The sequence below is a fragment of the Bordetella muralis genome (assembly GCF_054781015.1).
In genome coordinates this window covers 401609-459279 of sequence record NZ_BAAGVF010000001.1, presented here as the reverse complement: position 1 = coordinate 459279, position 57671 = coordinate 401609, and the positions used below count along the sequence as shown (strand labels likewise).

Here is a 57671-nt window from a genome sequence, read left to right as displayed (position 1 = left end):
ACATGCATTGGTACTGGGCTAAAGACCAACGCGGCGATGGGCAGATCAACACTATAGACAAACTTCGTTTTTCGGAAACGGGACGCCGCGTTTATTTTCACGAAGACGGTTCGTTACGCCGCGTGGGAGATCGGCTGAAAAATCCGGATCTGGCGAACACGTTGCGGCGTATCGCTCAAAGCGGCTCATCGGATATTTTCTATCACGGCGAAATCGCTCAGCAGATTGCGGCAGATTTTGCACGTCACGGCGGACTGATCGGACGAGACGACCTCGCGCAATACAGCGTCAGCCGAGCTGAACCCGTATGGGGCAGTTACCGTGGCAAACGTATAGCCTCCAGCCCGCCTCCGGGTTCGGGCTTTCCGATGATTGAGCTGCTGCATATTCTGGAAAACTTCGACATCGCCAGCATGCGGCACGGTTCGACAGAATACGTACGTACACTCTTCGAAGCCATGAAGCGCATGACCATCGACAAAGATGCTCACATGGGCGATCCGGCCTATGTCGACGTTCCCGTGGAAAAGCTGCTTTCCAAGGAGCATGCGGCCGCACTGGCCGATGAAATCAAACGTGGCGAGCGGGCAAATGTCGAACGGCTGGATCTGTCTCAACGCGACACCACGCATATCTCGGTCATCGACAAGGAAGGCAACGCCGTCGCCATGACGCATTCGCTGGGCAGCCCGTCGGGCGCCATTACGGATGGGCTGGGCTTCATGTACAACGGCCTGATGGGACGATTTGATCCTCGACCAGGCAAGCCGGCTTCCATCGCCCCGCGAAAGCGTCGCGCCAGTTCGGCCGCCCCCACCATCGTCTTCGAAGGCGACCGCCCCATCATCGTCATCGGTGCGCCCGGCGGCAGCTATATCGCTCCGACGGTGGCACAGGGTCTCATCAACATGATCGACTACGGCATGGGGATTCACGAAGCAGTATCGGCGCCGCGCTTAGTAGGCGTTTCGAATTCGATCGACATCTGCAATCGCATTCGCCGCTCCGTCGTCGACGAACTGAGCCGCGAAGGCTACAGCGTCGTACGTTCGCCGCAGACCTATGCCTTCGCCGCGCTGCACGGCATACGCATCGATAACGGACTTTCGGCAGGGGCAGCCGATCCGCAACGCGACGGCATGGCTATCAGCGTCGACTAACCGAACACAGGATTGACAATGGTCACTACGCTCATCCGACGCGCAATCCAGGCGGGCTTCGTCATATTGGCGATGACGTTGATCGTCTTTGTTGGCATCAACGTCATTGGCAATCCCGTCGACATCCTCATCAACCCCGACCTGAACCAAGCGGAACGTGCCCAGGTCATCGCCAATCTTGGCCTGGACAAACCGCTCTGGCAGCAGTATCTCAGCTTTCTGCATGGACTGACGCAGGGCAATTTCGGTAATAGTTTCGTCTATCACAAGCCAGCGCTCGACGTCATCATCGAGCGCTTGCCCGCCACGTTGGAGCTTGCGCTCTGTGCCATGGTCATTGCCATTGTGGTGGGAATTCCGCTGGGACTATATGCCGGGCTTTACCCCAGGAGAATCTCGTCCAGAATCATTATGACGGGCTCCATCTTCGGGTTTTCGTTGCCAACGTTCTGGGTGGGGCTGATGCTGATCCTGGTATTTGCCGTAGAACTGGGTTGGCTGCCGTCAAATGGCCGGGGCGATACCGTGATGTTCCTGGGCGTGAATTGGTCGTTTCTGACGGCCAACGGGCTCTCGCACATGCTGCTGCCTGCATTGAATCTCGCGTTGTTCAAAACCTCGTTGATTCTTCGCCTGACCCGTGCGGGGGTGCAGGAAGTCATCGCGCAGGATTTTGTCAAATTTGCCCATGCCAAGGGGCTGCACGAGAGCCGGGTCATTTTCGTTCACGTACTGAAGAACCTGATGATCCCTGTCGTCACCATCATCGGCTTGGAATTCGGCTCGTTGATTGCTTATTCGGTCGTGACCGAAAGCATTTTCGGCTGGCCCGGAATGGGCAAACTCATTATCGACAGCATCAACCTGCTGGATCGGCCTGTCATCGTGGCCTATTTGATGATGATGGTCATTCTTTTTGTCTCGCTGAACTTCATTATCGATATTTGCTACACCCTGCTCGATCCTCGTGTCCGCCTCGAAGGCAAAGGATGACGCCATGAATACTAGACTTGCCAATTCGCCGGACGGCACGAATATCCCCGATAGCGTGACGGCACCGCCGCCGCCTCGCATTGGCCCCGCTTTGAAGCGTTTTTTCTCATCTCCCACGGCGCTGCTGGGGGCCATCGTGCTGATCGCGATCTGTTTACTCGCTATTCTGGCCCCCTGGATCTCTGCACAGAATCCCTATGATCTGACCCAGATGGACATCCTCGACGGCCGTTTGCCGCCAGGGTCGGCCAGCATGGATGGCGTGCCGTATTACTTGGGCACGGACGACCAGGGGCGCGATATTCTGTCGGGCATCCTGTACGGATTACGCACTTCGCTCGTCGTCGGCATTGCCTCGGCGTTGATCGCGGCCCTGCTCGGCACCACCGTTGGACTGCTTGCCGCCTATCTGGGCGGGCGCACCGAAAGCTTCATCATGCGGCTGGTCGACCTGCAGCTTTCCTTCCCGACCATTCTGATGGCGTTAATGGTGCTGGCCATTTTGGGCAACGGGGTAGCCAATGTCGTGTTGGCCATTATCGTGGCCGAATGGGCGACATATGCTCGCACCGCACGGGGCACCGCACTCGTCGAACGAGGAAAGGAATTCATCGAGGCAGCGCGCTGCCTGCGTATTCCAAGCCATCGCATACTGCTTCGTCACCTGCTGCCCAATTGCGTTGCTCCCATCATCGTCATCGCGACGATGCAAGTGGCCCGTGCCATTGGCCTGGAGTCGACCTTGTCATTTCTGGGACTGGGAGCATCTGTCACACAGCCTTCCTTGGGCATGCTGATCGCCAATGGCTATCGCTATTTGCTGTCGGGTTTGTACTGGATCAGCTTCTACCCGGGCATTGCCCTGCTCATCACCATCGTTTCGATCAACCTGGTCGGTGACCGTTTACGTGACGTGCTCAACCCGAGGAAGGCCCGATGACTCCCTTATTAGAAGTCCGTAATCTCGTGACCGAGTTTCCCGACGAAGACGGCAAGCCGCTGCGGGCGGTCAACGAGGTGTCCTTTCAGGTCAACCGCGGCGAGGTGCTGGGCCTGGTGGGTGAAAGCGGTTCCGGCAAGAGCGTCACGGGATTTTCCATTCTAGGACTGATCGACGAACCAGGCCGCGTTGCCTCCGGGCAGGTCTTGTTCAATGGGGACGATTTGACCCGCGCCGATGCGAGAACTCGCCGCAATCTGCGCGGGCGCCGCATTGCCATGGTGTTTCAGGATCCGATGATGACGCTGAATCCGGTGTTACGCGTCGGAGTCCAGCTCATGGAGACTTTGCACGCCCACGAGAAAATCAGTCGTCATGAAGCCCGTGCACGAGCACGTGACGCGCTCGGCATGGTCGGCATTCCCAGCCCTGAGGAACGCCTGGAGGCCTACCCGCACGAATTCTCCGGAGGCATGCGCCAGCGCGTGGCAATCGCTATTGCACTACTGCATCGCCCTGACCTCATCATCGCCGATGAGCCGACCACCGCCCTTGATGTCACGATCCAGGCACAGATTATTTCCGAATTCCAAAAACTGACTGAACAACAAGGAACAGCGGTGATATGGATTACTCACGACTTGGCCATTGTCTCCAGCCTGGCCGACCGGATAGCTGTCATGTACGGCGGACGTATTGTCGAGACGGGCGATGTTTTTTCCGTCCTGGAAACGCCGAGCCATCCCTATACCCGCGGGCTGATCCGTTCGGTTCCCTCGGAGAATAACCAGGGACGCCGGCTTGCCCAAATTCCCGGTGTCACGCCAAGCCTGGCGAATATGCCCGAAGGATGTGCATTTCGCACCCGCTGCGAGCGGGCATCGGACGCCTGTCGCCAGCAACCTGAAGCCTCAGGCACCGAACTTCGCTACTACCGTTGCTTCCACCCTTACGAAAAGGTGTACGCATGACTGTCTCGGCCACTCACTCCCATACTGAGCCGCTGCTGGACCTGCGCAAGATTTCGATGCGCTTTGGCGCGAAACCCGATCTGGCAGCCCGGATCGCCATCGGACTGGGTATAGCGAAACGCCCCCCTATCGTTCATGCACTCGATGAAGTCGACCTTTCCATCAAACGTGGCGAGGTTCTCGGATTGGTGGGCGAGAGCGGCTGCGGAAAATCGACGCTGGGCCGTATTGCGGCGGGCATACTGAATCCCTCCTCCGGCGAGGTGTACTGGAAAGGTTCTGATCGTCTGAAACTGAACGGTAAAGCATTGCACGATGCAGATCTGTCGGCCCAGATGATTTTCCAGAATTCCATGGCTGCGCTCAATCCTCGCATGAATATCGAAACCCTTGTCGCCGAGGCCCCTGCCATCCATGGTCTGATCAAAGGCAATCGGGGCGACTATGTAGATGACTATCTGCGCAAAGCCGGGTTCGATCCCACGATGAAGCGCCGGCTGCCGCACCAATTCTCGGGAGGCCAGCGCGCCCGCGTCAATATTGCACGCGCGTTGGCTGTGCAACCCGATTTCCTGGTATGCGATGAAAGTGTCGCCGCACTCGACGTATCGATTCAGGCGCAAATCTTGAATCTCTTCATGGATCTGCGCGAACAACTCGATTTGACGTATTTATTTGTCAGCCACGATCTCGGGGTGGTGAAACATATTTCCGACCGTGTAGCCATCATGTATCTCGGCCGCGTCGTGGAAGAAGCGCCCGTCAAAGAAGTGTACGCACGTCCCAATCATCCTTACACACAATCGTTGCTCGCTGAAGTCCCGCGCATCAAACCGGGCAAACGCCGCTTCGAAGCGCTGAAAGGCGAATTGCCCAGCCCGCTCAAACCGCCACCCGGCTGCCATTTCCATCCTCGCTGCCCACATGCCCACGAACGCTGCCGTATCGAAGCACCATTGCGCAAGGAAATTGCACCCGGACATTTCTCGGCCTGCCATCTCAATGATCAATCAGTAACGTGATTGCCCCCCAAATTTGCCACCGCGCATGCCTTGCGCGGCAGGAGCGCAATACGCGACCGGCAACGCCGGAGTGCCCTGGGGTCGTAGCGTTATTGAGCAGGTGGATTATCATGGAGTCCTAGATGCCGGTCGCCTCACGCCCGGCCACGGGATTCTTTTTCAGCACGCTGCACAATGACGACTCCAGACACTCTGACCATCGCCGGGCGCGAATACCAGTCGCGCCTGCTGGTAGGCACCGGCAAATACAAAGATTTCGAACAGACCCGCGCCGCGCTGGACGCCAGCGGCACGCAAATCGTGACCGTGGCGATTCGCCGCACCAATATTGGCCAAAATCCCGGCGAACCGAGCCTGCTGGACTATGTCCCGCCGTCGCAGTTCACCCTGTTGCCCAACACGGCGGGCTGCTACACCGCCGACGACGCCGTGCGCACCCTGCGGCTGGCGCGCGAGCTGCTCGACGGCCATGACCTCGTCAAACTCGAGGTTCTGGGCGATCCGCACACACTGTTCCCCAACATGCCTGCCACCCTGGAGGCCGCAAAAACGCTGGTCGACGACGGCTTCAAGGTCATGGTCTATTGCACCGACGACCCCATCCAATGCCGTATGCTCGAAGACATCGGCGTGGTCGCGGTCATGCCGCTGGCCTCGCTGATCGGCTCGGGCATGGGCATTCTGAACCCCTGGAACCTGCGCCTGATCATTGATCAGGCCCGTGTCCCGGTGCTGGTGGACGCAGGGGTGGGCACCGCGTCTGACGCCGCCATCGCTCTGGAACTCGGCTGCGACGGCGTCTTGATGAACACCGCGATCGCGGGCGCCAAAGACCCCGTTCTGATGGCTCGCGCCATGAAGAACGCCGTCCAGGCCGGCCGCGATGCCTTCCTGGCCGGCCGTATGCCGCGCAAGCTGTACAGCGGCGCGCCCAGCTCGCCCACCGAAGGCCTGATCACCGCCGCCCCGGCCAATACGCAATGAGTACGTCGCAGGCCGGCAGCCGGCCGATTCCCAACGCGCTCAGCATCGCTGGCGTAGACCCGTCCGGCGGCGCCGGCGTGCTGGCCGACGTCAAAGCCATGAGTGCACTGGGCGCCTACGGATGCGCGGTCATCGCCGCCCTCACCGCACAGAATACCCAAGGCGTCACCGGCATCGCCCCCGTGCCGCCCGAGTTCGTCGGCCTGCAGATCGACACGCTCTTTGCCGATGTCCGCATCGACGCGGTCAAGATCGGCATGCTCGGTCAACGTCCGGTGACCCTTGTCGTAGCGGAAAAATTGGCCAAATGGCTACCCGCTCACGTCGTCCTGGATCCGGTCATGGTCGCCAAGAGCGGCGATCACCTGCTCGAGCGCGATGCCGTCGGCGCCCTGCGCGAGGCCCTGTTGCCGCACGCCACCATGTTGACGCCCAATCTGCCCGAGGCCGGTGTACTGCTGGATGAACGCCCCGTCGAAACCGTCAAGGAAATGCGCCGCGTCGCCGAGCGGCTGCGCAACATCATGGCGTATTCCGGGCAGCGCTGGGTGCTGCTAAAAGGCGGCCACCTGCCGGGCAACGACACCATCGACCTGCTGCATGACGGCGACCGGATGATCGAACTGCCCGGCCATCGCATCGACACACGTAACACCCACGGCACCGGCTGCACTCTGTCAGCCGCCTTGGCCGCGCTGCTGCCGCAGATCGACGATGTCCCCGAGGCCGCCCGCCGCGCCAAGGCCTACCTGGCCGAGGCGCTGCGCCATGCTGACCGCCTGCAGGTCGGCTCCGGACATGGCCCGACGCATCATTTTCACGCTTGGTGGTAATCGTGCTGGCTATGGTGCCTTGGCCCGCCCGCGGCTACAGGCTCCCCTCGCCGGCCGAGCCAGCGCCATGAGGCCGGCAGGAAACGGTCCCGATGAAGGCTCCCGCCCCACTACGGGGGCCATCCCCCACATTCCCACCGAATCAGTACAATGTCCGGTTGGTTCTTCTTGATTTTCTCTTCGCTGTCATGAACGCTTCGACCCTGCCTGATGTAGAACAAGCTCGCTTCAACATGGTGGAGCAGCAAATCCGCCCCTGGGATGTACTCGATCCCAAGGTCCTGGACGCTCTGTTTGTTGTCCGCCGCGAGCAATTCGTGCCGCCGGCGCTGCGAGCCCTGGCGTTTTCCGACCTGGAACTCCCGCTGGAAATCAATGCGACCAACACCCGCCAGAACATGCTGGCCCCCAAGGTCGAGGCACGTCTGACCCAAGAATTGCAGCTGACCGCTACCGACTGCGTGCTGGAAATCGGCACGGGCTCGGGCTACCAGGCGGCCCTGCTGGCACATCTGGCCCAACAGGTCACCTCGGTCGAAATCGACAATCGCCTGGTGACATTCGCGCAGAACAATCTGCAGGCGAACAACGTCACCAACGTCAAGATCGAAACCGGCGACGGACGCAATGGCTGGGGTACGACCGAATATGACGCCATCCTGGTCACGGGTTCAGTGCCCGCCGTGCCGGATGCACTGAAATATCAGTTGCGCGTCGGCGGCCGTCTGGTCATCATCGTGGGCCAGGCCCCGGTCATGACCGCCTGTCGCATCACGCGCACCACGGCAGCCAGCTTCGAAACTGTCAATTTGTTCGAGACCGTCGTCAAGCCGCTGCGCGGGACTACCGTTTCGCATTTCAAGTTCTGATACGGCTCCATGTGCGCCAGATCGCTTGCGGCTACGCTGGGTCTGGCGCTCAGTATCAGTTGGTGCCTTCCTGTCAGCGCTGCTCAGGACCTGCTGCAAACGTGGCAGTCGGCACTGGCCAACGATCCCGTATACGCTGCGGCCCGCGCCCAGTATCGCGCGTCGATAGAACAATTGCCCCAGGCTCGTGCTGGCCTGCTGCCGGCAATCAATGCCGAAATCGGACTGACTTACGAAGACACCCGTGCCACGCGTAATCTGTCCCGGCGTGTTCAGGACAACACGCGGGCGCCGTGGGAACTCGTCCTGACACAGCCGCTTTACGACTGGTCGAGCTGGCAGCGCTACGAGCAGGCCAAACTCGGCGTCGCCGACGCGGAGCTCGCCCTGCAACAGGCCTACCAAGACCTGCTGCTGCGCGTATCGGACACCTATTTCGGCATCCTCACCGCTCAGGACGCCTTGACAGCTACCGAGGGCGAAAAGGCCTCGGTAGCTGCCCAACTGGAATCCGCCAAGCGCAATTTCGAGCTGGGCAATGCCACCATCACCGACACCTACGAGGCGCAGGCCCGCTATGACCTGGTTGTCGCCGAGGAACTGCGGCAGCAGCACGATCTGACTGTACTGCGCGGCCAACTGACGCAGATCATCGGACAGCCCCCTGAGGCCTTGGCCGAGCTGCCCTCCACGGTCCCGCTGCCCGCGCCCCAACCCGCCAGGCAGGAAGATTGGTCAACTCAAGCCGAATCCGCCAGCCTGGAAGTCGCTCGCGCGCAGTTGCAGACGCAAATTGCCCAACGTGATATCCAGATTGCGCGCGGCGGGCATTACCCCACCCTGAGCCTGCAGGCCACCAGCGGCAGCGCCAGCACCTCAAATCGCAGCGCCGCCGGCAGCCGGGCCGCAGACAGCTCTGTCGGCCTGGTCCTGTCCGTGCCCATCTACGCGGGCGGCGGCATATCCTCTCAGGTCACAGAGAAAGTCCAGCTCGAACAAAAGGCGCGCAACGACTACCAGGCCGCCCGCCGCCAGTCCGCACAGTCCGCCCGTCAGTACTACACAGGCGTCATGACCGGCCTGGCCCGTATCCGCGCCTTGGAGGCTGGCGAAAAATCCAGTCGTGCCTCTGTAGAAGCCAACAAAACCGGTTATGAGATCGGCGTACGCATCAACCTCGACGTCCTGAACGCCCAGCAACAGCTCTACGCTACGCAGCGCGACCTCGCGCAGGCGCGCTATGGCACGTTGTTGGACGGCCTGCGCCTGAAGGCGGCCGGCGGCATCCTGTCCGAAGTCGACCTTGAGACCATCAACCGGCTGCTGCGCTTGCCCCCGCAATAAACGGAATCGCGAACTGGCGAGGACCCTGCGGAAGGTCGCCCTGACGCCGCCGGTCCGCTGGCGATCGGGCGACCACATCGCGACATCGGTAACGCGGCTGGGCGTTGCCTAAAAGTGGCTGAGTCACGCAGGCCGCTGAGCCCCCGATGTCCATCGGAGCGGCTAGGTCGGCGGCATCGACGTCGGTGCGGGTGTCTGCACCGACGCCGGCCCGTCAGTCTGCGTCTGCGGCCCTGCGGGCCGTGTCGGCGTGATGCGCCAGATCGTGTTTGACAGGTCGTCAGCGACAATAAGGGCGCCACGCGGATCTACCGTCACCCCTACTGGACGGCCGCGAGTCGTGCCGTCACTGTCCCGGAATCCGGCAACAAAATCCACGGGCGGACCAGACGGACGCCCCGCGCTGAAGGGCACAAAGATCACCTTGTAGCCCACCGGTTCGCTGCGGTTCCAGCTGCCGTGTTCGCCGATGAAGACCCCTTGGGCGAACCGGTCGCCCAGCGCCTGGGTCGAAAAATCCACGCCCAGCGCTGCGACGTGCGCGCCCAGACTGTAATCGGGCTTTATTGCAGCCTTGACCTTTTCGGGATCCTGCGGCCGTACGCGCTCGTCTACGTTCTGCCCCCAATAGCTATACGGCCAGCCATAGAAGGCCCCCTCCTGCACCGCCGTCAGATAGTCGGGAACGAGATCCGAGCCGAGCTCGTCGCGCTCATTGACGACCGCCCATAACTGACCCGTATCGGGCTGGATGGTCAGCGCGGTGGGATTGCGCAGGCCCGTGGCGTATGTCTTGTACTCGCCGGTGCGGGCATTCACCCTCCAGACACGCGCGCGGTCGGCTTCCGCTGTCATGCCGCGTTCGGTGATATTGCTATTGGACCCGATACCTACATACAAATATTGCCCGTCCGCACTGGCGGTCAGCGCCTTGGTCCAGTGATGGTTGATTTCCGATGGCAACAGCGTAACCGTCTCAGGCGGACCACTGGCCTTGGTCTGCCCTGGCTGATAGTCGAAACGCACCAACGCGTCCTGGTTAGCAACATAAAGATCGTTACCTACCAAGGCAAGCCCGTAAGGCGCATTCAGATTCTCCGCGAACGTCGACGCCTCGTAGGTGCCGTCTCCCTCGGCATCGCGCAGCAACGTCAGGCGGTTGCCGCCCTTGACCGGGCTCGTGCCCCTGGCCTTGATGATGCCGGCGATCACGTCTTTGGGCTTGAGCTTCGCGGCATTGCCGCCGCGCCCCTCGGCCACCAGGATGTCGCCGTTGGGCAATACCAGCGTCTGCCGCGGGATCTTCAGATCCGTCGCGATGGCGGTAATCGTATAGCCCTCTGGTACTGTTGGAGCCTTGTCTCCCCATGGCGCGGGTTTTGCGATCACCATATCAGGCAGCAGCCCTTGCTTGGGCTTGGGCAACTCAGGCTCTGGGCCGACCAGCGATCCAGATTGACCGCTGCATACGCCCACAGCCGAGAGCAACGGAATAGCGGCGAGCAAACTCAGCGTTTTCATATGGCGCCTCTGATATGCGGAGTGCGAAAACCCAGCCACGTCGCTGCGCAGGCGAGCACCACTGTCACCACCGACAAGACCAAGCCGGCAGGCATGCTCGCCCATGCATCGCGGGCATGAATCAACGCATTGAAAAAGCCCACAATCCATGCCGCTATCCACACCACCGCGTATGGAATAACCCCGCGCGCACGCTGCTGCGCCCGGAAAAGATCAACGATGGCAAAGATCAGCGCGACGCCGCCAAATAACAGGGCGCCAACCAGCAGCCACGAGGCAAAATTATTCCACTGGATATCAAACGACATCGCATAGGCCACATCGCTGGCGGCCGCGCCGACAAACAGGGAAAGCGCTCCTCCCACAAATACGGCATGCAAGGGGTGTACCGTCAAAACATAGCGACGTTCGACAATTTGGGGCACTGATAGCCTCCTTGATTAGATCGCCGGACTACAACGCCAATAAAAGCAGCAAGTAAAGTGCCTGAGCCCAAATGCCAGCGCCACCGCAATACTCCCCATGCTGCCCGCGCGAGGCCTTACCTGACCGCAGGCAATTTGTGCCTGTGCGATCGGAAAATTTCTTCTTCTTGGCCTTCCTGGATCTGCTTCGATTAAAGAAAACATTCAACGCATGAAAAGCCCGCAACCACGCACGGACTCAGTGAAACAGGCCGCAGCCCATGCCGAAATGCATAGCGCCACCGTGCTGCACCCAGGTCCGCCACTTGCGGCCGTTCCAGACAGGCCTCAACCGTGAATCAAAGGAGCAACCATGCAACAGCTCAAAGACGTAATGACCGAACGCGTCAAAATCCTGAACCCCGAGACAACCATCAAAGATGCCGCAAGCCAAATGCGCGACGGCGACTTTGGCCTCATGCCTGTAGGAGAAAACGATCGCTTGATCGGAACACTGTCAGATCGCGACATCGTGCTGCGCGCAGTCGCAGAAGGCCGCGACTCTGGCACCAGAGTGCGAGACGTCATGTCTGAAAAAGTACTGTGGGCGTACGACAACGACTCTGTAGAAAAAGCCTGCCAGATTATGAGCGACAATCAGATCCGCCGCTTACCCATCATAAACACCGACAAGCGCCTGGTAGGCATCGTAGCGCTGGGCGACCTGGCAATCAGCGCAAGCAGCCCCAAACCCGCCGGCCAAGCCCTATCCGAGATCTCTCAACGAGGATAAAACGACGGCCCCGGACCGGCCCAACGCGCGTCAACGCCGCAAGTCAGTAATCGGCATGATGCGTTCATAACCGCCGCGAGCCGGGGCTCGTCGTGTAAAGGGCGCGCTGGCCCGTAGAGCCTGCCGAACCTGTTTTGCCAGGCGGGGGGAAGTCGGCTGGGCATGTTTGAGCGCAGCGTAGCGGAGCGAGTTTGCCCAGCCGCCCCGTCTGGCGAGACAGGTGAAGGGCAGTCTGGCCGCGCAGGCGGCCAGACCAGGCGATAGGGCCAGCGCGCCCTTTACACGACGAGCCCCGGCGACTAAAGAACTCATAAGCCCTATCAACCAGACTCTTCAGCCACCACCGACCTCACCCGCCCCGAATCTTCCGCACCAACGACGTCGTAGACCGCTCAAATTCAAACGGAATCGCCAACGCCCTCCCGCCCCAGGTCTTCACCAGCGCCGTCTCAGGCAGAGTCTCCATATCGTAATCGCCGCCTTTGACGATCAGATCCGGTCGCAACTCGCCAATGATCTCGACAGGCGTATCCTCGTGGAAAGTCGTGACGATGCTCACACATTCCAACGCAGCCAGCAACGCAGCACGATCCTCTTGGCGATTGAGCGGACGATCATCGCCCTTGCCCAGGCGCCTCACCGAATCATCGGTATTGATCGCCACCACCAGCGTCGCTCCCAATTGGGCAGCCTGATCCAGATAGGTAGCATGGCCTCGATGCAGGATATCGAAGACGCCATTGGTAAAGACCAACGGCCTGGGCAATTTGCCCAACGCAATCGCCGCGGCGCAAGCGTCGCGGGACAGGATTTTGGATTCAAAACGAGCGGCAGACATACTCGAATTGTACGCCGCCGCCGTCCAGGATGCGTATCACGCGCCTATGTCACGCGCCGACAGGCACGATCAAGCCGGACTGCTCGTTGTTTGCCGAGATCAGGCTGGAAACCTCCTTGCGATAACGGCTCAGGTCCTTCACCGTATCGAAAGTCCGTCCCATCAGCTTGGATAGGATATGCAGAATGCGGGTAGCGACTTTTTGTTCCCACACATCGTCAAAACGAATCTGTGTATCCAGCCAGTTTTCCAGCCAACCCGGCTCAGGCAGGCGCGATTGCACAGTGTCGTTCGGAAACAGATTTTTGTTCACGTGCAAATTGGTCGGATGCATCGCCTGCGATGTCCGGCCGGCCGAGGCCATGAGCACGCCGATCTTGGAAAACGACAAGCGTGCCTGGGCGCTGGTCTGCTCGCCGCGGTCATGCAGCGCGCGGCGCATGTACTGCAGATACGCGCCCGCATGCCGCGCCTCGTCACGCGAAATCGTGCGGTAGATCTCGCGAATCACCGGCTCGGTATGCCAGTCCGCAGCGCGACGATACCAATGGTTCAAACGGATCTCGCCGCAGAAATGCAGCATCAGCGTGTCGAGCTCAGGTGCCGGATCGAACTCAAAACGGATCTTGTGCAATTCCTCTTCCGTAGGAACCAGCTCGGGGCAAAAGCGCCGCAAGTATTCCATCAACACCAGGGAATGTTTCTGTTCCTCGAAAAACCACACCGACATGAACGCACAAAAATCGCTATCGCCGCGGTTATCGCGCAAGAACATTTCTGTTGCCGGCAACGCCGCCCATTCGGTGATGGCGTTCATCTTGATGGTGTACGCCTGTTCGTCCGACAGCTTGCTGCGATCAAATTCGTGCCAAGGAATATCGCTCGCCATGTTCCAGCGCACGGCTTCCATGGTCTTGAAAAGTTCAGGATAAAGCATGGTGTGGCCCTTAATTTTCCCGCGTGGGGCGCTATCATTTTCGGAATGCCGTGTCATCACGGCCCGGACGCTATGCGCATGTCACGCAAGCGTGTTTATCGCTGTTGCGTGCGAATCTGTCATGACAGATTTACGACAAAATCATGACAGACGCACAGTCAGCGTATCAGCGAGTCAGTGCCCACAAGGCCACCCCCACTGCGACCGCCAACACCGCCGTCAAGGCGATTAATAGGCGGTTTCCCTGTTCTTGCGCGTGGCGCAGACGGGTCATTTCACTGAGCAACTGCGGCGTCGTGTCAGGACGGCTGAGCTGCTCATACATCAAGCGCGGCAAGGCCGGCAGTGTTTGCGACCATTGCGTAGCCTCTTTGGCCAACGACTGGCGAAAGCCGTCAAACCCCATACGACGCCGCATCCAGTTTTCCAGATAGGGCTTGGCCGTCTTCCAGAGATCCAGATTCGGATCGAGTTGCCGGCCGAGCCCTTCGACGTTGAGCAGCGTTTTTTGCAGCAGCACCAATTGCGGCTGGATCTCGACATTGAAACGCCGCGACGTCTGGAACAGCCGCAGCAGCACTTGCCCTAACGAAATCTCGGACAATGGCCGATCAAAATACGGCTCGCATACAGCCCGTACAGCACCCTCGAGCTCTTCTTCGCGGGTATCGGCCGGCACCCAGCCAGACTCGATATGCAACTGCGCCACGCGGCGATAGTCCCGATGAAAGAAGGCGAGGAAATTCTGCGCGAGATAGTTTTTGTCGAACTCAGACAACGAGCCGACGATGCCAAAATCCAGCGCGATATAACGCCCGAGCGTCTCGGGCCGGTCAGAAACGTAAATGTTGCCCGGATGCATGTCCGCATGGAAAAAACCATCGGAAAACACCTGGGTAAAGAAGATATCGACGCCACTGCGGGCCAACGTGGGAATATCAATACCTGCAGCGCGCAAGCGATCGATCTGTCCCACGGGAATGCCGTACATGCGTTGCATGGTAAACACTGTTGCCGCGGTGTATTCCCAGATGACTTCGGGCACGATCAGCAAATCGCCGCGCCCCGATGTCGCGTCAAAATTTCGGCGCAGCTGACTGCAGTTCGAGGCCTCGCGCACCAGGTCCAATTCGTCATGCAGATAATTGTCGAACTCGGCGACGACCTCACGAGGTTTCAGGCGCCGCCCGTCTGCACCGGTGCGCTCGACGATGCGAGCCACAATATGCAGCAACGACAAATCCCGCTCGATGGCTTGGCGCATGCCCGGCCGCAAGACTTTTACCGCGACCTCGCGGCCATCGTGAAGCACAGCAAAATGCACCTGGGCTATGGACGCCGAGGCCACAGGGTCCACCTCGAACTGCGCAAACAGTTTGGACGGTGGCGCCCCCAGTGCTGCCTCGATACATGCCGCCGCCTCCGCAGAGGGAAACGGCGCCACGCGATCCTGCAATAGCGCCAGTTCGTCGGCAATGTCTGCCGGAATCAGATCGCGCCGGGTGGACAGCACCTGGCCGAATTTCACGAAAATGGGGCCGAGCGACTCCAGCGCACGCCTCAGCCGCAGCCCTCGGGGCGCTTTTGGCCGCCGTCCGAGACGCAGCAACCAGCGCAGCCCCTTTGCCAAGGGATGATTGAGACTGGACAAAGCCAAATCGTCCAGGCCGTAACGGTAGGCGACACACAGAATGCGAAGAACTCGGAAAAAGCTGAGCATGAATCAAGCGCCCCGCTTCGCAGCCAGACGAGCCAGGCGCGCATCCAATGCCGCTGCCGCTCTGGCAGCGTCGTCACGTCGCTGATTCAAGTCGGCGAGATCCAGCCTCCACTGCTCCAGCAGCGATGCCCCGACGAGAACGCCGCGCTCTTCGGCCAAATATTCCGATACGTTGCGGCTCAGACTGGACACCGCGGCCTTGGCGCCCTCGCCTGCCGCACGGGCGCCGGCCATCAGACGCGTGGCGGGAATATCGCCCACCAGCCGCGACAAATCGTCCTCTGGATCCCAACGCAGGTTTTCCGCCAGCTCAGCCACCACGCGAGCCAGCGCAGCATCGCCCTCGATATGCGTAGCCTCGACGACATCGGGCCGATCCTGTCCGGGCAGCATTCCCAGCGGATTGAACTTGGCGGGATTGACGGTCAGGGTGACGTCGGGCACCACCGCGGTGTCGGCCAGATCGGCATAACCTTCGCTATTGATCGCCAAACCCGTCACGAAGCCGCCCAGCGCAAAACGCACGGTTTTGCCCGCGTGGCGCGACAGGCGCTCGCGCGCCCAGTCTTCACGCGACAACAAGCCGTTGAGCGCGCGAACGGCTAACCGCGACGGAGTGGGCAAAAAGGAAAAAGGCAACATCGATGCAAAGCGAGCCTGCACTGGCAGACCCCGCCAAAAAAACGGAGATACCCGGAGTTTACCGGGTCAGGGCGTGCCGTCCCTGAAAACGGGCGCAAACCCGTGGAAATAAAGAGGGCGCCGCACAAACGGCGCCCCTCTGCAGTGGCTGAGGATCAGACCGGACAACGGAAGTGTCCGGCCCCGGCTCCGATCAGCTGGCGTATTCCACGGGAATCTGCTGAATACCGGCCAACAGCCACCCGCCTTGCTGAGGCTTGAACAGGTTCCAGACTTCTTCGAAGCGGAAAGCTTCGGTGCCCGGGGCTTCGCGCAGCATGCCGGAGAAGCGCACGCTGGCCAGGTGACCGTCAGACACCGTCTCGATGCCCAGCAGCTCGGCGTTCAGCAAGACGACTTCGGTCTGATTGGGCGCCGCACCGCGCTCGGTCAGCTGCTGTTTGAGTTCGGCGATCAGATCGTCCGTCAAGTACTCGCGCAGGCGATCGGTATTGCCGCTATCCCAAATGGCCTGGATTTCCACGAACTGCTTCTTGGCATTTGCCAGGAAAGCCGTGCTGTCGAAATCGCCGGGAACGTACCAATTGTCGCTATCGCCCGCCGCGGGCAACTCGGCGGCGGCAGGCGCTGCCGCCGCCGCGGCGGGAGCAGCAGCCGACGGTGCCAGCGATTCGCGCCACAGCGGCTGCTGCTGGCCTTGGCGGTCATTATCCTGACGCGCCGCGTTGTTGGCGCCATAAGCGTCCTGCATCGCCGGACGACGCCCACCCGCACCGCGCAGACGGCGCACGATGAAGATCACGGCGAACACGACCAGTGCGATCAGCAACATGCTGGACAGGAACTCGGCAAATGCGCCGGACAGACCCAGATGCGACAGCAAGGCCGCGATCCCCAGACCGGCGGCAATACCGGCGATAGGTCCTAACCAGCGTGACATACCGCTTTTCGCGGCGGTGCCTGCGGCTGCAGCACCCGTCGCAGCAGTAGCCGGCGCCGCCGTACGGTTGGTGGTGGTTGGGCTCGCGGGCGGCGTCGTGGCCTGGCGCTGCTGCGTAATATTGGTGGATTGACGGCCCACGCTGCTGCCCCCGCCCATGCGACGGGCTTCGGCGTCGAATGACGTCGCCAACATCGCCGTGCTGGCGACAGCAATCAGTGCTGCGGCGAAAAACCGGGAAATACCGGATCGGGACATATTGTGTGACTCCTGACACGTGACCGAGGCCTGAATGACCCCTGCCCGCCAGCCCCCCGCTAGGTGGCTGGCTTTTTGTTGAACGCTTTCTGACAGAAAGCTGAATACCTTAAGAATAACGGACAAGCTGACGGACGACAAGTTCCCGCTGGGTCGCGTCTTGCTCTCGAATAATCCTATCCTGGCAACACCCTGTGGCGAGGCGACTGTCCTGACAGGTAACGCCGTCAGAACCGTTCCTCCCTGCGATCAAGCGGGGCGCTCTGCAAAACGTAACGACATGCCACGCCCGGCAGAGGCTCCGGCAGCAGGCGCCGGAACGTTGTCAATATGGGTTTGAGGCGTCGGCCTTCTGGCAGAGCGCTTTTCTCGACATCGCCCCAAGGGGTTCTGTATCCGCCAGCCCTCACCCCAGACGCACACCTTCGTGCAGGGCCGTCACACCTGCGGTCAGGTTGAAATACTGCACGCGTTCCAGGCCCGCGGTACGCATCATGTCGGCCAGGGTATCCTGGTCGGGATGCATGCGAATGGATTCTGCCAAATAGCGGTAACTGGCTTCGTCCCCCGCGACTTTCTTGCCCAGCCAGGGCAGTACGTTGAACGAATACCAGTCATACACCGGCGCCAGAGGACGCGCCACACGCGAGAATTCCAGCACCAGCAGTTTTCCGCCGGGTTTGAGCACGCGCGTCATTTCCGCCAATGCGCGGTCTTTGTGAGTCATATTACGCAGCCCGAACGCCACGCTCACCCGGTCGAAATAACCGGAGGGAAAGGGTAATTTCTCGGCGTCACAGACGGCAGTGGGCAGCAACAGCCCCGCATCGGTCATACGATCCCGCCCTACGCGCAGCATGGAATCGTTAATGTCAGTCAGCCAGACCTCGCCTGTGGGACCGGCACGGCGGGCGAAGGCCTTCGCCAGATCGCCCGTCCCGCCAGCGATGTCCAGCACTTTCATGCCTGGTCGGATGGCGGCGCGCCCGATGGTGAAGGCCTTCCAGATGCGGTGCAGGCCACCCGACATCAAATCGTTCATGACGTCATAGCGCGACGCCACCGAATGGAAGACCTCGGCGACCTTGCGTGCCTTTTGGTCTTCGGGAACGGATTGAAAACCGAAATGCGTGCTGGCCGAATCAGAAGAAGAATCAGGGTTTTGTTGCATAGTAAGAGCCCGGTATATGACGCAATGGTAGCCGATCGAGGCCCAAGTCAGCAGAAAGCCGGCAGCAAAACACCAATTCGTCACATACCTGAAATATTCCGGCCATACTATCGCAATGTTCGCGCCTGCCGGCGCTCATCGTCTGCCTCTATTGCCAATGTCCAGCACCATTCTTGTCGTCGAAGACGAACCCGCCATCCAAGAACTCATCGCCGTCAATCTCTCGTTTGCCGGCCATAAAGTCTTGCGCGCTTTCGACGCTGAACAGGCCCAGACCCTGATTCGCGCCGAGCTGCCCGACCTCATTTTGCTGGACTGGATGCTGCCCGGCACCTCTGGCCTGGCTCTGGCTCGCAAGCTGCGCGACAGCGAACGCACCCGCGCCGTTCCCGTCATCATGCTGACGGCCAAAGGGTCCGAACAGGACAAGGTCGACGGCCTGGAAGCTGGCGCCGATGATTACATCACCAAGCCGTTCTCGCCCAAAGAGCTGATGGCGCGCATCAAGGCGGTCTTGCGCCGCCGCGCGCCGCAGTTGACGGACGACATCATCGACGTCAGCGGCCTGAAACTCGACCCAGTGACTCACCGCCTGTCGGGCAACGAGCAATCGTTGTCGATCGGGCCGACTGAATTCCGCCTGCTGCATTTCTTCATGACGCACCCGGAACGCGTATTCTCTCGCTCGCAACTGCTGGATCAAGTGTGGGGCGATCACGTGTTCGTCGAAGAGCGCACGGTGGACGTGCACATCCGCCGCCTGCGCAAGGCGCTGGAGCCCTCCGGGCACGATTCGCACGTCGAAACGGTCCGCGGTAGCGGATATCGCTTTACGGCACAGGTCCCGGCACGGTAAAAAACAGCCACGATGATCTGGCTGCGCACTTTTTTCCTGGTCGCTCTCTGGGCGATCATTTCACTGTTCCTGCAATGGCTGATCGGCAACCCGGCGGGTTGGCTGGTATTTTGCGCAGCACTGTTATTCATGCTGTTCTGGCGCAGCTGGCGCCTGCGTTCGGTATCGCATTGGGCGCACCACCCTGAGACCTCCCCGCCTGCGTCGGTCGGGCCGTGGGACGACATACTGGCGCCGCTGTATCGCTATACCCGTGCTCGCGCGCGGGATTTGGCCGAGGCCCGTGCGGCCATGCAAAGCATGCTGTCCGCGGCCCAGGCCTTGCCCGACGGCGTCGTGACGCTGAACGAAGACTTTCAGATTGAATGGTGCAATCGCGTCGCGCGTCACCATTTGACGCTGAACCTGCCGGCCGATCGCGGCCAGAATCTGCTGAATCTGCTGCGCGCGCCTGAGTTTGTCGCCTATGCACACCGCAGTGACTGGCCCGAGCCCATCCTGGTCCGTCTGGTTCACGGAGGACAAGAGCGCGTCATGATGATGCACTTGGCCGCCTACGCCAGCAATCGCCGCCTGTTGATCACGCGCGACGTCACGCAAATCGAAAAACTGGAAACGACGCGGCGCGATTTCGTCGCCAACGTATCGCACGAACTGCGCACGCCGTTGACTGTATTAGCCGGGTTTCTGGAAACGCTGCGCGATATGCCCGCCGAGGCGCTGGACGAAGAGCAGCGTGCCCAATACCTGTCCATGATGCACGAGCAGGCCTTGCGCATGCAGGCCATCGTGGAAGACCTGCTGACCCTGTCGACGCTGGAATCGTCGCCCGGGTCCGACCCGCGGGCCGTCAATGTGCCCGTCCTCTTGCAGACCACCCGCCAGCAGATCGAAGCCCTGTCCGCTGGCCGGCATGTCTTTCACTGGGAAATCGACGAGTCCCTGGACGTCCTGGGCGCAGAGACCGAACTGGCATCGGCCATGTCGAATCTGCTGACCAACGCCGTGCGCTATACACCCGACGGCGGCACCATCACGGTACGCTGGCAGGGCGCGCCCGATGGCGGGGCGCGTTATAGCGTCCAAGACACGGGGATCGGCATCGCCGCGCTGCATATCCCGCGTCTCACCGAGCGTTTTTACCGGGTTGACCGAGGCCGTTCGCGCGCCGCGGGCGGCACGGGCCTGGGGTTGGCCATCACCAAACACATCGCCATCCGCCACGATGCAGAACTGAACATCACCAGCGAGCCGGGCAAAGGCAGCACGTTCGCATTGCATTTTCCGGCGGAAAGGGTCGTGGCCGCCTGAGCGGGGCTATCGCCATACAGACCGAATGGACTCTCGGGTCCGGGGCAGGAAACTGCGTCACAATGAATGAAAAGAGTTTCATTTACTCTTTCCGTTCTGGCTTGCTTTTTTTCACCGCCTTTCCCCTGCCGCATCCATGACCAAGATTGTCCTGTTCGAGAACATCCATCCCAGCGCCCGCGAAGTCTTCGCCGCAGCGGGCTACACCGACATTGTGACGCATGCGACGGCCCTGCCGCCGTCTGACCTGCGCGAAGCCCTGCGCGGCGCGCATGTGGCGGGTATCCGTTCTCGCACACAAATGGACGCAGAGGCCTTTGCCGCTGCTGCCGATCTGCGGCTGGTAGGATGTTTTTGTATCGGCACCAATCAGGTGGATCTGAATCACGCGATGCAACGTGGCATCCCGGTATTCAATGCGCCATTTTCCAACACCCGTTCGGTCGCAGAGCTGGTGCTCGGTGAGGCGATTCTGTTGCTGCGCCGTATCCCGGAGAAAAACGCCCGTGTGCATCAGGGACACTGGGATAAATCCGCCACGGGCGCATTCGAGATTCGAGGCAAGACGCTGGGCATCATCGGCTACGGCAATATCGGCTCGCAGATCAGCACTCTGGCGGAAAGTCTCGGCATGCGAGTCGTGTTCCATGATGTCGAGGGCAAACTGCCGCTGGGCAATGCCCGCGCAGCAACCACGCTGACGGAATTGCTGGAGCAGGCCGATGTGGTGACACTGCATGTGCCGGGCGGCAAAAGCACCGAAAACCTGATCAACGCGGACACGCTCGCGCAGATGAAACGCGGTGCGATCTTGATCAACGCATCCCGCGGGACCGTCGTGGATATCGATGAGCTGCACGCAGCGCTGAAAGCCGGCCATGTGGCAGGCGCCGCACTGGACGTCTTTCCCACCGAACCCAAAGGCCCGAACGAGCCGCTGGCCAGCCCGCTCATAGGCCTGCCCAACGTGTTGTTGACGCCGCACATTGGCGGCAGCACGCAAGAATCCCAAGAAAACATCGGCCGCGAGGTCGCAGAAAAATTGGTGCGATTCCTGCAGGCAGGCACAACCAAAGGCGCGGTCAATTTCCCGGAACTGCCGTATCAAGAACCGGCGGGCGAGACGCGTATTTTGCACGTGCACCGCAACGCGCCGGGGGCATTGGGAACGTTGGACAATCTGCTGGCCGAACAGGGCCTGAACATTGTCAGTCAAAGCCTGCAGACACGCGGCCAGGTAGGCTACGTGATTACAGACGTCGACGGCGAAGTCAGCGATGCCGTGCTGGCGACGCTGCGCAACCACCCGATTACGGTGCGCTGCGATCTGGTCTGAAAGACCGTTATTGATAGGACAGGGCGGCGTCCGAGTGGGCGCCGCTCGCTTTTCCGCCATACGGTTCGATTCGGGGGGACCGCCTGCCCGGACCGTGAGTACGACAAACTCAAAGCCCTAATGAGTCTGCCCGGACGACGTAGCTTGCCCCCAACATACGTCTCGATCGAATAATCGATTTTTTTGATGCTCACACCCAAGAAATATCGTTTTTCTATCAAAAAAACAGTGGCTACACTATCTGTCATGCGGTTGCCATCCGTACGCTGAGTTTCTCGGTGATTGGATCGCGACACAGGCCCACTTATTTTGATTTATTCTTATCGATTCGGAGTTTGTATGAGCACCCCTGCCGTCCTGCCCCCTTTTCACCTCGCATTTCCCGTCCGCGACATCGCCGAAGCCCGCGCGTTTTACGGCGAGCTGCTAGGCTGTCCGGAGGGGCGCAGCGCGCCTGAGTGGGTCGACTTCAACTTCTATGGCCACCAGATCGTTGCCCATTTGTCGCCTGACGAGTGCGGTCACAAATCGACCAGCGCCGTCGACGACCATGACGTGCCGGTTCGCCACTTTGGCGCGGTCCTGCCCATGGAAGACTGGGAAACCCTGGCCAAAAAACTGACCGATGCCGGCACGAAATTCGTGATCGAGCCCTACGTCCGTTTCAAAGGCGAAGTCGGCGAACAGGCCACGATGTTCTTCCTGGATCCGTCGGGCAACGCTCTGGAATTCAAGTCGTTCAAAAACCTGGACTCTTTGTTCGCAAAATAATCCCGTCTGGAGGCGGTTGCCCTGGTGAACGAATCTTCCCTCACATCCAGTTCAGCCGCCTGGCGCATTCTGCCGCAAGGCGACCGTTGCCTGATGATTTACTTTGGCGACCAGATCGACATGTCGATTGGCCGCCTGTGCCTGGCTGCAGCGAATCTGCTGCGCCAGGCCGAGCTGCCGGGCGTGACGGACGTTGTGCCGTCATTCATTGCACTGGCCGTTCATTACCAGCCCAATGGCCGCCACGGGCCGCGTTACGCTGAGCTCGCGGCACAAATCGAACGTCTCTTGTCGCAAGGCATCACACCCGATACGCAAACAGGAAGCGATGTCGAGATCCCCGTCTGTTATGGCGGCGACTATGGTCCCGACCTGGACGAGGTGGCGCGGCATGCCGGGATCTCGACCGACGAGGTCATCTCCTTGCACACGCAACCGGGCAATCTGGTGTTCATGCTGGGATTCGCCCCAGGTCTGCCGTACATCGGTGTACATGACGAACGCTTGAATATCCCTCGCCGCGCGTCACCGCGCACGGCAGTCCCCCCCGGTTCTGTCGCCGTCGCCAACCGTCAAAGCGTGCTGTATCCCAGCCGCTTGCCAGGCGGGTGGAACATCATCGGTGCGACCCCGCTATCGTTATTCGATCCAGCGCGCACGCCCTCGACCCTGATGCAGCCCGGTGATCGAGTGCGCTTTGTGCCGATCGACGCGGCCGAGTTTGACCGTCTGCGCGGGGCCAAACAATGAGTATTACCGTCCTCAAACCTGGTCTGTTGTCGACATTCCAGGACCTTGGCCGCACCGGCAGCCAGCATGTAGGAGTCCCCGTCTGTGGCGCGATGGATCTGCGAGCCCATCGTCTGGCGAACCTGCTGGCGGGCAATGATGCAGATCACGCCTCCTTGGAAATCACCTTGACGGGTCCGACGTTGCGATTCGAGGCGCCCGCCTGTTTTGCCATGACCGGCGCCAACTTGCAGCCTACGCTCAACGGCAATCCGGTTGCAGGCTATCGCCCTTTGATCGCGCGTGCGGGCGATGTGCTGGCGTTTGGCGCTGCGCCTCCGGATACGGGCGTACGCGCCTATCTCGCCGTTCATGGAGGCTATTCGCTCACGCCTGTCCTGGGCAGCACGAGCACTTATGTTCGTGGCGGCTTTGGCGGTCATGCAGGGCGCGCCTTGGCCAAAGGCGATGTCATCGGGCTGCACGCATCACTGCCCACTGCGCCAGACTCGCTATCCGAATTGGCTCAGGCGCTATGGCAAATCCGCGTTTATATGCCGTCTGCGTTGTCGGGACGGACACGCGACTACCTGCGCCTGCTCCCGGGAGTGCACTGGGACGAGTTCACTGCCGATTCGCAACAAGATCTCTTGCATGCCGAGTTCCGCATCAGCACCCAGTCTGATCGCATGGGTTACCGCCTGGAAGGCCCGCCGCTGGCCATGACCACGCCGCGCCAGATTCTGTCCGAGGCGACCGGCTACGGCACCATTCAGGTCCCATCGGGTGGCGAAGCCATTGTCCTCATGGCGGATCGCCAGAGTACTGGTGGCTATCCAAAAATCGCCCAAGTCATCTCAGTGGACTTGCCCGATCTCGCACAACGCAGGCCTGGGCAAAGCGTGCGCTTTGCATTGATCGACCTCGACGAAGCGCAACGGCTCGACGGCGAGCGCGAAGAAGCCTTCACGCAACTGCAGGAAGCGCTCGCACCGTTACGAGCGTTGCTGCGAATCTGACATCGTCCGGGTTAGCATTATGTTGATCCTCGGCTAGACATCGAACACTGAATCCGGCCCCTACGTTGCACCCTCACGGCCACTCACAATCATTCGTCCTATCAGGAACTTCACCATGACTGCCACCACCAACCTCGTCATCGATCTGAACTGCGACATGGGCGAAAGCTACGGCGCCTGGCACATGGGCAACGACGATGCGGTGCTGCAGTTTGTCAGTTCAGCGAACGTCGCCTGTGGATTTCATGGTGGAGATCCCTCGACCATGCGCAAGACCGTCGCCGCTGCGCTCAAGCACAACGTATCAATCGGCGCCCATCCGAGCCTGCCCGATCTGGTCGGCTTTGGCCGCCGCCCGATGCAGGTCACGCCGCAAGAAGCCTACGATATGGTGGTCTACCAGGTCGGCGCCCTGGCCGCCGTCGCTGCCACGCAGGGCACGCGTCTGCACCATGTCAAAGCTCACGGCGCGCTCTACAACATGGCCGTCAAAGACCGCCCTCTAGCGCAAGCCATCGCCCGGGCGGTTCACGATGTCGACGCAAGCCTTGTCCTTTATGGTTTGCCGGGCAGCTATCTCATCGAGGCTGCAAATGAACTTGGCCTACGTGCCGCCAACGAGGTTTTTGCCGATCGCACTTACCAGGACGATGGGTCTCTGACACCTCGCACGCAGGCGGGCGCGATGATCGAGGATGTCGATACTGCCGTCGCTCAGGTGCTGCGCATGGTCCAGGACCGAGTCGTCCGATCCGTCAATGGGCGTGATGTTCCCGTGCAAGCAGACACGCTTTGCATCCATGGGGATCAGCCTAATGCGTTGGTGTTTGCCAAAGGGCTCAGAGAGGCGTTGCTGAAGGCGGGGGTTGGGATTCGGAAGGTTTGAGTGCTATTGGACGTCGATGCGGGGCAGTGGCTGCGTGGGGGCTTCACGTGGCCGGTCCGGCGCCCTGCGCGCCGGACACCGCGTTCGCTCACCTCGTCCGCGCGTTCGCGCTCCCTTCGACATCCACTCCGCTCGCCAACGAGGCGCCCCCACGCAGCCACTGCCCCGCATCGACTCGCAGTAACTCAAGCTCATCACATCGCTGGCACGGCTTTCTTGCTTGGCATTCTTCTGCATCAGCCTGGGTAAAGAGAAAGATCTTGCAGGGCTGCGATGAGCGGGTGCCCTGCACACCCGCTCATCGCGTTCGGGATCTGCATGCAGAGGCTGTAGCACCGTTGCGGGACAAAAGATCTCTCGAGCTGCATTGACGTGAGGCGACGGGGTAACACATTGGCCTTATGCCACGGGATAGCAATGGCTGGCGAAACGCCACGGCATCGCATTTGTTATCGCGCGATCGCGGCCTCTATAGCCATTCTCGTCATGTCGAGACGCAGCGGGATGCCAGACATGGATGTAGTAGATGCTTGAAGCGACGCCCTGACCGAGGCGCTCGCATGCAATCGAGGCACCATCAAAAGCAGTGCGCCACGCATCATCGTCGCCAACCTCGATCGAGGCCAAGCAGATCTTCCAACTGGCACCACGCCACCCCTACCGCATGCCCGGACCGATCGCTTGAGGGGGACGCGCAGGGCGTCCGCCGAAAGCAGCACCGTAAGATCTTTCTCTCTTCCATTGCGGCTGCAGAAAAACGCCAAGCAAGAAACTCGTGCCAGCGATGCAGGGAACTCTAGTTGCCGCTAGTCGAGCCGAGGCAATCGGCCCGGCCGGGCGCCTCAAAGTCGAGCGAGCAGCCACCGTAGGGAGCGCGAAGGCGCGGACGAGGTGAGCGACGCGGTGTCCGGCGCCCGCGCGCCGGACCGACTTTGTGAAGCCCGGCCGGGCCGATTGCCTCGGCTCGACGACCAATAGAACCCCTACCTCGTCCTAAGTAAGCACCGCCCCTACACGAGCACCCGCTCAATCCCCCCCGAGTTAGCCCGCCTCACATACTCCTCCATCCACTGCTCACCCAGAATATTCCGCGCCATCTCAACAACGATGTAATCCGCATCCATAGCCGTATCGCCCTCATAGCGCGACAAGCCTTGCAGACACGACGGACAAGACGTCAGTACTTTGATATCCCCTGTGTATCCATCCTGACGCAAGGTATTCTGGTTCTTGAGCAGTTCTTCTTGCTTGCGGAAACGCACCTGAGTAGATACGTCAGGACGCGTCACCGCCAAGGTCCCCGATTCGCCACAGCAGCGATCCGTCTTGATCGCCCCATCGCCCACGAGCGAACGCACGGTCTTCATCGGATCCTGCAGCTTCATCGGCGTATGGCAAGGATCGTGGTACATGTAGCGAGTACCGGTAATGCCATCGAGCTTGATGCCCTTTTCCAGCAGATATTCATGAATATCGATCAGACGGCAGCCCGGAAAGATTTTTTCGAATTCATAGCCAGCCAGCTGGTCATAACACGTCCCGCAGCTCACCACGACCGTCTTGATGTCCAGGTAGTTCAACGTATTCGCGACACGATGGAACAGCACCCGGTTATCCGTGATGATCTGTTCGGCCTTGTCGTTCATACCGTTGCCACGCTGCGGATAACCGCAGCATAGATAACCCGGCGGCAAGACAGTCTGCACGCCTGCGTGCCAGAGCATGGCTTGCGTGGCCAGGCCTACTTGCGAGAACAAACGCTCCGATCCGCAACCCGGGAAATAGAACACCGCCTCGGTATCTGCCGACGTGGTCTTGGGATCACGAATGATGGGCACGTAATTCGCGTCTTCGATGTCGAGCAGCTTGCGTGCGCTTTGCTTCGGCAACCCGCCCGGCATTTTCTTGTTGATGAAATGCACGATCTGTTCGCGCAGCGGCGGCTTGCCTACCGTGGCCGGAGGATGCGCGGTCTGCTTGCGCGCAAACGACGACAGCACATCATTGGCCAGGCGTTGGGCCTTGTACCCGACGCCCACCATGGCCTTGCGCGTCGCGTTGATCGTGGCCGGGTCTTTCGCGTTCAAAAAGAACATGGCCGCCGCCGTGCCCGGGTTAAAGGACTTGCGCCCCATCCGTCGCAGCAGCGCCCGCATGTTCATCGACACGTCGCCGAAATCGATATCCACCGGACAGGGGTTGTAGCACTTGTGGCAAACCGTGCAGTGGTCGGCAACGTCCTCGAACTCTTCCCAGTGCTTCAAGCTCACGCCGCGACGGGTCTGCTCCTCGTAGAGGAAAGCTTCCACCAGCAACGACGTGGCCAGGATCTTGTTGCGAGGCGAATACAGCAGATTGGCTCGCGGCACATGCGTGGCGCAGACGGGCTTGCACTTGCCGCAACGCAGGCAGTCCTTGACCGATGCGGAGATCGCACCGATATCGCTCTGCTGCATGATCAGCGACTCGTGCCCCATCAGGCTGAAACTGGGTGTCCAGGCGTGGCGCAAATCCGCGCCCGGCATCAGTTTGCCGGCGTTGAAATGCCCGCGCGGGTCGACACGGCGCTTGTATTCCTGAAATGGCGCCAGTTCGGCCTCTGTCAGGAACTCATACTTGGTCAGCCCAATACCGTGCTCGCCCGAGATCACACCATCCAGGTCCCGTGCAATCTGCATGATGCGATCCACTGCCTGATGGGCCTCGGTCAGCATCTCGTAATCGTCGGAGTTGACCGGAATGTTGGTGTGCACGTTGCCATCGCCCGCATGCATATGCAGCGCAACGAATACCCGGCCCTTTAGCACGCGAGCGTGTATGGCCTTGAGCTCGTCCACGATGTGCGTACCCGTAGCACCCGAAAAAACGTTCTGTAGCGGCGCCAGGACCTCGGTTTTCCAGGACACGCGTATCGTGCGATCCTGCACCACATCAAAGAGGCGCGCATCGGGTTGAGCGGCGACACGATCGGACAAGGCGCCTTGCAAGGGCGTCATGCCCACACTGGCCAGATCCGGCAATGCCTGGCGTAGCGGCAAGTCGAGATTGTCCAGCAGCCACTGCCAGCGTCGACGGACCTCGGCCAGCACCTCCATCGCCTGGCTGGTCCGCTCGGCCAGCGTCTGGGTGCGCGTGAGCTCATCATCCTCATCCTCGGCCTTGCCCACTGGCAAAGGCTCGGATAGATAAGCGTCCAGCGCATTCAGCAGCTTGAGCTTGTTGCGCGTCGACAGCTCGATGTTGATGCGCTCGATGTGATCCGTGTACTCGCCCATGCGCGACAACGGAATGACCACATCTTCGTTGATCTTGAAGGCGTTGGTGTGACGGGCAATCGCCGCTGTGCGCGAACGGTCGAGCCAGAATTTCTTGCGCGCTTCGGCACTGACGGCGACAAAGCCCTCGCCGTGACGCGTATTGGCCAGACGAACGACTTCGCTGGCAGCGACCGCCACCGCGTCCTCATCGTCACCGACGATATCGCCAATCAACACCATTTTCGGCAGCGTACCGCGCTTGCTCTTGGTCGCGTAGCCCACCGCGCGCAGATAGCGCTCGTCCAGGTGTTCCAGGCCCGCCAGGATGGCGCCGCGTGCGCGGCCCTCGCCATCCAGGTAATCCTTGACTTCGACGATCGACGGAATCGCATCGCGAGCCTGACCGAAAAACTCCATACAGACCGTGCGCGTATGACGCGGCATGCGATGCAGTACCCAGCGCGCAGACGTGATCAGGCCATCGCAGCCCTCTTTTTGCACGCCAGGCAGACCCGCCAGGAATTTATCGGTAACGTCTTTGCCCAGGCCTTCTTTGCGAAACACCCGGCCGGCGATTTCGAGCAATTCAGTCTTCAGCAGTTTTTCACCGGGCTGGCCGCTGCCATCGAACCATTTCAGCTCGAACCGCGCGGTCTCGACATCGTGGATCTTGCCCAGATTGTGATCCAGGCGCGTGACCTCCAGCCAGTTGCCGTTGGGATCGACCATGCGCCACCAGGCCAGGTTGTCCAGCGCCGTGCCCCAGAGCACGGCTTTTTTACCGCCTGCATTCATGGCGATGTTGCCGCCCACGCAGGAGGCCTCTGCCGAGGTCGGATCCACCGCGAACACGAATCCCGCCTGTTCGGCAGCCTCGGCAACGCGTTTGGTCACGACCCCTGCCCCGGCGAACACCACGGCCGCGGGCTCGGTCAGGCCCGGCAGAATACAGGACTCGACCGCACCCAGCGTATCGAATTTCTCGGTATTGATGACGGCCGATTTCCAGGTCAACGGGATCGCCCCGCCGGTATAGCCAGTGCCACCGCCGCGAGGGATGATGGTCAGACCCAACTCGATACAGGCGCGCACCAGGGAGGCGATCTCGGACTCGTTATCCGGAGTCAGTACGACAAAGGGATATTCGACGCGCCAGTCGGTTGCATCGGTCACGTGAGACACCCGCGACAGGCCGTCGAACTTGATATTGTCCTTGGCTGTGATACGGCCCAGCACTTTCTGGGCTTGCTTGCGCAGGTGCTGAGTCTGGTCGAACTCGCTCTCGAACGCCGCGATGGCCGAGCGCGCGCGCGCCAACAGCTCGACGACTTTGCTATCGCGCTGCGGGTCATGGCCGGCTTCGGTGGGCGAGTCCGGCTCGCGGCGCTTGTCGATCTCGCTCAGACGATGATGCAGCGCTTCGATCAACAGCTTGCGCCGCTTCGGGTTGTCGAGCAGATCGTCTTGCAAATAGGGATTGCGGCGTACCACCCAGATATCGCCCAATACCTCGTACAGCATCCGTGCGGACCGGCCTGTGCGCCGTTCGCCACGCAGATCGCAGAGCCATTGCCAGGCGTCTTCGCCTAACAGACGGCCCACGATCTCGCGATCAGAGAACGACGTGTAGTTGTACGGAATTTCGCGCAAACGCGCTGTAGCTGCGGGCGGAATCGCCTCGGAGAGGATTTGGCTGGCGAGGGGGGCGTTCATGAAAAGACGGGGAGTAGGCCCTTAAAGAATCATTTTATGACATTGCGCAGAAATTGCCCCGCGGCGTGCTGACGCGTCCGGAAAAACCGCAGTCCCCGACCCCTGGACGAAACGACGTAATGCGAGAAAAACGCATACATCCCAATGAGTTAAGACAGGCTTGAATATATAGCTGACCATCTCACAGCACTACACCGGCTGCGGGAAAAACCATAACAGGCCCGCGGTCATCACCGTATAGCGAGCCAATTTCCCAATGGCCATGTACAGCACGCAGGGCCAGAATGCCAGACGCAGCCACCCGGCCACCGCACACAAGGGGTCGCCTACAGCGGGCAGCCAGGATAACAGCAGAGCGGGCGGTCCCATACGATGCAACCATTGCTGGGCGTACTGATGCCAGCGGCTGCGCATATTCTTGTCCATGACCGGCTCCCCACCCTCCGAAGACAGGTGGGGATGCTTCTCACGCCAGCGTTCCAGGGCCCGATGCGCGCCCAGCCCCATGGCGTAGCTGATCGCGCCGCCGATGGTGTTGCCCGCCGTGGCCACCAGGACGGCCGGCCAAAACATATCGGGGGCCAGCTTCACGAACCCGAAGACGGCCGGCTCCGATCCCAGAGGCAACAGCGTCGCCGAGATCAGACTGATCAAAAAGATGGCGGGCAAACCGATTGTTGGCAATGCCAAGACCGCCAACAACCAATGCACCGCACTCAGTAGACTTTGTTCCATGGCGCCACGGACGAGTTGCCCAATATTTCCTCATACAGCCCCGGCAATGTGCGCGGTGCGAAGCCGCACACGCGACATGCGTTTGGCCCATTCAAGGCGCAATGCTGCGCGCGAAAATCGATCAATCGATACCGGATGGGCGGCAGTGTAGCCCGGACGGCAAAGTCGCGCCGGACGCTGTGGTAATCTGGCCCACGCCTTATTTCTCTCACCCGGCCTTCTACGCCATCATGTCTGACGATTATCTCAAACGCATCCTGACCTCAAAGGTCTACGACGTCGCAGTCGAATCCCCCCTCGAAACCGCCACGCAGTTGTCTCAGCGAATTTCGAACACGATTCTGCTCAAGCGTGAAGATACTCAGGCAGTGTTCAGCTTCAAGCTGCGCGGTGCGTACAACAAGATGGCCAACCTGACCCCGGCGGCCCGCAATCGCGGTGTGATCGCAGCATCCGCGGGCAACCACGCCCAGGGCGTGGCCCTGTCGGCCCGCCGGCTCGGATGCCGTGCGGTCATCGTCATGCCGACCACCAGTCCGCAGGTCAAGATCGACGCCGTGCGCAGCCTGGGCGGCGAAGTCGTGCTGGCAGGCGAAAGCTTTTCCGATGCTTATGCCCATGCAGTGACGTTGGAAAAGAAAGAAAAACTCACGTTCGTCCACCCCTTTGACGACCCGGATGTCATCGCGGGCCAAGGCACGATCGGGATGGAGATTTTGCGCCAGCACCCTGGCCCCATCGACGCCATTTTTGTCGCGATCGGCGGCGGCGGATTAGTCTCTGGCGTCGCAGCCTATGTCAAACAGCTGCGGCCGGAGATCAAAATCATTGGTGTCCAGACCGAAGACTCGGACGCCATGCTGCGCAGTGTGCGCGCCGGACGGCGCGTGCAACTCAATGACGTCGGCCTGTTTTCCGATGGCACGGCGGTCAAAATGGTGGGTGCCGAAACGTTCCGTCTCACGCGCAAATACGTGGACGATTTCGTGGTGGTCGATACTGACGCGATCTGCGCTGCGATCAAAGACGTCTTTACCGACACGCGCAGCGTGCTAGAGCCCGCGGGCGCCATGGCCGTCGCGGCAGCCAAGCAATACGCCGCCGAACACAAACTCAAAGGCAAAACGCTGGTCGCGGTCGCCTGCGGCGCCAATATGAACTTCGACCGCTTGCGTTTCGTCGCCGAGCGTGCCGAGGTCGGCGAAATGCGCGAAGCCGTCTTTGCCGTAACCATGCCCGAACAGCGCGGCAGTTTCCGCAAGTTCTGCGAGCTGGTGGGCAATCGCAGCGTCACTGAATTCAACTATCGGATATCCGACGCCCAACGCGCACACGTTTTTGTCGGCGTTCAGATCAACTCGCCGGCCGAGTCAGACAAAATCGCGGCAAACTTCCGGCGCCACGGTTTTGACACTTTGGATCTGACCCATGATGAAATGGCCAAAATGCACTTGCGCCACATGGTGGGCGGGCACTCCGCCCTGGCCAGCAACGAGTTGCTGTATCGCTTTGAGTTCCCGGAGCGTCCGGGCGCGCTGATGCGCTTTTTGAATGCGATGAACCCCAACTGGAACATCAGCCTGTTCCACTACCGGAATCAAGGCGCCGACTATGGCCGCATCCTGATCGGCATCCAGGTCCCGCCGTCGGACAAGAAATTGTTCAAGACCTTTGTGGCAGAGCTGGGCTATCCCCACTGGAACGAAACGGACAATCCGGCCTACAAGCTGTTCCTGTAATCATCACGACATTGTTTTGCCACTACGGCCTGGGGCGTTGCTCTGGGCCGTTTTAGTATGGCGCCGGCATGTAGCCGTCGCTTTGGGCCACCCCATCGCCGCCCCACAATCCAAACCACAAAAAGTGGGGGGCCTCCGAAGAGGCCCCCCTTTCTAGGTACTACACACGCCCGGCGCAAACCTTCGCGGGGTCAGTTGTCACTCGATGGATAACGGAGAAGACCATACATTCGTCAACCCGCGCCGGGACGTGTGAGGTACTTAGAAGCGGTGACGCAAGCCGACTGCCACAGCGGTACTGCGCTGGTCTTCTTGGAATGCCCAGTTGTCGCCGTACGAACCCATCGCGTACAGGTTGGTACGCTTGCTCAGGTCATAGGTGTAACCCAGGCTGAACGTGTTGCTCGTGGCGTCGTCGCCAGCCAGACGGCTGTTGTTGACGTCAGCGCGCTGCCAGGAGGCCCAGATGTTGCTGGCGCCACCGATCGGAGCGCTCACGCCCAACAGGTAGGAGTTAACACGCGAACCGTCAGCGATTTTCCAGCTACCCAGGCCCGTGCCGTCTACGTCGCTCAAGCCATCAATGCTCGTGCCGACGAACCAGCCGCCGAACGTTTGACCGAAAGCAGCCGAAACCTTGACCACTTCGAAGTCATAAGCAGCGCCCAGGATGTACGACTGGACCTTGTCGGTGTCGTATTGACCCTTGACACGGCCGCTGTCCGGACGGAAGTTGTCATACGACAGAGCCACATCCAACGGGCCGTTCTGGTAGCGAGCACCAACGGTCAACACACGGTTGTTTTCGTTGGTACGGAAATTACCGCCGGTGTCAGCATTGTCGTCAGCGTTGAACGAGTAACCGACGCCGAACTTGAAGCCCGAGAAAGACGGGGTTTGGTACAACACCATGTTGTCCAGACGGACGGTGTTGGCCGAGCTGAACGACGTACCCATGGTGGCTTGGTCGTAGCTGATGCCCGAGGGATCGATGCCAGCGAAGTACTTGGAAGCCAAGTTGGTTTGACGACCGAAGTCCAGTTGACCCCAGCTGTCGCTTTGCAGACCAACGGTGGCTTGACGACCAAACAGGCGGCCGCCTTGCGAGGAATTACCGTTGTTGGGCGAGAAACCGCCTTCCAGGGTGAAAACAGCCTTCAGGCCATCGCCCAGGTCTTCGGAACCGCGCAGACCGAAACGCGAACCGCTGTTCACGCCGTCCACAGCGCCGATACGGCTGGCTTTGTCGCCATTCGCGCCCTTGACTTGGTTGTAACCAATACCTGCGTCAATCAGGCCGTACAGCGTAACCGAGGTTTCGGCTTGAGCCACGCCTGCGAAGCCGGCGGCCAGCGCAACGGCCAGTAGCGTTTTTTTCATCATGATTTCCTAAAGCGATGTGACAGGAAAGGGCATGCGTGACCCGCTTTATGCCAAGGGCAACGTCGGACGACGCATGTACGGTTAGAAGTATCTTTCCTTGGGCAATAGGGATTAACCACAAATTTGGAGAGGTGTTTTCCATAAATGCGGGTAAACCATGACTTGCAACGCAGCAATCGGCGGCAGCCCCAGGAAGGACGGTGGTTTTGTCTTAGCTCAACCACCTCAAATTCCCTGACGGCTTGTGATCATTTGCGAATAACCAACGTTGCATTTGAACAACATTCGCGACAATGTCGCTCATGATGGGCCGCGGCGGACCGCTCGCGGCTGTTCAATCGCGGCGCAGAGACGGTCGGCCTGACACGTGTTCGGCAGACGCCCTATAACCTATAACTAACGGGCGAATGGTTGATGAGGGATCCCCCTTTCATCAACGCCACCTCACTTACGCTGTGCCAGCTGTCTGACAGCCATCTGCTCCGTCATATATTAGTTGAACTCCAGACTAGTCCTATTCATAGGGCGACCAGGAACGTTTTCCCCGTATTCACGTCCTATCAAGACCGCTTCGCCCTACAAATAACGGGCTTGCCCTGAATAGCAGCGAGCGTTAGTCCAGCAAACGGAACAGTTATTTCCATTTTTGCTGCATACATTCTTGGTAGTGTTGGGATATTGTCTATATCCAGCACGCAACATACAGAATCACATGGATATCCAGCTAAACGACATCGCGTTGTTTGTCGAGGTCGCCAAGCGCAAAAATTTCAGCCATGCCGCCGAGGCGCTCAACATCCCCGCGTCGACGCTGTCGCGGCGTGTGAGCGATCTCGAGCACAATATCGGCATGAAGCTGCTCAATCGCAGCACCCGGCGCATCGATCTGACCGAAGCCGGCCTGATGTACTTTGAACGCTGCCGACCCATTATCGAAGAAGTCCGCGTCGCTCATGATCAGTTGCTCGACATGGCCGCGCAGCCGAAAGGACGTCTGCGGGTGTCGATGCCTTCGAGCCTGGCGCAGTTATTCCTGCCTGCGGTGATCCAGGGGTTTCGTGCCCAGTATCCGGATATCGAATGCGATTTTGATCTGAACATGCAGCCGATCGATCCGATCAGCAACCCCTTTGACCTCGTGCTGCGTTTTGGCCGGCAACCCGACTCCAACTTGGTCGCACGCCAGATCGTGCTGCTGGAGCATCGTTTATATGCCTCGCCCCAGTATCTGGCCTTGCATGGCACACCACGGTCGCCCGCCGATCTGGGGCATCACGAGTGCCTGCGCCCCGCGATGAGCGAGGCCTATTCTTATTGGGTACTGCACTCCGGTGACAAGGTCGAACGTGTCGCCGTGTCCGGGCGCCTCGCCGCCAATAATGTCAGCATGCTGTCGCGCCTGGCGGGTCAGGGGCTGGGCATTGCCCCGCTGCTATATTTCGACACCATCGGCCAGCCAATTCAAAACAAAGGGCTCGTGCCGGTATTGCCCGACTGGGCCTTGACCCCGATTCCTCTATTCGCCCTCTTGCCCTCGCGCACGATTCCCGCCAAGACGCGGGCGTTTTTGGACTTTATCCAGCCACGCCTGACCGATCCGGGCTCGTGGGCGACAATCCCAGACGCCGCCTGAGGCAGCGGCCTCACTCCACGCTATCGTAACTACATACCGTGAACAAGGGTGTGCCGGTCGCGGCGATCTTGCCCGAGCCACCCAACTCCGGCAAATCGATAATTGCCGCCGCCTCGACAACGTTCGCACCGAGACGCTGCAGTAATTTGATCGCGGCCAGCATCGTGCCGCCCGTAGCGATCAGATCATCCACCAACAGCACCCGTTGGCCGGTACGCACGGCATCCGTATGGATCTCCACCGACGAGTTGCCATATTCGAGCGAGTATTCCTCTGCCACTGTGCGATACGGCAGTTTGCCGCTCTTGCGCACAGGCACGAAACCCAGATTCAGTTCGTAGGCCAGCACACTGCCGATAATGAAGCCGCGCGCGTCGACGCCCGCGACCAAATCCAGGCGCTGCCGCATATAGCGATAGACAAAAAGATCAATCAAGACACGGAACGTGCGCGGGTCTTGTAACAATGGCGTAATGTCGCGGAACACCACACCCGGGCGAGGCCAATCGGGGATGCTGCGGATAGTGCGCCGAATGAGTTCGACGGTGTCAGTCTGCATGGGCCTACCCCGGGGGAAATTGAAGCAAGGCGAACTATAACCGCGCCGATGCGGTTAAGCCAGAACAGAAACGTTCAGACAACCATCCCGCAAAACCAGACAGCGATCAACCGCGCCCTGCGGCAGGGCGGCATGCGTTACCAGCACTACGGTACGCCCCGCCGTGGCGTGAGCCAGATCATTGAAGAATGCCGCCTGCGCGGCTTCGTCCAGGCCGCTCGTCGGCTCGTCCAAGGCGAGGACGGGGCAAGACGTCAACAACGCGCGGGCCAGACACAGCCGCCGCGCCTGTCCTACCGATAAACTCGCGCCAGTTTCACCCACCCAGGTATCCAGACCATCGGGCAGGCCACGCACGAAATCCCCCAGGCGTGCGGCATCCAAGGCGGACCACAGCATGGCATCGTCCGCCCCCGCGTCGCCAATCAGTAAATTGGTCCGCAATGTCCCCAGGAAAACAGGCGCATCCTGGGCAAGCCACGCAATGCGGCGATGCAGGTCGGCCAACGACGCGTGCCGCAGATCGATCCCTCCGAAACGAATACAACCGGACACGGGGTCCTCCAGCCGCAGCAATAGTTGCAAGAGCGTCGATTTACCCGAACCGCTCGGCCCGGTAATCGCCACACGCTCACCAGGCTCGATGCGCAGACTGACGGTATTCAACACCAGCGGCCCCAGCCCGCCGACAGCTGCGGGATAGGCAAAGGACACCTGGTCGAGCTCGATCGCGCCCCGCGCGGGCAATGGCACGTGCCGGTCTGGACCAGCGTCGTCCGGCGCTTGTTCGACCACCGCCTGAATCCGCTGTGCCGCCGCCACCGCGCCCCCCAGCCGCGCCGCCCCTCGCATCAGCGGCCCCGCCACTTCAAAAATGCCAATGACTGCCAACAGCAATCCCGCCAACAACGGCCCGCTCAGACGCTGCCGGCTGAGCTCGTCCAAGCCAAACCACAAGATCGCCAATACACTGAGGCCCGCCAAAACCTGCAAGGCCCATGCTCCATTGGCGGCAACACGTACCTGCGCTTTGCGCGCACGTGTCATATCCGCGCATTGCGACATAAAGCCGGTCCGTACTTGATCGATCGCCGACAGCGCCACGACGTCGGCGTGGCTTTCCACCGTCTCCAACGTCATGGCACGCAACGCCGCCTGACTTTCCTGGATCGCCAAGCCTGGCAAGCGCGCAGCGCGCGCCTGCCACACAGGCAGCACCACACATGCCATCAACATCGCGCCCGCCAATACCCACCCCGCTGCCGGCACCCAGACGCCCACCACCACAGCCAACACTGCGGCGGCAATCGCCGACGTGACCATCGGTGTCAGCACGTGCAAGAACACCGTATCCAGCGCATCCACATCTCCTGTCAGGCGAGCCACCAGATCGCCATCGCGATAACGCCCCAACTGACGCGGCGTCAGACGCACCAGCGCCTCGAACACGCGGCTGCGCAGGTCCGTCAATAAGCGCAACGTGGCAGCATGCCCTACCAGTCGCTCAGCGTAACGCGCCGCGATACGCACGAAAGACAACAAGCGCACCAACGCAGACGGGACAAAAAGATTAAAAACAGAGCCTGCGCCGGCCAAGGCCGCAGCGCTGAGAAACCAACCTGATACACCCAGCAAGCCGACACCGGCTGCGATGGTGAGCAACGCCAGAAACAGCGCACCCAGCAAAGCCCCCAGACGACGACGGTATAAAGCCGGCAACAAACGCAGCAATGCTGTCATGCCGGCTCCAATTTGCCATCGATCAGCGTGACCGTTCGCGGCAAGCGCTGCGCCACGGCTGAAGCATGCGTTGCCAGCAACAATGTTCGTCCGTGCGCAAATGCCAGGATTTCGTCCAGGACCTGGGACTGCGTGGTCTCGTCGAGAGAGGCCGTGGACTCATCGAGCAAAATCAGGCCGGGATCTCGCAGAAACAAGCGTGCCAGCGCCACGCGCTGCGCCTGCCCGCCCGACAAACCGCGGCCGCGCGGCCCCAGCATCGTATCCAACCCCTCGCGCAATGGTTCGGCGAACGTCATGACGCGGGCGCGCCGGGCGGCCTCGATAACTTGTTCGTCGGTTGCCTGCGGCCGCCCCAAACGGATGTTGTCGGCAATACTGGCCGCAAACAAAAAGGGCCGCTGACCGATCAAAGCCACACGCTCACGCAGCAGGGTTTCATCCCATTCAGCCAGCGGCACATCGTCCAGCATGATGTGTCCTGCGCAGGGACGCAAACGAGAGAGGACTTCCAGCAAAGTCGTCTTGCCGCTGCCGCTAGGCCCCATCAGAGCGACATGCTCGCCCGCCGACAACGACAGCGACGCATCGTCCATCACTGGCGAAATACGCCCCGGCGCTTGAAGACTCAGGCCGTGCACCGACACCGCAAACCCCGCGGCACATGTGTCGGCCGATGTACCCGTGACATGAGTGGCGCCCCATTGCACCACTGCCCGGGCATCGGCGGAAACGGCTACGCCAGAGCCGCCACTGGACGAATGCTTGGCGCTGTCCTCATCGGAGGCAACGGCGGCATGCACCTCGACTGGCTCCACGGCGGCAATATCCGAATCGCCGAACAGCGCCGACGTGTCGGGCAAGCCCTCGAACGATGCGGCAATCTGCGCTGCCGCTGCACGCGCCGCCGCACGATCATGATAGTGCGCCGCAAATTGACGCAATGGCGCATAAGTCTCCGGCGCCATCAACAAACAGAAAAACCCGACTTGCAGCGTCAACGGCGTCGCCCGCACATCGAGAAACCCGAGGTACGACAAACCAAAATACACGGCCATCCCGGCAACGCCCAATGCTGCAAAAAACTCCAGCACCGCCGACGACAGAAAAGCAATGCGCAATACTGACAGCGTGCGCTTGCGCACGGCCTCGCTGGCCATGGCGACCGACGAGGCCTCGGCTTGAGCACGGCCGTAGAGTTTCAGGGTGGACAGGCCGCGCAGACGATCGGCGAAAAATCCGGATAGCCTGGCAAACGCGCGTACATGCCGCCGGCTTGCCGCCTCGGCGCCCCATCCCACCAATGCCATGAACAGCGGAATCAATGGCGCCGTCACGAGCAACAGCAAGCCCGCGATCCAATCAAAGGGCAACAGCACCACCGCAAATGCCAGCGGCAATATCGCCGCCGATACCGCTGCAGGCAGATACCGCGAAAAGAACCCGTCCAGCGCCTCGACCTGATCGACAATGGCGCTAGCCAATTCCCCAGACACTTGCGTCCGCGACCACACGGGACCCCGGCCCACCAGGCGATCGAACAAGGCCACACGAATACGTTGTTTGATGCTTTCAGCCGCGTGGGCTCCCGCCCGTTCACTGGCCCAGGCCAGGCCCGCTCGAACCAACATCAGGACAATGATCAGCGCGATATCGCCCAGCAATGCACTGCGAGGCGCCTGGCTGACAATTGCCGCATCCAGTACCCTGGCCAACAGCCAAGCCTGCACCACTAGCAGCACCCCACCCAACAGAGGCGCCCCGACAGCCACAATGAGCGGCAGCCGCGGCACGCGCGCCTGCGCACTCAACCAACGCGATTGTTCACGCGCGAGCCTGGCTGCCTCAGTCCCCGAACCGGATGCCGTATCAACAGCATCAAACTGCGTGCTCGTCACGTGCGCTCAGATGCCTTGGCCAGCCGAATAGGATCGTGTTCCTCACCTTCACGCAGTTCAAACCACATGGCGTTCAAAATGCCAAACGCACAGGCCAGACTCAAGCCCAGAATCCACGAGAAATACCACATACGTTTACGCTCCTGATAATAGGATCGGCTAATAAGAATTGGGCGTACCCGAGATCGACTCGGTCGTGACCTTGCCGCGCATGACGCGATAAACCCACGCGGTGTAGACCGTGATGATGGGCATGAAGAACGCCACGGCCAGCAGCATGATCCATAACGTCAGATGACTGGATGATGCATCCCATATCGTCAGCCCGAAACGCGGCACGGTCGAGGACGGCATCAGGAACGGAAACAGCGCAAGCCCCACCGTCAGAATGACGCCGGCCACTGCCAATGACGACACGACGAAGGCCAGCCAATTCACCCGAACGCTCAGCAGCAATGCCACGATCAACGCGCCACCCACGCCCAATGCCGGCGCAATCCAGGCAACAGGCCATTTTTCAAAATTCGCCATCCATGCGCCGGCCTGTACCGAGACCTCTTTGAGCGCGGGGTCCGACGCCGCCAGCGTATTCGTCGCGCTGACAACGACATGTCCGTCCAGACCGCCCGCAACCCAGAACCCGCCCGCCGCAAACAACGCCGCAGTCAGCACCGCGGCAATACGGCCTGCCTGACGCGCACGCGCCGCCACGGCGCCCTCGGTACGCCACGCCAGCACCACCGCGCCGTGCATGATCAACATGACCACGCTCAACACCCCAGCCAGCAAGGCAAACGGACTGAACAGCTGATAAAAATGCCCGTGGTATTCCGGCCGCAGCGTATTGCTGTCAAAGCCAAACGGCACACCCACAATCAGATTGCCCATGGCCACCCCAAACACCAGAGCAGCCACCACTCCCGAGCCGCAAAGCACGAAGTCCCAGGTATTGCGCCAGCGCGTGCCTTCCATCTTGCTGCGATACTTAAAGCCTACCGGCCGCACAATCAACGCGATCAGCACCAGCATCATCGCCAGATAAAAGCCCGAGAACGAAGCCGCGTACAACAGAGGCCACGCCGCAAACACACCAGCACCCGCGGTAATCAGCCAGACCTGGTTGCCCTCCCAGACAGGGCCCACGACATTGATGACCACGCGCCGTTCGGCATCAGTGCGCGCCACCACCGGCAACAACGCCGCAATACCCAGATCAAAGCCGTCCATCACGGCGAAAGCAATCAGCAGGAAGCCCAACAGCCCCCACCACACCACGCGCAGTGTCGCGTAGTCAAAAGGAATCAACGTTTCCATGTGCGGTCTCCGTGCTCAGTAGGCATCAACAGCAGCCGCCACGGGGTCGGCCTGGGTGGGACGCGATGTGGGCGCCTCGGTCTTGGGCCCGGCTTTGATCGCGTGCAACATGACTTTCACGCCCACAATCAACAGCACGGTGTACAACACCAGGAATATCCCCAAACTGATTGCCAGATCGGTAAACGTCAGCCCGGAGGCGGCATAGTACGTAGGCAGGACGCCTTCGATCACCCAGGGTTGACGTCCGTACTCGGCGACAAACCAGCCGGCTTCGATCGCCACCCACGGCAGCGGCAGGCTCCACAGTGCGATCTTCAACAAGGCCGGCCGGCTATCCAGACGCCCGCGCGACGCCAACCAGAATGCGACCGCAAAAAAGGCGATCAAATACATTCCCACTGCGACCATGATGCGGAAAGCCCAGAACAGCGGCGCCACATTCGGGATCGTGTCCAGCGCTGCCTTTTTGATATCGGCATCGGTGACCTTGCTCAGGTCAGACTGATAACGCTTGACCAACAAGGCGTACCCCAAATCGGGCCAACCTTTGTCCAACACCATGCGCGCTTCGGCGTCGCCGGGATTTTTCCGGATGCGCTCCATCGCCTGGTATGCCACGATGCCCTCGCGAATGCGGAACTCCGCCCGCCTCACCAGATCGTCAATACCGAGTAGTGGCGTCGTCAGTGAACGAGTACCGATGATGCCCATCACATACGGAATCTCGATGGCAAAATCGTTTTTGCGCTCAGCCTGGTTTGGAATCGCAAACAGATTGAAACTGGCCGGCGCCGGCTCGGTGTGCCACATGGCCTCTATCGCCGCGATCTTCATTTTCTGATGCTCGGTGGTCAGATAGCCGCTTTCGTCTCCCAGCACCACCACAGACAGCGATGCGGCCAGACCAAAGCTGGCGGCCACGGCCATGGAGCGCTTGGCCAGATCCACGTGACGGCGACGCAAGAGATACCAGGCGCTGATCGACATGACGAACATCGCCCCAGCGACATACCCTGCGCTCACGGTATGAACGAATTTGGCCTGAGCGACCGGGTTGAAGATGACCGCAGCAAAATCGGTCATTTCCATCCGCATGGTATCGGGGTTGAACACCGCACCAACTGGATTCTGCATCCACCCATTGGCAATCAGAATCCATAGCGCCGAGAAATTCGTGCCGAACGCCACCAGCCATGTCACCACCAAATGGCCGACCTTGGACAGGCGATTCCAACCAAAGAAAAACAGACCAACGAACGTGGCCTCGAGGAAGAAAGCCATGAGGCCTTCAAGTGCCAACGGCGCACCGAACACATCGCCTACGTAGTGGCTGTAATAGGACCAGTTCATGCCGAACTGGAACTCCATCACCACGCCGGTCGCCACACCCAAGGCAAAATTGATGCCGAATAATGTGCCCCAGAACATCGTCATCCGGCGCCAGATGTCCCGGCCCGTCATGACGTACACACTTTCCATGATGGCCAGGATGAACGACAACCCTAGCGTCAGCGGCACAAAAATGAAGTGGTACATCGCGGTCGCGGCAAACTGAAACCGCGACAGGTTCACAACGTCTAGATCAACCATGGACCGCTCTCCCCGGACAGGCAACGAACCCCGACGGCATGCGTGGACCACAGCCGACGCAATGAGTGTTGCATACGATACTCTCAACGGCGTGAATAAACCCAGCGGGTGTGCCGCGGGGACCAAGAAAATCAGGAGTAAACCGACGCTTTCTTGACAAGGACCTACAAGGCAACTTCATAACTTTCTCTATATACGCCACGACGTCAATCCCGGCCTCGCAGCTTGCCGGCAAAATCCAAGGCCTTTTGCACCCTTTTCCCTAACTGCATCAGGCGTTGCAACGTCTCTGGAGGCAGGCCATGCACTTCATCGAACCACCCCGTTGTCAACTCGATGAGTTCGAGCATCTCGTTCATGCGTTGCTGGGCATAAGCCTCTGACTCACCTTTGGGCGGCTCAAGCAAGGTATCGCGCAGCAGCGTCAACGTCGGATCGATTTCACGCTTGCGCTTTTCCTCCATCAGGATGCGAAAGATCTCCCAAACGTCTTTAGGCGTCTCGAAATAGTCGCGCCGGTCACCGACTCGATGGACCAGCTTGACCAATCGCCAGGACTGCAACTCCTTGAGCCCCATACTGACGTTCGAGCGCGAAAAACCCAGCGCCTCTGCGATGTCGTCTGCATGTAATGGCTGTGGCGACAGAAACAGCAATGCGTACATCTGCCCGACGGTGCGATTCACGCCCCAGCGGCTGCCCATTTCGCCGAAATGCAGTACGAATCGTTCTGTTTGAGGGCTAAGCGGCATAATTTTGTTACTTTGAATTCAGAAATTTCTGAAATTATCGAACAAATAGAACATGAAGACAACTGACTCATGCGCAGCGATGCGCACAAGTCGACCATCCGCCATCAAGAAACTTGGAAATGCAATCGCGGCATCATACGGCTGCAGAATGCATAAGTCGTGACGATTCCACCCACAAATCGTCATGCCATGACGAAAATCAAATGGGTGGTGAATTTTTTGTTGCTGGGCCGCCCCAAAACAAAAATGCCCCCTGGGGGGGCAGCAAGCCGGAGGCGCAGCGTGGGGGTCTTCCCATTGCAGGGCCGCCCCAAAACAAAAACGCCCCCTTGGGGAGGCGCTTTCATCGTGGCAGGCGGTGCCACGGCATTCTGCATGCAACGCGGTCAGGCCTGGACGGCCACCGTCGACGACACGCGCTTGGCCTTTTCCCGGGCCGCGTCCACATCGGCAGCAACCGCCAATGCCACGCCCATACGACGTTTAATAAACGATTCCGGTTTGCCGAACAGCCGTACATCAGTACCCGGCTCAGCCAGCGCCTGGGCGACGTTATGAAACGTCACGCCCTTGGTGTCGACTCCGCCATAAATAACGCTGCTGGCACCCGGTTGGCGCAGCGACGTATCGACCGGCAAACCCAACAGCGCGCGCGCGTGCAACTCGAACTCGCTTTGCACCTGCGAAATCATCGTCACCATCCCTGTGTCATGTGGCCGGGGGCTGACCTCCGAAAACCAGACCTGGTCGCCCGCCACAAACAACTCGACACCAAAGACCCCCATGCCGCCCAGATCCCCCGTGATGGCACGGGCGATATCGCGGGCACGCTCCAGCGCCGCCGGCGACATCGGATGCGGTTGCCAACTCTCGACATAATCGCCGTCCACCTGACGATGGCCGATCGGGTCGCAGAAATACGTTTCGATACTGCCGTCTGCGGCCCGCGCACGTACGGTCAGCAAGGTGATTTCGTAATCGAACTTGATGAACCCCTCGACGATGATGCGGCCCGCACCGACACGGCCGCCTTCCTGGGAATATTGCCAGGCAGCGGCAATCTCGTCGGCGCCATGAATCACCGACTGACCTTTGCCGGAGGAGGACATCACCGGCTTGACCACGCAGGGATAGCCGATACCGCCCTCGATGGCCTCGCGCAGCGCCGCCTCGGTATCCACGAAGCGATATGGTGAAGTCGGCAGGTTCAGGGTTTCTGCCGCCAGGCGGCGGATGCCCTCGCGATTCATCGTCAGTTGCGCCGCCCGCGCAGTCGGCGTGACGCGCACGGCGCCAGCCGCCTCCAGCGCCACCAGCACGTCTGTCGCAATCGCCTCGATCTCGGGCACTACTACGTCGGGGCGCTCTTGCTCGATCACGCGCCGCAAGGCCTCGGGATCCGTCATCGTGATCACGTGCGCACGATGTGCGACCTGGTGACCCGGCGCGTCGGCATAGCGATCGACGGCAATGACCTCGACACCGAGCCGCTGCAACGCAATGATGACTTCCTTGCCGAGCTCCCCGCTGCCCAGCAGCATGACGCGGGTAGCCGAGGGAGACAAGGGCGTGCCCAATACGGGCGCGGGAAACGAGGACATGATGAGAAACCTGTCTAAGTAAAAAACGAGTAAAAACGAAATTTTGCCGCGCCAGCATGCCATAGCCCCCGACCGGCGGCAACTGACCATACTGCGATTAAAATCCGCTCATGACCGATCATCCCACTCTCTCGCCTGACACGGCACTCGATTCGGCACGCCGCACGCTGCAAATCGAAGCCCAGGCCATCGTCGACCTGTCCGCCCGGCTGGACGGCGACTTTACGCGCGTCGTAGAACTGCTCCTGGCCTGTCGCGGCCGGGTTGTCGTCAGCGGCATCGGCAAGACGGGCCATATCGCCCGCAAAATCGCCGCCACCTTTGCCTCGACCGGGACTCCCGCGTTTTTTGTCCATGCCGCCGAGGCCATACATGGCGACCTGGGCATGATCACCCGCGACGATGTCCTGATTGCGGTCTCGCACTCCGGTTCGGGCCAGGAGTTGCTCACCATCCTGCCGGTCGCCCGCCGCATGGGCGCCCGCCTGGTCGCCATCACCGGCAACCCCGCATCCGAATTGGCGCAATTGGCAGACCTGCACCTGGACACCAGCGTGGCTCAAGAAGCCTGCCCGCTGAATCTGGCCCCCACGGCCAGCACGACGACTGCGCTGGCATTGGGCGATGCGCTCGCTGTCGCCTGCCTGGAGGCTCGCGGTTTCGGCCCCGAGGACTTTGCCCGGTCGCATCCCGGTGGCACCCTGGGCCGCCGTTTGCTGACTCACGTACGCGACGTCATGCGCGATGGCGCCGCCCTGCCGCTGGTCGCGGAGGACGCCAAACTCTTCCCCGCCCTCGAAGAAATGTCCGCAAAAGGCATGGGCATGACCATCGTGTTAGATTCGTCGGGTAAACCGGTCGGCATTTTCACCGACGGCGACTTGCGCCGCCTCATCGAACGCCATGGCGACATCCGCAATCTGACCGTCGCTCAGGGCATGACCCGTATGCCGCGCAGCATAGGCCCCGACGCGCTGGCCGTCGATGCCGCCCGCCTCATGGACGAGCAACGGCTCAACCAGATGCTGGTTGTCGACGCCAGTGGAGCCCTGCTGGGCGCTTTGCATATGCATGATCTGATGGCAGCCAAGGTAGTATGAATATGAATATCCCCCGCTCTTCTCCCCACCCCGCCGAAGCGCTGGTGCTGGCCCGCATTCCGCCTGCCGTGCGCGAACGTGCCGCCGCGGTGCGCCTGATGGTCTTCGACGTGGATGGCGTACTGACCGACGGCAGTCTGTACTACGGTGAAAACGGCGAGGAACTGAAACGGTTCCATACCCTGGATGGCCATGGCCTGCGCCTGCTCACCGAGGGCGGCCTGAAAATCGCACTCGTTACCGGGCGTTCGGGCCCCATCGTGAGCCGCCGTGCAGCGGAACTCGGGATTGCCGACGTCATGCAAGGCATCCGCGACAAGGCCGGTGCCCTGACGGAACTCGCACAACGACACGCCGTCGCGCTCAACCAGACAGGCTTTATGGGTGACGACATCATCGACCTGCCGGCCATGCAGCGCGCGGGCTTTGCCGCAAGCGTGCCCAACGCGCCGGGCTATATCACTCAGGCGGCGCACTGGGTCGCCTCGCAGCCAGGCGGCAGCGGTGCGGTACGCGAATGCTGCGACCTGCTGTTGGCCTCGCAGGGCCGGCTCGGCCCCTTCATGATGGCGCCGGGCCTGCTGGGCGCAGGCGCCATCCAATAACCCATCGGCCAGGCATGAAAGAGCGACTTCCCGCACTAATCGCATTATTGTTGTTGATTGCACTGGTGGCCTGCACCTGGTGGGCTGCCGACTACGCACAACGCGCCATTCCCGTCGATCCGCCACGCCGTCTGACACACGAAATGGATTCCTGGGCGCGCGACTTTGTCATGCTGCGCACCGACCCCCAGGGCAAACCCATCAATCGCATGGAAGGCAAATACGTGGAGCACTTCCCCGATGACGATTCGTACCATGTCACTGCCCCGCGTGCGATCGGCCAGCAAGAAGCCAACCCCATCACCGTCGGGACGGCCAACACCGCCGTCATGGAACAGGGCGGCAAACGCATCGTCATGAACGGCAAGGCCCATTTGCACCGCCAGCAAGACGCCCAAAACGATGCACTTGACGTACGCAGCGAACAGCTCATCATCCTGCCTGATGAGGATGTCATTTATACCGACCTGCCCGCCGTCGTCCTCAAGGGCAATTCGCGCATGAGCGGCACTGGCATGCACTACAACAACAAGACCCGGCAACTCCAGGTCTCCGCGTCGACCGACGTTGAGATTTCCGGTTCCGAAACACGTGGCCGTACTCGAAACGGCGCCAACCAGAATTGACCATGACAGACAGAACTTTCCCCCATGTCGCCCCCTTGGCCTGCCGCCACCGCGTGGCACGTGCCGGCGCCTTGCTCCTGACGACGCTGTTGCTAGGTATGGGCGCCAACGCTCACGCGCAGCAGCAAAGCGATTCGGCTGAAGAGCCCAGCACCATGATCTTGTCGGACACGCTGCACTATGACGACCTCAAACGCCAAAGCGTATTCACGGGCAACGTGGTGCTCACACGCGGGCTGATGAAACTGACCGCCGACAAGCTCGAGGTCAACGAAGACGAGGCGGGCAATCAGCACGGTACGGCTATTGCGAACAAGGGCAAAGTCGTCACGATCCGCCAAGAGCGCCCCGAGACTTTTGACGTCATCGAAGGTACGGGCCTGCGCGCTGAATACGACAGCAGCAAAAGTCAATTCGACCTGATCGGCCAAGCCGTGGTGATCCGCTATATCTGCGGCAAACAGTTCGACACGATCCGCGGCGAGCGGGTACGCTACAACGAAAAAACCGGCGTTTACCAAGCGCAAGGCGGTGCCAACTCTTCTGCCCCCGGCGGCCGCGTGCGTTCAGTCGTCGAGCCGCGCTCCAAGGCCGATGCGGCAGTCGCCGAATGCCGGGCCGGCAAGGGCAACAAAAAGGCCAAACAAACTAATGGCTAATCCTTCTTCATCTCTCAGTACCGCAGCAATGACTGACACCCGCACGCCGTCTCCGCCGCCCTCCGCCGCTGGCGTCAAGCAAGGCAGCCTGCGTGCCACGGGCCTGCGCAAGGTCTACAACGGCCGCACCGTCGTGCAAGACGTCTCCCTGTCGGTTGTCAGCGGCGAAGTGGTGGGCCTGCTGGGCCCCAATGGCGCCGGCAAAACCACCAGCTTCTACATGATTGTCGGCTTGGTGCCGGCCGACTCAGGCAGGATCGAAATCGATGGTACCGCCATCACCTCGATGCCGATTCACAAGCGGGCTCGCATGGGGCTGTCTTATCTGCCTCAGGATGCATCTGTGTTCCGTCGCCTGACCGTCGAACAAAACATCCGGGCAGTCCTGGAATTGCAGCTTGACGCACACGGTAAAGCCCTATCCGAACCACAAATCAAAGAGCAGCTCGAAACACTGCTCGATGAACTGCAGATCGGTCATATCCGCGGGAGTGCCGCGATTTCCTTGTCAGGCGGCGAACGCCGGCGTGTAGAGATCGCGCGCGCCCTGGCCACACGGCCGCGTTTCATTTTGCTGGACGAGCCTTTTGCTGGGGTCGATCCCATCGCCGTGATCGAGATTCAGCGCATCGTTCGTTTTCTGAAAGGCCGCGGGATCGGCGTCCTGATCACTGATCACAACGTGCGTGAAACACTCGGTATTTGTGACCGCGCCTACATCATCAGCGAGGGCAAAGTCCTCACCGACGGCCAGCCTGACGAAATCGTGGGCGACCCCGCCGTACGCCGCGTTTACCTGGGTGAGCATTTCCGGATGTAAGCAAAATAATTGCTGCGAACCCGACTTGTTTTACCCGATAGAGTCTATACACTAGTACTAACAGAGTTCCATTTCATCTTTCCTACAGGAGACCCTTTTATTCACTTTCCCGCGCGATAAGCGCACCTTGTAATGCCCTCGCCGCACCTTCGGCTTGCTGCTCCCCCGAGGGAGCGCGTTTGCCCACGGACGGCCTGACGGCAAACTTCTCTTTGATATAGAAGGAGAGCGCACTATGAACCTGAGCATCTGCGGTCGTCATCTCGACGTCACCCCGGCCATCCGGGAATATGTCATGAACAAACTGGCGCGAGTGCTGCGGCATTTCGATCACGTGATCGATACCCAGGTTATGCTCTCAGTAGAGCCCCTGCGGCATAGAGCCGAAATCACGATGAGACTACGTGGCAAAGACATCCACTGCGAAGCCGTGGACGAAAATCTCTATGCAGCCATCGACCTTCTGGCCGACAAGATCGACCGTCAAGTCCTGAAACACAAAGACAAGGTGCAAAGCCATACAGCTGAATCCGTCAAAAGACAAACGGACTTCAGCGCGCCGCCTTCCCCGTAAGGCCTCTACAGTACGACGGGCTCGCACGTAAGCGACCTAGCCCCATCCCAGATCCGCTCGACGGATCATGCTGACACCGGTGTCCCGCAGGATGAAACAATCCCGCCGGGGCATCGGCAAGATTCTCGCCCTTCCCCTCGCAGGCCTTTGTCACCGGTTACACCCCTGACTCGGCGTCCCCCTTTTCATTCTGGCCCCGAACCGACTATGCTTTCGGATTCAAACAGGCGAGCGACCGCAGCGATTTTGCCGCCGGGCCGCCCCCAAGGCAAAAAGCTCCCCCTCGAGGGCAGCAAGCCGAGGGCGCAGCGTGGGGGCTTTTTTGCACTGCGGCATAAAACTCTATAATGACCCGCATGAATCATTTGTCGCGCATCCTACCCGCCGGCAACGTTGTGCTCGACATGGCCGTTACCAGCAAGAAACGAGCATTCGAGCAGGCCGGGCTACTCTTTGAAAACCATCACGGTCTGGCCCGAACCGTTGTGTTCGACAGCCTGTTCGCTCGCGAGCGCCTTGGGTCTACGGCCCTGGGCCAAGGCGTGGCCGTGCCCCACGGCCGCGTCAAGGGGCTGGAAACGCCGCTGGCCGCTTTCGTGCGGCTGGCACAGCCCATCGCATTCGATGCTCCCGATGGCGAGCCCGTCTCCATGCTGATGTGCCTGCTCGTGCCTGAAACGGCTACCCAACAGCATCTGGACATTCTGGCCGAATTGGCCCAGCTCATGTCCAACAAAGCCCTGCGCGAGGCCTTGGCCACGGAAACCGATCCGGCCGAAGTCCACCGCATGCTGACCACCGGCCAACGCTGATATCGCGGGACAACGCCATGCTGACGGTGCAGGAACTGATCGACGATAACGTTGGTGACATTCCCCTTAACTGGATCGCAGGTCAGAATGCGGCCCAACGGGCGATTCCTGACGACGGCATGGCGGCCGCCGACCTGGTCGGTCACCTGAATCTCATCCACCCCTCTCGCGTCCAGGTATTTGGCCAAGAGGAAATCGCCTACTACCAGCGCATCGACCGCCGCCGCCGCGTCCACCTCATGGACGAGCTCTTGCTCGGAGGCGTGCCGGCCATTTTGCTGGCCGACGGCCTGACACCAACGCAGGACCTGATCGACCAATGCGAACAGCATCAGGTCCCCCTGCTATCGACACCGGTAGCCGCCGCCCAGCTGATCGATCTGCTGCGGATCTACCTGAGCAAGAAACTCGCACCCACGACCACCGTGCATGGCGTCTTCATGGACGTGCTTGGCCTGGGGGTACTCATCACGGGCGAGTCGGGGCTGGGCAAAAGCGAACTGGCGCTGGAATTGATCTCGCGCGGACATGGCCTGGTCGCCGATGATGCGGTGGAGTTTTCGCGCATTGCTCCAAACATGATCGAGGGCCATTGCCCACCCCTGCTGCAAAACATGCTGGAGGTGCGCGGACTGGGGCTGCTGGATATCCGCACCATTTTTGGCGAGACCTCCGTTCGCCGCAAAATGCGCCTGAAACTCATCGTGCATTTGGTGCGTGCGACGGCTCAAGACAAATTCGAGCGCCTGCCATTGCAAGACATCACGCAGGACATGCTGGGCCTGCCTGTGCGCAAAGTCATGCTGCAGGTGGCCGCCGGCCGCAACCTGGCCGTGCTGGTCGAGGCCGCCGTACGCAATACCATCCTGAAACTGCGCGGCATCGACACGCTGGGCGAATTCATGGAACGGCAGGCCATGGCGATCCTGCAAAGCAGCAAATAAACGCGCTCAGTTCAACGCGAAGCATCCCGCACACGCTTGACCTCGAATGCCGTCACCGCGCTCGCCCGGTTGTCCCAACTGAATCGGATAAACGAAATCAGCGCGGCAATATCGTTGTCCCCCAAGACCTGCCCAAAGGGCGGCATGCCATGCGGCCGAGGGTTGGCCGCCGTGGCCGGCGCGTAAGCCCCATCCAACACCAGACGGATCGCATTGATCGGCGACGGCGCGGTCACGGTGGGATTGCCCGCCAATGGCGGCCATGCCAGTCCGCTGCCCTGTCCCTGGTCTTGATGGCATTGTGCACAATGCTGGGCATACAGCTTTCCCCCACGGTCCATTACCGCGTTCGAGGGCTGAGCGGCTGCGTCGGACTGGTTGTTGGACGAGACGTCCAGGCTGCTCTGCGTAGGAGGCAAGGACTTCAGATACGTCCCCATGGCTAAAGCATCCGCCTCGCTCAGATACTGCGAACTGCCCAGCACCACTTCGGCCATGGGTCCGCTGGCCGTCGAGTGCTGCGCCATGCCTGTGCGCAACAACGCCGCGATGTCTTGCGCAGTCCATTTCCCCAAGCCTCTCACCGGATCGGCGGTCAGAGAAGGGGCATACCAATCCAACCCCGCAATCATGCCTCCGGTCAGCCCGTCTGCGGCTCGTGTCGCCCCCAGGCTGTTGCGCGGCGCGTGGCAGGCAGCGCAGTGCCCCAGCCCCTCGACCAGATAGCGGCCGCGATTCCATTGGGCAGATTGACCCTCGTCCTCTGGCAGCACGCCCGGCTCGAAATACAAAGCGCGCCAAAACGCCAATAACCCCCTCTGATCGTAGGGGAATTTCAGCCCATGGGCTCGACTAGGCTGACTGGAGGGTGTCACGGTGCGCAAGAACGCAAATAACGCATCGGAATCCGCACGCGAAACCCGGGTGTACTCCGTATAAGGGAATGCGGGGTACAGCAGGCTTCCGTCCTTGGATTTGCCGTTGTGCAAGGCTTGCCAAAAATCGTCAGCGGTCCAAGCACCAATACCGGCTTGGGGGTCGGGCGTAATGTTCGGACCATACAAGGTGCCAAACGGTGTGGGTATGGGCGTACCGCCTGCGTAGGTTTGGCCGCCAGGCACCGTATGACACCCCATGCAGTTGCCGAGCCTGGCCAGGTAGCGCCCCTGTTCGATCAGTTGTTGCCCCGCGACTGCCGATTCCGCGCCGGCTTGCGCTATAGCCGGACTCGGTGCCACGTCATCACGGGTACCAATCCAATACAAGACGCCCACGGCCGCCAGGCATGCCACGAACAAGGTCAACAGACCATATTGAATGATGCGTTTCATGCCGCCCCTCAGCGTTGCGCCTGACTGCCACATTCGGCAGGCAAGGTGGTTGCCCCTGCTGGGTCGGGCAGGTATGGCTCTACGACAGGACGCGACGACAGCCATGCCGACAGTGCGCCGATGTCTTCCGGTGTGAGCTTGTGAGCAACGTCAGCCATGCAATCGGGAGCGGCCGCGCGACGCAGTCCGTTTTTCCAGCCGCCGATCTGCGCGCCGATATAGTCGCGAGGCAAACCCAGCAGGCCGGGGATCGCAGGCGAGTGCCCGCTGAGCGCCGCACCGTGGCAAGCCACACATGCGGGCAAACCGCGTGCGGGATCGCCGTGCATGGCCAACACCCGGCCGTGCTCCAGCATATCAGCCGACACCACCGGCCGAACGGGAGGCGGATACGGCACATGCTGGTCCGCAAAATAGGAGGCAATTTCACGCAAATAATCGTCCGGCAATCCCGCCAGCAAATGGGTCATGGGCCGATATAGCCTTAAACCGTCACGAAAATTCAACAACTGATGGTAAAGATAGTCGCTGGGCTTGCCGGCCAACCGTGGGTAATAGCCATCGGCCCCCGCCTTGCCTTGTGCGCCGTGGCACGCGGTACAGGCAGCCACGCGCGCTTGCATGGTATCCGGCTGCAGGATGTCGTTGCCCGGCGCGGTAGATTGTGCAGAAACGGGCGACAGAGCGCTTAGCGCCACAAGAGCCCAGCCCAGCGCCCAGCGCAAGGGCCATCCCATTTGATACCTACAGGAAAACGCTGACATGGAGGATGCTGACATTGATTGCTGCGAAGGAAAGAAATCAGGACAATGAACGGCCGGCACGACATGGCGGCCTCATCTTACGCCGCCAAGTCCGATAGGTACAGAAAGCTCGTACGGCTCCCGCGCGCTACTGATCACATCACAACGCATCCGGTAGAGAACGGGTAGCCAAAATCATGCAACAATCAGGGTCATGTTAAGAGTCGTCCTCATTACCGGAATATCTGGCTCAGGCAAGTCGGTGGCATTGCGCATGCTCGAAGACACCGGCTATACCTGCATCGACAATCTGCCGGTGCGCTTCCTAAGCGAGTTCATCTCCAGCGCGCGCGATGAAAATCTGGAGCGGGTCGCTATTGCCATCGACGTGCGTTCCCCAGGAGAGCTGGCAGAGCTGCCTGACGTGGTGACCGCGCTGCGCGCCATGGGCACGTCGCTACGGGTCATTTTCCTGGATGCCAACACACAGACACTGGTCCAGCGTTATTCCGAGTCTCGCCGCCGTCACCCGCTGACAGACCGTTTGTCACGGGGTGGGCAAGCTCCCTCGCTGCTCGATGCGATTTCGCTCGAGCGCGATCTGCTGGCGCCCTTGCGGGAGCAGGAGCATGTCATTGACACCTCGGGCCTGACGCCGGGCCAATTGCGCTCTTGGATTGCCGATCTGATCCAAGACGATCGGCCGCCGTTGGTGCTGACGTTCGAGTCGTTTGCCTATAAACGCGGCGTACCCAACGACGCAGACCTGGTATTTGACGCACGCTGTTTGCCCAACCCGTACTATGACCGCAACTTGCGTCCATTGACGGGCCGTGACGAGCCTGTCGCTACCTGGCTGGCGAGCTTTGATGTTGTCGGACAGATGATTGACGACATTACGGGCTATTTGCGGCGCTGGTTGCCGCAATACACGCAAGATACGCGCAATTATCTGACTGTCGCTGTCGGATGCACCGGTGGACAACACCGTTCGGTCTATGTCGTCGAGCAGCTGGCTAAACGCTTTGCGGACCACGACCCGTTGTTGATACGCCACCGCGCCCAGTTACCGGACGAACACACGTGATCCGCACCCGCCAATTCCTGATGCCCTTTGTGGTCAGCCTGGCCGTGATCATCGCAGGCTGCTCGTCCACCAGCCCCCGGAAGGCGGGCGGATATTACAAGGACGACGGTCCAGGTAAAGATGTGCCCGCTGATGTCGATACGACGTCGGATGCGATTCCGCGTATCGAGCCGCTGGCTAGCGGGGCCAACCGTCCGTACACCGTGTTGGGCAAACGCTATGTGCCGATCACCGATCCGGACAAGCCCTACAAGGCACGCGGAGTGGCTTCCTGGTATGGCAAAAAATTTCACGGCAACAGCACCTCGATTGGCGAGTCTTATGACATGTACGCGATGACGGCGGCGCATCCCACGATGCCGCTGCCCAGTTACGCGCGTGTAACCAGCAGCGTCAATGGCCGTACGATCATTGTCCGGGTCAATGATCGGGGACCATTTCATCGCGGCCGCATCATGGATCTGTCGTATACCGCGGCGCATAAGCTGGGCTTGATCGGCAGCGGCAGCGGCGAGGTGACGGTGGAGCGCATTCTGCCCGAAGAGATCCGTCTGGCGCAGTCGCGGGGGACGGTGGTGACGGCCACTGGCGAGGCGGCGTCCACCGCCCGGGGAGACACGGTCACGCCTACACCGCTGCCATCGTCGACATTGACGATGACGGAATTGGAACCCACGCCGGTGGCGTCGATGGCGCCGGCCACTGTGTCGGGTGCCCCTGCTGCCGCGGATACGGCTACGGCTGTCGCGAGTGCAGCCAACACGCCTGTGCCGGCCTCGGCCCAGCCTGCCGGGGTTTATCTGCAAATGGGCGCCTTCAGCCAGCCGGCGAATGCGCAGGCGCTGGTGCGGCGGGTCAATAGTCAGTTGAATTCGTCGGCGGGGAATGTGCCCGCAGTCGTGCAGCAGAATGGCTCGCTGTATCGGGTGCGGTTGGGCCCTTATGCCGATCGGGCTACGGCATTGAATGTGGCGCAGCAGGTGGCGGATCGGACCGGCATTTTGCCCAGCTTGGCGACTTATTGAGGACGGTTACGGCATCACCAGGGCAGGTCTAGCTGGCCGTTGTCTACACGGCGCACGCGGGGATGATGGCCCAGGTAGCGGTGGCCCTCGTGTTTGAGCAAGGCTTGTTTGCGTTCCAAGCCGCCGCCGAATCCGGTCAGCGAGGTATCGCGGCCGATGATGCGGTGACAGGGAATGAAAATCGAAATCGGATTGCGACCGACGGCCTGGGCGGCAGCGCGAACGGATTTGGGCTTGCCGATGGACAACGCGAGATCGCTATAGCTGTTGGTCGTGCCAAAGGGTAGCGCCAACAGGGCCTCCCAGACGGCCTGTTGGAACGGCGTGCCCTGCGGGGCAAGCGGCACCTCGAATTCGCGGCGTTCGCTTGCAAACCACTCGGCCAGCTCTGTTTCGGCTTGGCAGAGTGTCGGGTGTTCGGGGTGCTTTTGCCATGCGTCTGAGTAGGCCGGCAGGTCCCATTGGTCCAGAAACCAAGCGCCGCTCAATGCGGGGAAATCATCGTTTGCACTGGACAGTGACGCCGCGGCGAGGCGCATTGGACCCAAGGGTGTCTCGGTGTCCAGATAAATCACGCGATGTTCGGCAGTAGGGAGTTTCATACATCTGCCTTGCGAGCTAGTGCCAGCGCGTACATGACGTCTCGCGGCTGGCCGGTGACTTTTGCGGCGACCTTTGCGGTGTCGCGCACGGATAATGTCTCGAGCAAGGCATCGAGTAGTACGAGGGTCGCAGGATCGTCGGGACCGGACTCGTCGTGTCCAGATGACGGTGCCGCATGTACGATCAGTACGAATTCGCCCTGGGCGCGGTGAGCATCCTCGGCGAACCAGTCGGCGGCCTGCGCCAGTGGCAGTGTGACGATTTGCTCAAAACGCTTGGTCAGCTCGCGAGCGATCGTCAGCTCTCGTTGTCCACCGCATACTTCGAGTAAATCAGCCAGCATGGCCGTAAGCCGATGCGGTGACTCGAACATCACGACGGGAGCGGGCAAGGCGCACCACGAACGCAGCCAGCGCTGCCGCGCCACGGCCTTGTGCGGCGCAAAGCCCGCGAAAGCATAGGCAGGATTTTCGTCGGAGGTCACGCCGCTGCCCATCAGGGCTGTGATGACGGCGCTGGGCCCGGGCACCGGCACCACGACATAGCCGGCAGCACGCACTGCACGCACGACGCGTGCGCCGGGATCGCTGACCGCGGGTGCACCCGCGTCGGAGATGAGCGCGACACGCTGGCCCTGTTCCAAGCGTTGACAAATGTCCTGGGCAGCAGCGGCCTCGTTATGGCGATGAGCGGCCATCAGCGGCGTGGAGATTCCCCAGGCGTCCAACAAACTGCGGCTGGAGCGCGTGTCCTCGGCAGCGATCACATCTGCCTGCGCCAAGGCTTGCCAGGCGCGCAGTCCCAGGTCACCCAGGTTGCCGATCGGGGTGGCCACCACGTACAAGGCGGCCTCGGGCCAGTACTGGCCAGTCACGCGCTCGGCCATGCGGCTCCAGGCATCGCCAGCCTGCGCCAATGGGACATTTTGATTCATTCGGGACACCACCAAACAGCAAAGTATGTCAGTGTAGCCGCCCCGACAAGACGATGGCATCCGGCCCCATGCATGACCCGTTTCTGGATATTGCCTACGCGCGCGCTCAGCAGGCGCAACAGCGTCAACTCAAGCGGCGCCGTGCCGCCGCCCGGCGAGCTGCTCGAGCGTCCACCGCAGATGGCGACATGGACCGCGAACCATCGGCATCCCCAACACAACGCGTGGGCGCGGAGCACGAAGACCGCGCGCTGCAACGGCTCATCGACGCGGGGCTGGTTCCGCTGGCACGCAATCTCCGGTGTCGTGCCGGCGAAATCGACCTTGTCATGCGGGACGGCGACATGCTGGTCTTTGTGGAGGTCCGAGCCCGCGCCAGCAATCGCTACGGCGGCGCCGCGGCCAGTGTCGGCCCCGAAAAACGCGCACGCCTCATTCGCAGTGCGACATTGCTGTTGCCCGGCTTGGCACGCCGGTATTGGCAGGGCCATACCCCGATCGCCCGCTTTGACGTGGTCGCCTTTGACGGCGATGAAATTGAATGGCTGCGGGCGGCATTCAGCCTGTGAAAGGCGGATAGTTTTGGTGACATGTGTATCTCTCCTGCGAACGCCGGATGTGCCTCGCACAGTCGTCCTGAGTT

The 57671-nt window shown here is 60.7% G+C and carries 52 protein-coding genes and 1 pseudogene (1 of these 53 cut by a window edge); 30 read left to right on the top strand and 23 right to left on the bottom strand.

The annotated features are described in order from the left end of the window. The 9 genes from ggt to ACYVIT_RS02070 all read left to right on the top strand — a co-directional run. Positions 1-1160: the 3' portion of a gamma-glutamyltransferase gene (ggt, locus tag ACYVIT_RS02110; protein WP_415808896.1), read on the top strand. 454 nt of this gene lie to the left of the window's left edge; the window shows 1160 of its 1614 coding nt (coding positions 455-1614); its start codon lies off the left edge, out of view; the stop codon is at positions 1158-1160. Positions 1161-1178: 18 nt separating this feature from the next. Further along, on the top strand, positions 1179-2153 hold the full coding sequence (locus ACYVIT_RS02105) for an ABC transporter permease (RefSeq protein ID WP_415808897.1): 975 nt from the start codon (positions 1179-1181) through the stop codon (positions 2151-2153). A 4-nt stretch (positions 2154-2157) separates the two neighbouring features. Beyond that, entirely contained in the window at positions 2158-3093 is a 936-nt protein-coding gene (locus ACYVIT_RS02100; protein WP_415808898.1) for an ABC transporter permease, read from the top strand. After that, positions 3090-4064 carry an ABC transporter ATP-binding protein gene (locus ACYVIT_RS02095; RefSeq protein ID WP_415808899.1) on the top strand — a complete coding sequence of 325 codons (975 nt, stop codon included), beginning with the start codon at positions 3090-3092 and terminating at the stop codon, positions 4062-4064. The genes ACYVIT_RS02100 and ACYVIT_RS02095 overlap by 4 nt, the downstream gene beginning before the upstream one ends. Next, on the top strand, positions 4061-5086 hold the full coding sequence (locus tag ACYVIT_RS02090) for an ABC transporter ATP-binding protein (RefSeq protein WP_415808900.1): 1026 nt from the start codon (positions 4061-4063) through the stop codon (positions 5084-5086). The genes ACYVIT_RS02095 and ACYVIT_RS02090 overlap by 4 nt, the downstream gene beginning before the upstream one ends. A 174-nt stretch (positions 5087-5260) precedes the next feature. Further along, entirely contained in the window at positions 5261-6070 is an 810-nt protein-coding gene (locus tag ACYVIT_RS02085) for a thiazole synthase (RefSeq protein ID WP_415808901.1), read from the top strand. Further along, on the top strand, positions 6067-6903 hold the full coding sequence (gene thiD / locus ACYVIT_RS02080; protein WP_415808902.1) for a bifunctional hydroxymethylpyrimidine kinase/phosphomethylpyrimidine kinase: 837 nt from the start codon (positions 6067-6069) through the stop codon (positions 6901-6903). Before ACYVIT_RS02085 ends, thiD begins: the two co-directional genes overlap by 4 nt. 188 nt (positions 6904-7091) lie before the next feature. Then, the gene (locus ACYVIT_RS02075; RefSeq protein WP_415808903.1) at positions 7092-7772 is read left to right on the top strand and encodes a protein-L-isoaspartate O-methyltransferase family protein; all 681 of its coding nucleotides are present in this window, start codon (positions 7092-7094) and stop codon (positions 7770-7772) included. A gap of 9 nt (positions 7773-7781) precedes the next feature. Further along, positions 7782-9116 carry a TolC family outer membrane protein gene (locus tag ACYVIT_RS02070; RefSeq protein ID WP_415808904.1) on the top strand — a complete coding sequence of 445 codons (1335 nt, stop codon included), beginning with the start codon at positions 7782-7784 and terminating at the stop codon, positions 9114-9116. Positions 9117-9278: 162 nt separating this feature from the next. On the opposite strand, the gene ACYVIT_RS02065 is transcribed toward ACYVIT_RS02070, so the two are convergent. Together ACYVIT_RS02065 and ACYVIT_RS02060 are read right to left on the bottom strand one after the other, a co-directional pair. Continuing rightward, positions 9279-10637: a PQQ-dependent sugar dehydrogenase gene (locus tag ACYVIT_RS02065; protein ID WP_460478143.1), complete on the bottom strand. Its 1359-nt coding sequence runs from the start codon at positions 10635-10637 to the stop codon at positions 9279-9281. Beyond that, positions 10634-11062, bottom strand: a complete 429-nt coding sequence (locus ACYVIT_RS02060; RefSeq protein WP_415808906.1) for a DUF2231 domain-containing protein — start codon at positions 11060-11062, stop codon at positions 10634-10636. Before ACYVIT_RS02060 ends, ACYVIT_RS02065 begins: the two co-directional genes overlap by 4 nt. Before the next feature lie 352 nt (positions 11063-11414). Here ACYVIT_RS02060 and ACYVIT_RS02055 point away from each other — a divergent pair, with 352 nt between their 5' ends. Continuing rightward, a complete protein-coding gene (locus ACYVIT_RS02055; RefSeq protein ID WP_415808907.1) occupies positions 11415-11834 on the top strand; it encodes a CBS domain-containing protein in 420 nt (139 codons plus the stop codon). Positions 11835-12183: 349 nt separating this feature from the next. Here ACYVIT_RS02055 and rfaE2 read toward each other — a convergent pair whose 3' ends face one another. The 6 genes from rfaE2 to ubiE all read right to left on the bottom strand — a co-directional run bounded on the left by rfaE2 (position 12184) and on the right by ubiE (position 18340). After that, positions 12184-12672: a D-glycero-beta-D-manno-heptose 1-phosphate adenylyltransferase gene (gene rfaE2 / locus ACYVIT_RS02050; RefSeq protein WP_415808986.1), complete on the bottom strand. Its 489-nt coding sequence runs from the start codon at positions 12670-12672 to the stop codon at positions 12184-12186. A gap of 49 nt (positions 12673-12721) precedes the next feature. After that, complete coding sequence (locus tag ACYVIT_RS02045; protein WP_415808985.1) at positions 12722-13609, bottom strand: ferritin-like domain-containing protein; 888 nt, start codon at positions 13607-13609, stop codon at positions 12722-12724. A gap of 166 nt (positions 13610-13775) precedes the next feature. Further along, complete coding sequence (ubiB, locus tag ACYVIT_RS02040) at positions 13776-15329, bottom strand: ubiquinone biosynthesis regulatory protein kinase UbiB (protein WP_415808984.1); 1554 nt, start codon at positions 15327-15329, stop codon at positions 13776-13778. 3 nt (positions 15330-15332) lie between these two features. Further along, positions 15333-15971 (bottom strand): ubiquinone biosynthesis accessory factor UbiJ, encoded by a 639-nt coding sequence (locus ACYVIT_RS02035; protein WP_415808988.1) that lies wholly within the window; start codon positions 15969-15971, stop codon positions 15333-15335. 193 nt (positions 15972-16164) lie between these two features. Next, positions 16165-17169: a Tim44 domain-containing protein gene (locus tag ACYVIT_RS02030; RefSeq protein ID WP_415808983.1), complete on the bottom strand. Its 1005-nt coding sequence runs from the start codon at positions 17167-17169 to the stop codon at positions 16165-16167. 406 nt (positions 17170-17575) lie between these two features. Continuing rightward, a complete protein-coding gene (gene ubiE, locus ACYVIT_RS02025; protein ID WP_415808982.1) occupies positions 17576-18340 on the bottom strand; it encodes a bifunctional demethylmenaquinone methyltransferase/2-methoxy-6-polyprenyl-1,4-benzoquinol methylase UbiE in 765 nt (254 codons plus the stop codon). 157 nt (positions 18341-18497) lie between these two features. Between ubiE and phoB the strand changes: the two genes are divergently transcribed. The 7 genes and pseudogenes from phoB (at position 18498) to ACYVIT_RS01990 (ending at position 25248) form a co-directional block, all read left to right on the top strand. Further along, a complete protein-coding gene (gene phoB / locus ACYVIT_RS02020; RefSeq protein ID WP_094819892.1) occupies positions 18498-19196 on the top strand; it encodes a phosphate regulon transcriptional regulator PhoB in 699 nt (232 codons plus the stop codon). A 12-nt stretch (positions 19197-19208) separates the two neighbouring features. Further along, on the top strand, positions 19209-20507 hold the full coding sequence (gene phoR / locus ACYVIT_RS02015) for a phosphate regulon sensor histidine kinase PhoR (protein WP_415808981.1): 1299 nt from the start codon (positions 19209-19211) through the stop codon (positions 20505-20507). A gap of 133 nt (positions 20508-20640) precedes the next feature. Next, a pseudogene (gene serA, locus ACYVIT_RS02010) lies at positions 20641-21843 on the top strand (phosphoglycerate dehydrogenase); the annotation flags it as partial. A gap of 393 nt (positions 21844-22236) precedes the next feature. Beyond that, positions 22237-22614: a VOC family protein gene (locus ACYVIT_RS02005; protein ID WP_415808987.1), complete on the top strand. Its 378-nt coding sequence runs from the start codon at positions 22237-22239 to the stop codon at positions 22612-22614. 24 nt (positions 22615-22638) lie between these two features. Further along, the gene (pxpB, locus tag ACYVIT_RS02000; protein ID WP_415808980.1) at positions 22639-23364 is read left to right on the top strand and encodes a 5-oxoprolinase subunit PxpB; all 726 of its coding nucleotides are present in this window, start codon (positions 22639-22641) and stop codon (positions 23362-23364) included. Beyond that, the gene (locus ACYVIT_RS01995) at positions 23361-24362 is read left to right on the top strand and encodes a 5-oxoprolinase subunit C family protein (protein WP_415808979.1); all 1002 of its coding nucleotides are present in this window, start codon (positions 23361-23363) and stop codon (positions 24360-24362) included. The genes pxpB and ACYVIT_RS01995 overlap by 4 nt, the downstream gene beginning before the upstream one ends. Before the next feature lie 115 nt (positions 24363-24477). Further along, positions 24478-25248, top strand: coding sequence for a LamB/YcsF family protein (locus tag ACYVIT_RS01990; protein ID WP_415808978.1), 771 nt, complete (start codon positions 24478-24480; stop codon positions 25246-25248). A 1010-nt stretch (positions 25249-26258) separates the two neighbouring features. On the opposite strand, the gene ACYVIT_RS01985 is transcribed toward ACYVIT_RS01990, so the two are convergent. Together ACYVIT_RS01985 and ACYVIT_RS01980 are read right to left on the bottom strand one after the other, a co-directional pair. Beyond that, positions 26259-30218 carry a DUF3683 domain-containing protein gene (locus ACYVIT_RS01985; protein ID WP_415808746.1) on the bottom strand — a complete coding sequence of 1320 codons (3960 nt, stop codon included), beginning with the start codon at positions 30216-30218 and terminating at the stop codon, positions 26259-26261. A gap of 189 nt (positions 30219-30407) precedes the next feature. Continuing rightward, entirely contained in the window at positions 30408-30953 is a 546-nt protein-coding gene (locus ACYVIT_RS01980) for a YqaA family protein (protein ID WP_415808745.1), read from the bottom strand. 230 nt (positions 30954-31183) lie between these two features. Between ACYVIT_RS01980 and ilvA the strand changes: the two genes are divergently transcribed. Beyond that, on the top strand, positions 31184-32692 hold the full coding sequence (gene ilvA, locus ACYVIT_RS01975) for a threonine ammonia-lyase, biosynthetic (protein ID WP_415808753.1): 1509 nt from the start codon (positions 31184-31186) through the stop codon (positions 32690-32692). Between the two features lie 261 nt (positions 32693-32953). Here ilvA and ACYVIT_RS01970 read toward each other — a convergent pair whose 3' ends face one another. Beyond that, positions 32954-34072, bottom strand: coding sequence for a porin (locus ACYVIT_RS01970; protein ID WP_415808744.1), 1119 nt, complete (start codon positions 34070-34072; stop codon positions 32954-32956). A gap of 715 nt (positions 34073-34787) precedes the next feature. Here ACYVIT_RS01970 and ACYVIT_RS01965 point away from each other — a divergent pair. Next, positions 34788-35708: a LysR family transcriptional regulator gene (locus tag ACYVIT_RS01965; RefSeq protein ID WP_415808743.1), complete on the top strand. Its 921-nt coding sequence runs from the start codon at positions 34788-34790 to the stop codon at positions 35706-35708. A 10-nt stretch (positions 35709-35718) separates the two neighbouring features. On the opposite strand, the gene ACYVIT_RS01960 is transcribed toward ACYVIT_RS01965, so the two are convergent. The 8 genes from ACYVIT_RS01960 to purT all read right to left on the bottom strand — a co-directional run bounded on the left by ACYVIT_RS01960 (position 35719) and on the right by purT (position 45165). Then, complete coding sequence (locus ACYVIT_RS01960) at positions 35719-36267, bottom strand: adenine phosphoribosyltransferase (RefSeq protein ID WP_415808742.1); 549 nt, start codon at positions 36265-36267, stop codon at positions 35719-35721. A gap of 54 nt (positions 36268-36321) precedes the next feature. Further along, a complete protein-coding gene (gene cydC, locus ACYVIT_RS01955) occupies positions 36322-38007 on the bottom strand; it encodes a thiol reductant ABC exporter subunit CydC (RefSeq protein WP_415808741.1) in 1686 nt (561 codons plus the stop codon). After that, positions 38004-39818, bottom strand: a complete 1815-nt coding sequence (gene cydD, locus ACYVIT_RS01950) for a thiol reductant ABC exporter subunit CydD (protein ID WP_415808752.1) — start codon at positions 39816-39818, stop codon at positions 38004-38006. The genes cydC and cydD overlap by 4 nt, the downstream gene beginning before the upstream one ends. Positions 39819-39901: 83 nt before the next feature. Further along, a complete protein-coding gene (cydX, locus tag ACYVIT_RS01945; RefSeq protein ID WP_415808740.1) occupies positions 39902-40036 on the bottom strand; it encodes a cytochrome bd-I oxidase subunit CydX in 135 nt (44 codons plus the stop codon). A 28-nt stretch (positions 40037-40064) separates the two neighbouring features. Further along, entirely contained in the window at positions 40065-41219 is a 1155-nt protein-coding gene (cydB, locus tag ACYVIT_RS01940; protein ID WP_415808739.1) for a cytochrome d ubiquinol oxidase subunit II, read from the bottom strand. A 15-nt stretch (positions 41220-41234) separates the two neighbouring features. Next, positions 41235-42812, bottom strand: a complete 1578-nt coding sequence (locus ACYVIT_RS01935; RefSeq protein WP_415808738.1) for a cytochrome ubiquinol oxidase subunit I — start codon at positions 42810-42812, stop codon at positions 41235-41237. A gap of 206 nt (positions 42813-43018) precedes the next feature. Then, the gene (locus ACYVIT_RS01930) at positions 43019-43564 is read right to left on the bottom strand and encodes a GbsR/MarR family transcriptional regulator (RefSeq protein ID WP_415808737.1); all 546 of its coding nucleotides are present in this window, start codon (positions 43562-43564) and stop codon (positions 43019-43021) included. Positions 43565-43950: 386 nt separating this feature from the next. Beyond that, complete coding sequence (purT, locus tag ACYVIT_RS01925; protein WP_415808736.1) at positions 43951-45165, bottom strand: formate-dependent phosphoribosylglycinamide formyltransferase; 1215 nt, start codon at positions 45163-45165, stop codon at positions 43951-43953. A 110-nt stretch (positions 45166-45275) separates the two neighbouring features. On the opposite strand from purT, the gene ACYVIT_RS01920 reads away from it, so the two are divergent. From ACYVIT_RS01920 to hprK, 8 genes are all read left to right on the top strand, one after another. Continuing rightward, complete coding sequence (locus ACYVIT_RS01920; RefSeq protein ID WP_415808735.1) at positions 45276-46265, top strand: KpsF/GutQ family sugar-phosphate isomerase; 990 nt, start codon at positions 45276-45278, stop codon at positions 46263-46265. Continuing rightward, entirely contained in the window at positions 46262-46870 is a 609-nt protein-coding gene (locus ACYVIT_RS01915; RefSeq protein WP_415808734.1) for a KdsC family phosphatase, read from the top strand. The genes ACYVIT_RS01920 and ACYVIT_RS01915 overlap by 4 nt, the downstream gene beginning before the upstream one ends. A 14-nt stretch (positions 46871-46884) precedes the next feature. Beyond that, complete coding sequence (gene lptC, locus ACYVIT_RS01910; RefSeq protein WP_415808733.1) at positions 46885-47496, top strand: LPS export ABC transporter periplasmic protein LptC; 612 nt, start codon at positions 46885-46887, stop codon at positions 47494-47496. 98 nt (positions 47497-47594) lie between these two features. After that, positions 47595-48155: a lipopolysaccharide transport periplasmic protein LptA gene (lptA, locus tag ACYVIT_RS01905; RefSeq protein ID WP_415808751.1), complete on the top strand. Its 561-nt coding sequence runs from the start codon at positions 47595-47597 to the stop codon at positions 48153-48155. A 28-nt stretch (positions 48156-48183) separates the two neighbouring features. Next, the gene (gene lptB, locus ACYVIT_RS01900; protein ID WP_415808732.1) at positions 48184-48975 is read left to right on the top strand and encodes an LPS export ABC transporter ATP-binding protein; all 792 of its coding nucleotides are present in this window, start codon (positions 48184-48186) and stop codon (positions 48973-48975) included. A 235-nt stretch (positions 48976-49210) separates the two neighbouring features. Continuing rightward, positions 49211-49549, top strand: coding sequence for a ribosome hibernation-promoting factor, HPF/YfiA family (gene hpf, locus ACYVIT_RS01895; RefSeq protein ID WP_094819663.1), 339 nt, complete (start codon positions 49211-49213; stop codon positions 49547-49549). A 356-nt stretch (positions 49550-49905) separates the two neighbouring features. Beyond that, positions 49906-50361 carry a PTS sugar transporter subunit IIA gene (locus ACYVIT_RS01890; RefSeq protein ID WP_176456437.1) on the top strand — a complete coding sequence of 152 codons (456 nt, stop codon included), beginning with the start codon at positions 49906-49908 and terminating at the stop codon, positions 50359-50361. Positions 50362-50378: 17 nt separating this feature from the next. Then, the gene (hprK, locus tag ACYVIT_RS01885; protein ID WP_415808731.1) at positions 50379-51305 is read left to right on the top strand and encodes an HPr(Ser) kinase/phosphatase; all 927 of its coding nucleotides are present in this window, start codon (positions 50379-50381) and stop codon (positions 51303-51305) included. Positions 51306-51316: 11 nt separating this feature from the next. Here hprK and ACYVIT_RS01880 read toward each other — a convergent pair whose 3' ends face one another. Together ACYVIT_RS01880 and ACYVIT_RS01875 are read right to left on the bottom strand one after the other, a co-directional pair. Beyond that, positions 51317-52636, bottom strand: coding sequence for a c-type cytochrome (locus ACYVIT_RS01880; protein ID WP_415808730.1), 1320 nt, complete (start codon positions 52634-52636; stop codon positions 51317-51319). A gap of 8 nt (positions 52637-52644) precedes the next feature. Then, a complete protein-coding gene (locus ACYVIT_RS01875; RefSeq protein WP_415808750.1) occupies positions 52645-53259 on the bottom strand; it encodes a c-type cytochrome in 615 nt (204 codons plus the stop codon). Positions 53260-53593: 334 nt separating this feature from the next. Here ACYVIT_RS01875 and rapZ point away from each other — a divergent pair, with 334 nt between their 5' ends. Together rapZ and ACYVIT_RS01865 are read left to right on the top strand one after the other, a co-directional pair. Then, a complete protein-coding gene (gene rapZ / locus ACYVIT_RS01870; RefSeq protein WP_415808729.1) occupies positions 53594-54466 on the top strand; it encodes an RNase adapter RapZ in 873 nt (290 codons plus the stop codon). Further along, positions 54463-55491 (top strand): septal ring lytic transglycosylase RlpA family protein, encoded by a 1029-nt coding sequence (locus tag ACYVIT_RS01865; protein ID WP_415808728.1) that lies wholly within the window; start codon positions 54463-54465, stop codon positions 55489-55491. Before rapZ ends, ACYVIT_RS01865 begins: the two co-directional genes overlap by 4 nt. 14 nt (positions 55492-55505) lie before the next feature. On the opposite strand, the gene ACYVIT_RS01860 is transcribed toward ACYVIT_RS01865, so the two are convergent. Then, on the bottom strand, positions 55506-56093 hold the full coding sequence (locus ACYVIT_RS01860) for a methylated-DNA--[protein]-cysteine S-methyltransferase (protein ID WP_415808727.1): 588 nt from the start codon (positions 56091-56093) through the stop codon (positions 55506-55508). Continuing rightward, complete coding sequence (gene rsmI / locus ACYVIT_RS01855; RefSeq protein WP_415808726.1) at positions 56090-57028, bottom strand: 16S rRNA (cytidine(1402)-2'-O)-methyltransferase; 939 nt, start codon at positions 57026-57028, stop codon at positions 56090-56092. Before rsmI ends, ACYVIT_RS01860 begins: the two co-directional genes overlap by 4 nt. Before the next feature lie 68 nt (positions 57029-57096). Between rsmI and ACYVIT_RS01850 the strand changes: the two genes are divergently transcribed. Beyond that, positions 57097-57597 carry a YraN family protein gene (locus ACYVIT_RS01850; protein ID WP_415808725.1) on the top strand — a complete coding sequence of 167 codons (501 nt, stop codon included), beginning with the start codon at positions 57097-57099 and terminating at the stop codon, positions 57595-57597. Positions 57598-57671 lie beyond the last annotated feature (74 nt).

Bases quoted from the DNA above. Each gene is read 5' to 3' on its own strand.
- ACYVIT_RS02105 (WP_415808897.1), top strand. From the start codon at position 1,179: ATGGTCACTACGCTCATCCGACGCGCAATCCAGGCGGGCTTCGTCATA.
- ACYVIT_RS02100 (WP_415808898.1), top strand. From the start codon at position 2,158: ATGAATACTAGACTTGCCAATTCGCCGGACGGCACGAATATCCCCGAT.
- ACYVIT_RS02095 (WP_415808899.1), top strand. From the start codon at position 3,090: ATGACTCCCTTATTAGAAGTCCGTAATCTCGTGACCGAGTTTCCCGAC.
- ACYVIT_RS02090 (WP_415808900.1), top strand. From the start codon at position 4,061: ATGACTGTCTCGGCCACTCACTCCCATACTGAGCCGCTGCTGGACCTG.
- ACYVIT_RS02085 (WP_415808901.1), top strand. From the start codon at position 5,261: ATGACGACTCCAGACACTCTGACCATCGCCGGGCGCGAATACCAGTCG.
- thiD (WP_415808902.1), top strand. From the start codon at position 6,067: ATGAGTACGTCGCAGGCCGGCAGCCGGCCGATTCCCAACGCGCTCAGC.
- ACYVIT_RS02075 (WP_415808903.1), top strand. From the start codon at position 7,092: ATGAACGCTTCGACCCTGCCTGATGTAGAACAAGCTCGCTTCAACATG.
- ACYVIT_RS02070 (WP_415808904.1), top strand. From the start codon at position 7,782: ATGTGCGCCAGATCGCTTGCGGCTACGCTGGGTCTGGCGCTCAGTATC.
- ACYVIT_RS02065 (WP_460478143.1), bottom strand. From the start codon at position 10,637: ATGAAAACGCTGAGTTTGCTCGCCGCTATTCCGTTGCTCTCGGCTGTG.
- ACYVIT_RS02055 (WP_415808907.1), top strand. From the start codon at position 11,415: ATGCAACAGCTCAAAGACGTAATGACCGAACGCGTCAAAATCCTGAAC.
- rfaE2 (WP_415808986.1), bottom strand. From the start codon at position 12,672: ATGTCTGCCGCTCGTTTTGAATCCAAAATCCTGTCCCGCGACGCTTGC.
- ACYVIT_RS02045 (WP_415808985.1), bottom strand. From the start codon at position 13,609: ATGCTTTATCCTGAACTTTTCAAGACCATGGAAGCCGTGCGCTGGAAC.
- ubiB (WP_415808984.1), bottom strand. From the start codon at position 15,329: ATGCTCAGCTTTTTCCGAGTTCTTCGCATTCTGTGTGTCGCCTACCGT.
- ACYVIT_RS02035 (WP_415808988.1), bottom strand. From the start codon at position 15,971: ATGTTGCCTTTTTCCTTTTTGCCCACTCCGTCGCGGTTAGCCGTTCGC.
- ACYVIT_RS02030 (WP_415808983.1), bottom strand. From the start codon at position 17,169: ATGTCCCGATCCGGTATTTCCCGGTTTTTCGCCGCAGCACTGATTGCT.
- ubiE (WP_415808982.1), bottom strand. From the start codon at position 18,340: ATGCAACAAAACCCTGATTCTTCTTCTGATTCGGCCAGCACGCATTTC.
- phoB (WP_094819892.1), top strand. From the start codon at position 18,498: ATGTCCAGCACCATTCTTGTCGTCGAAGACGAACCCGCCATCCAAGAA.
- phoR (WP_415808981.1), top strand. From the start codon at position 19,209: ATGATCTGGCTGCGCACTTTTTTCCTGGTCGCTCTCTGGGCGATCATT.
- ACYVIT_RS01995 (WP_415808979.1), top strand. From the start codon at position 23,361: ATGAGTATTACCGTCCTCAAACCTGGTCTGTTGTCGACATTCCAGGAC.
- ACYVIT_RS01990 (WP_415808978.1), top strand. From the start codon at position 24,478: ATGACTGCCACCACCAACCTCGTCATCGATCTGAACTGCGACATGGGC.
- ACYVIT_RS01985 (WP_415808746.1), bottom strand. From the start codon at position 30,218: ATGAACGCCCCCCTCGCCAGCCAAATCCTCTCCGAGGCGATTCCGCCC.
- ACYVIT_RS01980 (WP_415808745.1), bottom strand. From the start codon at position 30,953: ATGGAACAAAGTCTACTGAGTGCGGTGCATTGGTTGTTGGCGGTCTTG.
- ilvA (WP_415808753.1), top strand. From the start codon at position 31,184: ATGTCTGACGATTATCTCAAACGCATCCTGACCTCAAAGGTCTACGAC.
- ACYVIT_RS01970 (WP_415808744.1), bottom strand. From the start codon at position 34,072: ATGAAAAAAACGCTACTGGCCGTTGCGCTGGCCGCCGGCTTCGCAGGC.
- ACYVIT_RS01965 (WP_415808743.1), top strand. From the start codon at position 34,788: ATGGATATCCAGCTAAACGACATCGCGTTGTTTGTCGAGGTCGCCAAG.
- ACYVIT_RS01960 (WP_415808742.1), bottom strand. From the start codon at position 36,267: ATGCAGACTGACACCGTCGAACTCATTCGGCGCACTATCCGCAGCATC.
- cydC (WP_415808741.1), bottom strand. From the start codon at position 38,007: ATGACAGCATTGCTGCGTTTGTTGCCGGCTTTATACCGTCGTCGTCTG.
- cydX (WP_415808740.1), bottom strand. From the start codon at position 40,036: ATGTGGTATTTCTCGTGGATTCTGGGCTTGAGTCTGGCCTGTGCGTTT.
- cydB (WP_415808739.1), bottom strand. From the start codon at position 41,219: ATGGAAACGTTGATTCCTTTTGACTACGCGACACTGCGCGTGGTGTGG.
- ACYVIT_RS01935 (WP_415808738.1), bottom strand. From the start codon at position 42,812: ATGGTTGATCTAGACGTTGTGAACCTGTCGCGGTTTCAGTTTGCCGCG.
- ACYVIT_RS01930 (WP_415808737.1), bottom strand. From the start codon at position 43,564: ATGCCGCTTAGCCCTCAAACAGAACGATTCGTACTGCATTTCGGCGAA.
- purT (WP_415808736.1), bottom strand. From the start codon at position 45,165: ATGTCCTCGTTTCCCGCGCCCGTATTGGGCACGCCCTTGTCTCCCTCG.
- ACYVIT_RS01920 (WP_415808735.1), top strand. From the start codon at position 45,276: ATGACCGATCATCCCACTCTCTCGCCTGACACGGCACTCGATTCGGCA.
- ACYVIT_RS01915 (WP_415808734.1), top strand. From the start codon at position 46,262: ATGAATATGAATATCCCCCGCTCTTCTCCCCACCCCGCCGAAGCGCTG.
- lptC (WP_415808733.1), top strand. From the start codon at position 46,885: ATGAAAGAGCGACTTCCCGCACTAATCGCATTATTGTTGTTGATTGCA.
- lptA (WP_415808751.1), top strand. From the start codon at position 47,595: ATGGGCGCCAACGCTCACGCGCAGCAGCAAAGCGATTCGGCTGAAGAG.
- lptB (WP_415808732.1), top strand. From the start codon at position 48,184: ATGACTGACACCCGCACGCCGTCTCCGCCGCCCTCCGCCGCTGGCGTC.
- hpf (WP_094819663.1), top strand. From the start codon at position 49,211: ATGAACCTGAGCATCTGCGGTCGTCATCTCGACGTCACCCCGGCCATC.
- ACYVIT_RS01890 (WP_176456437.1), top strand. From the start codon at position 49,906: ATGAATCATTTGTCGCGCATCCTACCCGCCGGCAACGTTGTGCTCGAC.
- hprK (WP_415808731.1), top strand. From the start codon at position 50,379: ATGCTGACGGTGCAGGAACTGATCGACGATAACGTTGGTGACATTCCC.
- ACYVIT_RS01880 (WP_415808730.1), bottom strand. From the start codon at position 52,636: ATGAAACGCATCATTCAATATGGTCTGTTGACCTTGTTCGTGGCATGC.
- ACYVIT_RS01875 (WP_415808750.1), bottom strand. From the start codon at position 53,259: ATGCAAGCGCGCGTGGCTGCCTGTACCGCGTGCCACGGCGCACAAGGC.
- rapZ (WP_415808729.1), top strand. From the start codon at position 53,594: ATGTTAAGAGTCGTCCTCATTACCGGAATATCTGGCTCAGGCAAGTCG.
- ACYVIT_RS01860 (WP_415808727.1), bottom strand. From the start codon at position 56,093: ATGAAACTCCCTACTGCCGAACATCGCGTGATTTATCTGGACACCGAG.
- rsmI (WP_415808726.1), bottom strand. From the start codon at position 57,028: ATGAATCAAAATGTCCCATTGGCGCAGGCTGGCGATGCCTGGAGCCGC.
- ACYVIT_RS01850 (WP_415808725.1), top strand. From the start codon at position 57,097: ATGCATGACCCGTTTCTGGATATTGCCTACGCGCGCGCTCAGCAGGCG.